Raw genomic sequence first — 56,068 nt, 5'->3', positions numbered from 1 at the left:
GATGACGTGGGGAACGACACCGTAGCCGCCGTTGGAGAAGGGGACGAAGGCCCCCGCGATCTCGAGCGGCGTGACCTCCGAGGTGCCGAGCGCGATCGACAGGTTCGCCTTGATCGGCGAGGAGATGCCGAGCTTGCGGGCGGTGCGGATGATCGACTTCGGCCCGACCTCGTCGGCGAGTTTCGCCGCCACCGTGTTGAGCGACAGCGACAGGGCCTGGGTGAGCGTCACCGCGCCGCGATAGGACTTGGAGTAGTTCTTCGGCGCCCATTTGCCGAAGCGCACCGGCTCGTCGACGCGCACCGTGTCGGGCGTCAGCCCCTGTTCGAGTGCGGCGAGGTAGACGAACGGCTTGAACGCCGAACCGGGCTGGCGGTGGGCATTGACGGCCCGGTTGAACTGGCTGGTGCCGTAGTCGCGCCCGCCCACCAGCGCCTTGACCGCGCCGCCGGCGTCGAGCGTCACGATCGCGCCCTGGCGCACGCCGAGCTTGGCACCTTCCTCTTCAAGGGAGCGGCGCAGCGAATCCTCGGCCACGATCTGCATGCCCAGGTCGATGGTCGTGTCGACGACAATGTCGGAGTCGATGGCGCCCACGTAACTCGGCAGGAGTTCCATCACCCAGTCCGCGACGTAGTTCTCGCTGGCGCTGGTGTGGTGCGAGACGACGTTCATCGGCGCGGCGATGGCATCGCGCGCTTCGGCCTCCGTGATGTAGCCTTCCTCCGCCATGGCGCCCAGGACGAGGGCGGCGCGCTCGGCGGCTAGATTCGGGTTGCGCGTCGGCGCGTAGCGCGACGGTGCCTTCAGGAGGGCGGCGAGGGTCGCCGCCTCGGCGAGCGAGACCATGCGCGCGGACTTGCCGAAATAGCGCCGCGCGGCGGCATCGACGCCATAGGCGCCCGCCCCGAAATAGACCCGGTTGAGGTAGAGCTCGATGATCTCGTTCTTGGAATAGGTGGCCTCGAGCCACAGAGCCAGGACCGCCTCCTGCACCTTGCGCCGCAGCGTGCGTTCGGGTTCCAGGAACAGGTTCTTGGCAAGCTGCTGCGTGAGCGTCGAGCCGCCCTGAACCAGCCGTCCGCTGGTGAGGTTGGTGAGAACGGCGCGTCCCAGGCCGAGCGGGTCGAGCCCGAAGTGGGAGCGGAAGCGCCGGTCCTCGATGGCGATCACCGCCTGCGGCAGATAGGGCGGGAGCTGTTCGAGCCGCACAGCCTCGCCGCCGGTGTCGCCGCGATTGGCCATCAGCGAGCCGTCGGCGGCGACGATGCGCACATTGGGCGGGCGCTGGGGCACCTTCCATTCGGATGTGGGGGGCAGCCAGGCGGCGTAGTAGGCCAGCACGCCCACGAGGCCGATGCCGCCCCAGATGCACAGCACGAAACCCCAGTAGAGCAGCCGGCGCAGACCACCGACGATGCCGCCGCGACGACCGCTTCCCCCGCCGTGCCCGGAGCGTGAACGTCCCTTGCCGCGCCGGGCGGGGCCCGCCTTGCGACGGGTGCCCTTGGTCTTGCGTGGTTGTTTGGGCGTGCCTGTCTCGGCCTCGGACTTGCGGCGAGAAGGCTTGCGCTGCTTCTCGCGCGCCCCGCTGCCCGTCTCCCCGGGACGGTCGGCGCGCGTCAGACGCATGTCCAGCGTCGCGCCGCCCCCGTCGAGGCGCGGCTCCCGCCGTCCGCCGCTGGACGATCCTCTGGCCATCGTTTTCGTGTTTCCGGTATTGGTGCGGGCGCGGCCCGCGTTCCCCTTTCGTATCCCCTCCCTCCAGCCTAAATGCGGCAATTTAAGGGGGGGTTAAGCATGAGCGGGCGGAGCCGATGCCCCCGTCCACCGGCGCGCGCTTTACACCGTGGAGCGTGGCGGATACGCCTGAAGAGGACAAACGCGCCCGTCGGCCGACCGGTGCGGCATCACGAAAAGGGGAGAGGGCATGGCCAAGGGATACTGGATCGGTCGCGTCGACGTGACCGACTTCGAGGGATACAAGGCGTATGTGGCGGCCAATGCGGAACCGTTTCGCGCCTATGGCGCGCGCTTCCTGGTGCGTGGCGGGGACTTCGAGTGCATGGAAGGCGCCGCGCGTGCCCGCAACGTGGTGATCGAGTTCGACAGCTACGAACAGGCCCTCGCCTGCTACAGGTCGGACGGCTACAAGCACGCCAAGTCGCTTCGGGAGCATGCCTCGGTCGCCGACATCATCGTCATCCAGGGCTACGACGGGCCGCAGCCCGGCGACGACTGACCGCCGGCAAGGTCCGCGCGCCGTGCGAACATGAAAACGCCCGGGTCGCGTGAGCGGCCCGGGCGTGTTTCGTTCCGGCGCGGTGGCGCTACTGGTTCGCGTAGCGGCCCGCGTCGGCGCCATAGTGGTTGACGTAACGGCTGTTGAGGGCTTCCACCGGCATCACGATCAGCACGTCCGTGGTGCCGAACTGATGGTCCACCACGGCACCGTCGCCGATATAGGCGCCAAGCCTCAGGTATCCCTTCACGAGCGGCGGCAGCTCGCGCAGGGCCTGGCGCTCGTTCACCTCGCCGCGCGCCATGCGGTTCATCTCCACGTAGCGCTCGGGCAGGGCGCGCACGCGCCAGTCTTCCGGCGCGCGGGCGTTGTGATGCAGGAAGGAAAGCTGCGAGGCCATGCGGTCCGGGTCCGTGCCCTCGATGGACGCGCAGCCGACCATGACGTCGATGCGGTGCATGAGCACATAGGCCCAGATGCCGTGCCACAGCAGTTCCACCGTACGCTTGGTGCGGTAGGGCTTGAGGACGCAGGAGCGTCCAAGCTCGAGGAACTGAAGGCGGGGATGGGCGTCGACCAGCGACTGGATCTCGAACTCGCTCGAGGTGTAGAAGCCGCCGTGCCTCTCGGCCACGTCCTGGCGCAACAGGCGGTAGGTTCCGACGATGCGCGGCTTGCGGCGGCCGAGCGCGTTGCGCTGCGGCGTCTCGTGGTCGAGAACCAGGAGATGATCGCAGATCGCGTCATAGGCGTCGATGTCGCGGCGCGTGGCCTGGGTCTCGGCGTCGGCGATCGCGGACATCTCCTCGTAGAAGACGTGGTAACGCAGCTCCTGCGCCTTGCGTACTTCCTTGGGCGTGCGCGCCAGACGCACTTCCAGCGGCCCGATGCGGCCAAGGCTTGGCGTGTTGCGACCGGCCGGCAGGGTGCCGGGAAGCGGCAACCAAGCCGGCTTCAGGCCGGAGGCCGGCACGAACTTGCGGACCAGGTTGCGCGGTGACAGACGGCCTGCCTTTGCGCGATGTTCGTTGCTGTCCAGTCGTTCCATCGTCCCGACGCCCTTTTCTCGTTTCCCCCGCCGGACGTATTCGACGTCCCGCGCGCATTATATAGTGGCTCGTGCGATCGTAACACACCCGTAGAAGTCGCAGCCGCCTCACAACCCGCCTGACGCGAAGGTGAAACAGGCCCGGCAAACGGCCTCGCGGGGCCCTCCGCCCGGATCGTTAGCCGTGACTTGAACCACAAGTCTCCGACACTTCCATGACAAAAGGCTGGCAGGGGCGGATGGACACCAGCACGCAAGCGCTGGCGTATGCCCGGAACGGTGCTGGTGCGGATGGCTAGGGAAACCTTCGGGAGCCCGTGTCCCGGCAGGAGGTCAGGCGACGGCGGCCGACAGCCTCTGGCGCATCAGGTCCGGGTCGATGGGCTTGGTGATGACGCCGTCGGCGCCCGCGGCAAGGGCGGCATCCTCGGCCGCCGCCGTTACGTCGGCGGTCACGGCCAGCACCGGAATCCGGCTCCAGCCCCGGTCTTCCTCGAGCGTGCGGAAGCGGCGGATGGCGGTCACGCCGTCAATGCCGGGCATATGAAGGTCCATCAGGATCAGGTCGAAACTGCCGTCGGCCGCCGCCGCCAGCGCCTCGGATCCGTCCGCCGCGACAACGGCCTCGTGCCCGAGCTTGCGCACCATCGCCTCGCTGAGCAGGCGGTTGATGTCGTTGTCATCGGCGACGAGAACCTTGAGCGGACGCACGGGCGCGGTGCCGCCCGGGCCGTCGAGGGGGCGGGCGCGGCTTTGGCCGGCGACCTCCCAGCCGCGCGGTCCGGAATCCGGGTCCAGCATGACGCGGGTGACCTGCGAAAGGGTCGCCGAACGGATCGGGCGAATGAGATAGGCCCCAAAGCCCGCGGCCTTGAGGCGCGGCAGGCTGGTGCGGTCCGTGGGGGCGATGATCGCGATCGCCGGGGCTTCGACGCCGGCGGCACGCGCCCCCGCGAGCCATGCACCGGCATCGCGCAGCCCGGTGGGGTCGAGCAGGATCAGGTCCGCCTCTCCAAGCGCCTGGTCGCGGTGATCCTCGTCCTGGCCGCCACAGGGGGACATTTCGGTCACCCTTGCGCCATGAGCGGCCAGCCGGCGGGCCACCAGGGGTGCCTCGATGCGGCTTTCGCTCAGGATCACAACGGACTTCCCCGCAAGCCAGGTGTCGGGCGAGGGCGCCGGTTCGTCGGCCTGTCCGTTGGTGGTGGCGGGGCGGAGCGGCAGTTCCACCCGGAAGCACGCACCGCGGCCGGGTGCCGCGCCGGCGGTGATCTCGCCGCCCATGAGCCGGGCGAGACGACGGGAAATCGCAAGGCCGAGCCCGGCCCCGTCGAACCGGCGTGCCGGACCGTGATCGACCTGCTCGAACTCCTCGAACAGGCGTTCGGCGTCCCCGGCTGCAAAGCCGATCCCCGTGTCGCGGACGAAAATCGCGAAACGATCGGCGCTCTCGCGCTCGACCCGTATTTCCACGCCACCCTGCTCGGTGAACTTCAGCCCGTTTCCGGCGAGGTTGTAGAGGATCTGCCGCAGTCGCGTCGCATCGACCTCGATGCGCGCCGGCATAGCCGGATCGACGAGGCAGCCAACCTCCAGTCCCTTGGCGAAGGCGCGCGGGCTCAGCAACTCCGCAACGCCTTCCGCCAGAAGCGCTACGTCGGTCGGGGCGGGCGCAAGCTCGAGCCTGCCTGCCTCGATCCGTGACATGTCGAGAACCTCGCTGATCAGCAGCAGCAGGATCTCGCCCGAGCTTTTCACCGCTTCGATGTAGCTGCGCTGTTCGGCGGTCAGACGGGTGTCGGCGAGCAGATCCGTCATTCCGAGGATGCCGTTGAGCGGCGTGCGGATCTCGTGGCTCACCGTCGCAAGGAAACGGCTTTTCGCGGCGCTCGCGGTTTCGGCCTGGTTGCGCGCGGCCACCAGGGCATCCTCGATGCGGCGACGGTCTGTCACGTCGCGTAGGATGGTCTGGATCAGCGGTTCGCCGGTCTTCACGTCGCGCACCGCAACATCGCGCCGGGCAAACCAGCGCGGTCCGTGGACGGTTTCGACGAGAATGTCCTCACGCGCCTCGCCGGTCGGGTCTTCCCGTTCGCCATGAAGGCCCGCGATCCGCCCGTCCGGAAACAGCGCGCGCGCGGTGTCGTTGGCATAGACGCTCTCGCCACCCTCGCGCCAGCGCGTCACCACGTCGCCAAGCGTGTCGAGCACGTCGCGGTGCCGCTCGTCGCTTTCGCGCAGACGCCAGATGTCGTCCTGCAGCTTCTCGTTTTCGGCCCTGAGAAGCGAGATCTCGGCATCCCGCTCCGCAAGATCGGCGGCCACGGCCGCGCGCGCGGAGGTCTCCGCCCGGGACGCGTTGGACAGTGCCAGCGCCACGCCCGCGATGATGAGCAGAACGCCGGAGGCCGCAAGACGCGAATCGGCGGGCACCAGCACGAGGAACAGGGTCGCGCCGCCGATGAAGGCGAAGAAGGAGAGGAGTGCGATACCGAATGCCCGCAGGCCCGCGACGATGCGCGACAGAAGCGTGGGATGTGTATCGGCCCCTCCGCCGGACTCCACGGACGTCGACGCCTTTGAAAAGGGCGCGCCGGTTGTCGTCCGTGCCACGTCAGGATCGCGCCCTTCCGGTTGCGCAACGGATCGGGCCGGGCTGGTCGTGCGGGTCGTGGCGGGCACCGGAACTCCTTGGCGGCAAATCGTCCGACGGGGCGGCGCGAGCGCCACCCTTCATCGACGAAGTGTCGCAGGGAGACCTTGAAAAAACGTTGCCTTTCCGGCGCGCCGCCAAGCGCGGCACGCCGGTCGCCCGCATCAGCAGGTGGCGGCTTCCGCCTGTCGCGCCGGGGTCACCAGATCCTTCAGGATGTCGGCGGCGAGCTGGAAGGACCGCACACGCGCCGCATGATCGTGAATCATGCCGGTGACGATCAGTTCGTCCGGCTTGTACCGCTCCACGAGGGCCGCAAGCTCGCGGCGAACGGTGCCCGGCGCGCCGGTCGCCGAGACCGAGAGCGCCTCGTTCACCTGGGCAAGCACATGTGGCGGGATCTCATCCTCCAGGTTCTCGACCGGCAGCGGGAGCTTGCCGGGACGTCCGGTCCTGAGCCGCGCGAAGGACAGCATCTGCGAGGAGCGCAGATACCGGGCTTCCTCGTCGGTTTCGGCGACGAAGACACCGGCCGCGACCATGGCGTGGGGCTTGTCGAGATGTTCCGACGGCCGGAACGTGCGTCGGTAGACATCCAGCGCCTCGTCCAGCATCGCCGGCGCGAAATGCGAGGCAAAGGCATAGGGCAGGCCGAAGGCTGCCGCGAGCTGGGCGCCGTAGAGGCTGGAGCCGAGGATCCACACCGGCACATGCGTGCCTTCGCCGGGAATGGCGCGCACGCGCCCGGCCTCGGACGGATCGTCCAGAAGCGCCATCAGGTCCGCCACGTCCTGGGGAAAATTGTCCTCGCCCCCGAAGTGACGGCGCAGAGCGCGCGCCGTCGCCATGTCCGTGCCGGGGGCCCGCCCGAGACCGAGGTCGATGCGTCCGGGAAAGAAGGTCGCCAGCGTGCCGAACTGCTCGGCGATGACGAGCGGCGAGTGATTCGGAAGCATGATGCCGCCCGCCCCGACGCGCATCGTGCTGGTGGCGGCGGCCACCTGGCCGATCACCAGGGACGTCGCGGCACTGGCGATGCCGGGCATGTTGTGGTGCTCGGCGAGCCAGTAGCGATGGTACCCGGCGGCCTCGGCCGCGCGGGCCAGGTCGATGGTGTTGGCGAGCGCGTCGCCGGTGGTACTGCCTTCGGGAACCGGGGACAGGTCGAGAAGGGAATAATGTTGCATGAGGGATCTCCGTTGCTCCCTCATTTAGGAGACCCGCGCAGGGGCGCCAAGGGCGGGGGCCGGAATCGCGTTCAGGCGGGACTGCGCTCCAGGGCCGCGCCGCGATAGGACAGGGCCTCTGCGAGATGCACCCGCGAGACGTTTTCCGTAGCGTCCAGGTCGGCGAGCGTGCGGGCGACCTTGAGGACCCGATGATAGCCGCGCGCCGACAGGTGCAGCCGCTCCGCAGCCCCCTGCAGCAGGTCGAGGCCGGCCGCATCCGGCCGGGCCACCTCCTCGATGAGGCGGCTGTCGGCCTGCGCATTGGTGCGTGCCGCCGCCCCGAGCGCGGCATAGCGGCTTGCCTGGAGCCGGCGGGCGGCGGACACGCGGGCGGCGACCGTCGCCGAGCTTTCTCCCGTGCCGCTACCGCCCATGAGATCGGCCGCCGAGACCGCCGGCACCTCGATGCGCAGGTCGATGCGATCGAGCAGCGGGCCGGAGAGGCGTGCCTGATACTCGCTGGCGCAGCGTTCGCCCCGCCGGCACACGTGGCCGGGCTCGCCCGCGTGTCCGCAGCGGCACGGGTTCATCGCCGCGATGAGCTGGACCCGCGAGGGATAGCTGGTGCGGTGGTTCGCCCGGACGATCACTGTCTCGCCGCTTTCAAGCGGCTGACGCAACCCGTCGAGCACCTGCGGCTGGAACTCGGGCAGCTCGTCGAGAAAGAGAATGCCGTTGTGGGCGAGCGACACCTCGCCGGGCCGGGCCTTGATGCCACCGCCCACCAGTGCTGCCATGGAGGCCGAATGATGCGGCGCGCGGAACGGTCGGCGGTCCGACAGCCTGCCGTCGGCCAGTTCCCCTGCGATCGAGGCGACCATCGACACCTCGAGAAGCTCCTTTGGCGACAGCGGCGGCAGGATGGAGGGAAGCCGGCTTGCAAGCATCGACTTGCCGGCTCCCGGAGGGCCGATCATGAGCAGGTTGTGCCCGCCGGCCGCCGCGATCTCCAGCGCCCGCTTGGCGGTTTCCTGGCCGCGCACCTCGGCGAGATCGGGAAGGGCTCCCGGAGCGCCGCCAAGCCTTGGTGCGGGCCGCGACAGCATCTGCGTTCCCTTGAAGTGATTCGCGAGCTGGATCAGGGAGCCGGGGGCGATGAGCGCCATGTCCGGATCGGCCCATGCGGCTTCCGCGCCGCAGGCGGCCGGACAGATCAGACCCTTGCCGAGAGCGTTGGCGCCGATGGCCGCCGGCAGCACGCCCGCGACCGGCGATACCGTGCCGTCGAGCGCGAGTTCGCCGAGCACCACGTAGCCTTCGAGATCGGCGGAGGGAAGCGCGCCCATCGCGGCCATGAGCGCCAGCGCGATGGGCAGGTCGAAGTGGGAGCCTTCCTTGGGAAGGTCCGCGGGCGCGAGATTGACGGTGACGCGTTTCGCGGGAAGCGCCAAGCCCGAGGCGAGAAGGGCGGCGCGCACGCGCTCGCGGCTCTCGCCCACCGCCTTGTCCGGCAGGCCGACGATGGTGAAGGCGACCTGTCCCGGACCGATCTGTACCTGGACGTCGACGGGCTTGGCCTCGATCCCCTGGAAGGCGACCGTCGTCACCCGTGACACCATCCCCCGCCCTCCGGATCCGCCAGGCCCCGAGGGGCGGCACGCGCAATGACTGCACTGTCAATGCCTGCAACCTAGCGCAAGCATGGCGTGCAGGCAACCGGAGGGAGGGGGTCCGGTTGCGTCTCGCGGTGTGCGTGCTGCCTCGCTGTGCGGCGACAGGCGTCAGGCGGAGGCGCGCTTCGCCTCGACCGTGTCCCAAAGCCTTGCCGCGATGTCCGGTCCGCCGAGCCTTGCGACGGCGCGGATGCCCGTCGGTGCGGTGACGTTGATCTCGGTGAGGAAGCCGTCGATCACGTCGATGCCGACCAGGATCAGGCCCTTCTCGCGGAGCGAGGGGCCGAGGCGGGCACAGATCTCGCGCTCGCGCTCGCTCAGGTCCGCCTCTCGGGCGGCGCCGCCGCGCACCATGTTGGAGCGCAGGTCTCCTTCCTGAGGCACCCGGTTCACGGCTCCGGCGAACTCGCCGTCGACGAGCAGGATGCGCTTGTCGCCCTTGGAGACATTCGGCAGGAAGCGCTGGATAACCCAGGGCTCGCGGAACGTGGCGGCGAAGAAGTCGTAGAGCGAGCCGTAGTTGAGATCGTCCGCCGTGATACGGAAGACGGCCGCGCCGCCATGTCCGAAGAGCGGCTTCATGACGATGTCGCCATGCCTTGCGCGGAAGGCGTCGATCGCGTCCCGGTCGCGGGTGATGAGCGTCTCCGGCATCAGGTCGGGGAACTCGGTGACGAACAGCTTTTCCGGCGCGTTTCGCACGGAAGCCGGATCGTTCACCACCAGCGTCTTGGGGTGGATCTTCTCCAGCATGTGGGTGGCCGCGACATAGGCCATGTCGAAGGGCGGGTCCTGGCGCATGAGCACCACGTCCACTTCGGAAAGATCGGTGACGACGCTCTCGCCCAGGCTGAAGTGATTGCCCGGTTCGTCACGAACCTCCACCGGCTCCAGGCCGGCCGTGACTGTGTTGCCGATCATGGCGAGCCGGTCGGGCGTGTAGTGGAAGAGTTCGTGCCCGCGCGCCTGCGCCTCGAGCATCAGCGCGAAGGCGCTGTCGCCGGCAATGTTGATGCTGCGGATATGATCCATCTGCACGGCGACCTTGAGAGGACGGCCCGTGCGATGGGTACCTGACCCGGCAGGGCCGGGTTGTGCGGAAGACGTGGTGCTGGACATGGCGTTCTCCGGGAGCGGAGGCGATAGGGAAGGCGGTCCGGAGAGGGGACACCCGGAGCGCGGCGTTGTCGAAGCATATGCGGGCGCGGACGCCTCTTGTCCAGATGTCACGATGTTTCACCCGGCTAACGGCCGGTGCTACTGCCCCTCGAAGATGTTGGAGACATGTTCGGGAAGGCGCAGGGGCACGACCAGAACCGCGTCGAAGCGCAGCGTGGCGTCTTGAAGGTCCCCGCGTCCGGACTGCCACTGGCGGGCGGCGGCCGAGATGCGCCGTGCGGCGTGGGGCGTGATGGCGGCAAGGGCGGCGTCCCGGGTCGCGCGCGCCTTCACCTCCACGAAGATCACGGTCTTCGCCCGTCGGGCGATGATGTCGATCTCGCCGGTGCCGGCCTTGTAGCGCCGCGCCAGGATGCGCCAGCCTTTCAGCCGCAGGAAAAGCGCGGCGAGCGCTTCCGCGCGCAGGCCTAGGCGATAGGCTGCGGGCCTCGGCCTGCGACGCGCCGGTCCCTTTTCCCCGTCGCCGCCTGTCGTCCGCCCCACCACTGCCGCGCCCTCAGCCGACGGGCTGGAACATCGCGGTAAAGACGATCGCCGCCACCGCGACGACGAATCCGCCGAGCGCCAGCTTCCACGCGTCCCGGCGATGCCTGAGGCCCGGCCAGCCCAGCGGCTTGATGACCTGGATCGCCGCGACGAGCGCGAAGAAGACCATGATGATCTTTGTCATGGCGTTTCGTCCTTCCGGTCCGCGGATTTCAGCTCCATGGCACGGGCATAGAGCACCTTGCGGTCGATGCCGGTTGCCCGCGCCACCTCCTTGGCCGCGCCCGCCGGTTTCATGGTCGCGAGAGCGGCGGCAAGCAGCGCGTCCGCGTCTTCCGGATCGGCATCGTGCCCGGCCTCGGGCGGCGCGACGACAATGACGATCTCGCCGCGCACGTTCTCGTCCGCGAAACGGTCGTGAAGCTCGGCGAGTGTTCCGCGCTCGAAGGTCTCGAACGCCTTTGTGAGCTCGCGCGCCACGACCGCCTCGCGCTCCGCACCAAGTGTCGTGGCCATGTCGGCGAGGGTCGCGGCGACCCGTCGCGGACTTTCGAAGAAGACCAGCGTCGCGGGAATGCCGCCGAGTTCGGCAAGCCGGCTGCGTCGCTGTCCCTGCTTTACCGGAAGGAAGCCGGCAAAACAGAACGTGTCCGTTGCCAGGCCCGCGCCGACGAGCGCGGCGAGCGGGGCGCTTGCCCCCGGCAGCGGGATGACCTGGTGCCCCTCGGCCAGAACGTCGCGCACCAAGCGGTAACCGGGGTCGGAAACGAGAGGGGTGCCCGCGTCCGACACGAGGGCGACCACGCCGCCTTCGCCAAGGGCTGAAAGCAGCCGGGGCCGGGCGCGCTCCGCGTTGTGCTCGTGATAGGCGGTCAGCGGGGTCTTCAGGCCGTAGCGGTGCATCAGCTTGGACGTCACGCGCGTGTCCTCGCAGGCGACGAGGTCAGCCGTCGCCAGCGTTTCGAGCGCGCGCAGTGTGATGTCGCCGAGGTTGCCGATCGGGGTCGCGACGATGTAGAGCCCTGGCGCCGGCCTGCGGGCGGGGATGCGCTGGCCGGCGAGAAAGAAGTCGCGCGAGGCGGTTCCGGTCGCTTCCGCGAACGCGTCGGCCTCCGTTTCCTCGTCGGGTTCGCTCGGCTCTGGCGGACGGGCGCTCATCTCGCGGAAGGTCCTTGCGGCTGGCCCGGTGGCCGGCTGGCGCGGGCGTCTTGACGGGGCGCCGGCCGAACGGATGCGGCGGGCGGTCGGCCCGTTGTGACAGGAAACGCGGGGCAGGCCAAGGCCGGGCGCGCCGCTTGGCATTTGCAGCCTGCGAAAGGGGCTGGTAATCATCGCGTTGAACGGGACAATCAGGCCCGGGCAGGGATTTCGACACACGCCTTTCGGCGACGGGAGAGCGGACGAGGTGCAAGGTTTCATGGGCAAGAGCCTTTCGGGCCGGGGCTGGGCCCCTTCACGGCGTACCGGGCTGCGTGCGGGGTTCGCCGTCGCGGCGGGCCTGCTTCTCGCCGCCTGTACCGGATCGACATTGGGTGAATACCCGGGATATCCGTCCACGCCGACGCAGCCCGCGGCGCGCGGCGAGACCGTCGGCACGGGCTCCGTGCGCGTCGCCATGTTGCTTCCGATGACCGGCGGCGGCAGCGCCACCTCCATCGCCAGCGTGTTCCGCAACACGGCCGAACTGGCGTTGTCCGACTTCCAGGGCGCCGACATTCAGATCCTGGTGAAGGATACCGGCGGTACGGCCGAAGGCGCGCGCGTCGCCGCCCAGGCGGCCATCACGGAAGGCGCCGAGCTGATCCTCGGCCCGGTCTTCGCGCCGGCGGTCGGCGGGGCGGCCAGCGTGGCCCGCTCGTCGGGCGTGCCGGTCGTTGCCTTTTCCAGCGACGAATCCGTTGCCTCGCGTGGCGTCTACCTGCTGAGCTTCCTGCCTCGCAGCGACGTGAGCCGCGTCGTTTCCTATGCCGCCCGCGAAGGCAAGCGTTCCTTTGCCGCGATCCTGCCCGACGACACCTATGGTGCGGTCGCCGAGGCGGCGTTCCGGCAGGAGGTCGGCCGCGCGGGCGGGCGCATCGTCGCCATCGAGCGCTACAAGCTTGCGGGCAACGATACGACGGACCTGACCGCGCGCCTCGCCAAGATCGCGCAGATCGGGTCCCAGGTGGATGCGATCTTCGTGCCCGCCGGCAACGTGGCTCCCTTCGTGGCCCAGACGCTGTCCTCCAGCGGCGTGAACCTTGGCAACGTGAAGCTGCTTGGTTCGGGACAGTGGGAAAACCAGCAGGTGCTCAACGCCGCGCCGCTGACGGGCGCCTGGTACCCGGGTCCGGACGCCTCCGGCTTCAACGCCTTCGCCGAGCGCTATCAGGCGAAGTTCGGCAGCCGTCCTCCGCGCAACGCGACACTTGCCTATGACGGGACGATCCTTGCGGCGGGGCTCGTGCGGTCCGCCGGTCAGGCGCGGTTCTCGGAGCAGGTACTGACCAACCGGGACGGCTTCCTCGGCATCGATGGCGTGTTCCGTTTCGAGCGTGACGGCACGAACCAGCGTGGTCTCGCGATCTACGAGGTCACGGGGCAGGGATCGCGTGTCATTTCGCCGGCACCGAGGTCCTTCGGCGGCTGAGGCCGGCGGGAGGCGTCGGGCCGGAAAGAGGGGCGCCGCGACGGGCGCCGGATGCTGACATGACCGCCCACGCCGCGCGCCGGGCGGTTTCCTTGCGGAGATTCCGGCCGTGAGCCTGACCGACACCCGTATCCTGCTCGTCATCGGCGGCGGTATCGCCGCCTACAAGAGCCTCGATCTCATTCGCCGGCTGCGCGAGCGCGGGACGCGCGTGCGCTGCGTGATGACCGAGGGGGCGACGCGCTTCGTCACACCGCTAACGGTCGGCGCGCTGACCGGCGACAAGGTGTTCACCGAGCTGTTCGACCGCGACGACGAGCATGATGTCGGTCACATTCGCCTGGCCCGCGAGGCGGATGCGATCGTGGTCGCTCCGGCGACTGCCAACCTGATGGCCAGGATGGCGAACGGTCTCGCCGACGATCTCGCGACGGCGGTTCTTCTTGCCTCCGACCGGCCGCTGCTCGTCGCACCGGCGATGAACCCGGCCATGTGGTCGCATCCGGCCACCCGGCGCAATGTTGCGACGCTGTGCGGCGACGGGGCGCATGTCGTTGGACCGAACGCCGGTGAGATGGCAGAGCAGGGCGAGGCGGGCGTGGGCCGCATGGCGGAGCCGCTCGAGATCGTCGAGGCGCTTCGTTCGATGCTTGCCGCGCGCGACGACGATGACGGGATACGCGGAATCCTGGCGGGGCGGCATGTTCTGATCACCGCCGGCCCCACGCATGAGCCCATCGACCCGGTCCGCTACATCGCCAACCGCTCGTCGGGAAAACAGGGATTTGCCATCGCCGGCTGGCTCGCAAGAGCCGGTGCGCGGGTCACCCTCGTGTCCGGCCCCGTCGGACTTGCGGATCCGGAAGGCGTCGACGTGGTGCGCGTCGAGACCGCCCGCCAGATGCTTTCCGCGGTCGAGGAGGCGCTTCCCGCCGACGTGGCGGTGATGGCGGCGGCTGTCGCCGACTGGCGCGCCGTGTCGGAAAGCGGCAGCAAGATCAAGAAGGACGGCAGCGGCAGCATTCCGGCGCTGGAACTTGCCGAGAACCCGGACATCCTTGCCACCGTCGGACGCCATTCGACCCTGCGTCCGCGCCTCGTGGTCGGCTTCGCCGCCGAGACCGATGCGCTTCTGGACAATGCGACCGCCAAGCTCCGGCGCAAGGGCGCGGACATGATCGTCGCAAATGACGTCTCTCCGGAGCATGGCGTCATGGGCGGAGACGCCAACACGGTTCGTCTGGTCGAGGAGGCCGGCGTCTCAACGTGGCCGACCCTTGCCAAGGACGAGGTGGCTCGCCGGCTGGTCCGGGAAATCGCCCGTCGTCTCGCCGCCTCCTGAGGAGGAGCGCGGCTTTCCTTCCGCTTCGCAGATCCCCCTGGCCGGCACCCGAGCCGGTCTACAGACGAGGAAACCCTTCATGACCGTTCCCGTTCGCGTGCGCCGCCTGCCGCATGGCGCCGACCTGCCGCTGCCCTCCTACCAGAGCGACGAGGCCGCCGGCCTCGACCTGCTGGCGGCCGTTGAGGCACCGGTCAAGATCATTGCCGGAGCACGTGCGCTTGTTCCGACCGGCATCGCCATTGCCCTGCCGCCGCACACGGAAGCGCAGGTGCGCCCCCGCTCGGGACTGGCCGCCCGCTTCGGCGTGACGGTGCTCAACACGCCCGGCACGATCGACGCCGATTATCGCGGTGAGATCAAGGTCATCCTGGTCAACCTCGGCCACGAGACCTTCGTCGTCGAGCGTGGCGACCGCATCGCCCAGATGGTGGTGGCGCCGGTCTCGCGCGCCGAACTGCTCGAGGTTGGCGACCTGGACGACACCGGACGGGGAGAGGGCGGCTTCGGCTCGACCGGTCGGCACTGACGGGTAAACTGCCGATCCCGGAACGAAATTCCACGAAACGGCGTTTCAGTGGAACCGGTTTGCGTGAAGCGATCCGGCCGGCCTGACGGCGCCCCTCGTCACGGGCGGTTCTGCCTCCTACATTGCCCTACACGACGCGCGGGCGAACGAGGGTGTCCGCGCCAGACAGGGAGACCGACATGAGCGACAAGACGCCCGGCCGCGGCCGGATCTATGCCTCCATCACCGAAACCATCGGCGACACGCCGATCGTGCGGCTCGACCGCCTGGCGAAGGATGCTGGCGTCGAGGCCGAGATCCTGGCGAAGCTCGAGTTCTTCAACCCGATTTCAAGCGTCAAGGACCGCATCGGCGTGTCGATGATCGAGGCGCTCGAGGCCGAGGGCAAGATCACCCCGGGAAAGACCGCGCTGGTCGAGCCGACCTCCGGCAACACCGGCATCGCGCTGGCTTTCGTGGCCGCGGCCAAGGGATACCGTCTCATCCTGGTGATGCCCGAGACGATGTCCATCGAGCGCCGCAAGATGCTCAAGCTGCTCGGTGCCGAACTGGTGCTCACCGAGGGGCCGAAGGGCATGAAGGGCGCGGTGGCGCGCGCCGAGGAGCTCGTCGGCGAGATCGACGACGCGGTCATGCCGCAGCAGTTCGAAAACCCGGCCAATCCGGCGATCCACCGCGCCACGACGGCGCAGGAAATCTGGAACGATACCGGCGGCAATGTGGATGTCTTCGTTTCCGGCATCGGCACGGGTGGCACGATCACCGGTGTCAGCCAGGTGCTGAAGGAAAAGAAGCCGGACCTGCATGTGGTCGCGGTGGAGCCCGAGGACAGCCCGATCCTGTCCGGCGGCAATCCGGGGCCGCACAAGATCCAGGGCATTGGTGCGGGCTTCGTGCCCGGCGTGCTCGACACGAAGATCTATGACGAGGTCGTCACGGTCGGCAATGACGCCGCGTTCGAGATGGCGCGCAAGGTCGCCCGCCTCGAGGGGCTTCCGGTCGGCATTTCCTCGGGTGCGGCTCTCGTGGCGGCGCTGAAGGTCGGCGCGCGCGGCGAGATGGCCGGCAAGCGCATCGTCGTCATCATCCCCTCCTTTGCCGAGCGCTACCTTTCCACGGCCCTCTTCGAGGGTCTCGAGTAAGCCGGCGTCCGTGATGCAGGGAAACAGGAAACGGCGGGGCCCCGGGCTCCGCCGTTTTCATATCCGGAAGGTCGGCTCTCAGCGCACGCTGACGGCGGTTCCGGTCGCGCTCACCATCAGCATGGAGCCGTTCTGGCCAACGGTTTCATAGTCGATGTCGACACCGATCACTGCATTCGCGCCAAGCCGTTCGGCGCGGGCCTGCATCTCTTCCATGGCGATCTCGCGGGCGCGCATCAGCTCTTCCTCGTAGGCGGCCGAGCGGCCGCCGACGATGTCGCGAATGCCGGCGAAGAGATCCTTGAAGATGTTGGCGCCCAGGATGGCTTCGCCGGTGACGACGCCGTGGTAGTCGGCGATCTCGCGGTTCTGGAGCGTGCTGGTGGTGGTGACGAGCATCCGGTGTCTCCTGATCGGTGTCGCGCAGGCGGCCGCTTGCGCCGGTTGTCAGGTGGTTGCCCCGGGGCGCCGTATCAAGCCCGGCGCGCGTGGTGTCAGCTTTCCGGTCCCATGAGCCGGTCGATGGGCACATAGTCGTCGGTGAGAAGTGGCGGATCGAGTCGCTCGACCAGCCCGGCAACCCGCTTTTCCGGCATCCTTGCGATGATGCGCGAGGCGCTGCCGGCCGCCGTGGGGGCAAGCACCATCCGTCCGCGTGCCGTCGGCGTATCGCCCGCCACGAGCACGAAGGTCGTGCGGCCCCCGGCAGTGAAATCGTCCGCTTCCACCCAGACCTCCACCACGGGAAACACGCTCCCGAGCGTCTTCACGGTGGCGGCCAGGGCCTGCAACCGGGTCATGTGGTCGATCAGGTTCATGGCATAGAAACCGCCGGGCGCGAGACGGGCGCGGATCTCGCCGTAGAATTCCCGCGTGACGAGATGGGCGGGTACGGCAATGTCCGTGAACGCGTCGCCGACAACGACCTGGAACGCGCCCTCCTCGCGCAGCAGGCGGCGGGCGTCGCCGTGGCGCACCGTGAAGCGCGCCGGATCGACGTCGAAGTCACGCGCCGCGATGCGTGTCACCTGCGGATCGACCTCGGCGACAACGAGACCGGGGGCGGGGGCGTCCACGCTCCAGGCGCGCGGCAGGGTGAGCGCGCCGCCGCCGACGAAGAAGGCGGAAGACGGCACGCCTGCAAGCCGTTCGCGCGCCACCGCGTCGATGATCGCAGCATAGGGCATTTCCAGGCGCAGCGGCGCGCCGATCACGTTGATGCCGTGGCCGAGGTGGTCGATGACCATCACGCGGGCGTTAGCGCCGATCTCGTCGGAGATGTCCAGCGAGCGAATGCAGTAATAACGGCTTTCCGTGTCGCAGGCGCCTGTCACCGTGGCGGGCGCGGCAAGAAGCGCGCCGCCGGCCAGAACGGTGAGGATGGCGACCGGGAGGACCGTGCCGTGTCCGCTTCCCGTGCCGCGCGTTGCCCGCCGAACCATCCAGAGGCAGGCAAGCGCGAAAGCCACGTAGCAGCCGGCAACGGCGATGAGCGTGCGGGCCGTGCCGAGCCAGGAAATGAAGACATATCCCGCGGCCAGTGTCCCGGCGATGGCGCCGATCGCGGAGACGGCGTGGAGCGCGCCGAGCGCTCGCCCGCTGCGGTCGCGGTTCTGGATGGCGATGCGTGCCAGGATCGGCGAGGGAATGCCGGCGGCGAAGGAGGGCAGAAAGAAGAGCGCCGTGGCGAGCGCGACGATCCCCGAGACAGGGTCGGAAAGGGCCGAAAGCAACGGGCCGGACAGTACGGCGATGAGCGGCAGCGCCGCGAGCGTGGTCAGGGCTCCAAGGACACCGGATGCGGCGAGCGCCAGCAACCCGGTGCGAAGCGGCCGGTCGGCCAGCAGCCCGCCGGCCCAGTGACCGGCGGAAAAGCCGGCGAGAACCACCGCGATCACCGCTGTCCAGGTGTAGAGCGACATGCCGACATAGGGGGCGAGCATCCGCCCGGCCACGATCTCCACCACGAGGCCGGCGGCGGCGATCACGAATTGCGCCGCCAGAAGAAAGGCAAAGGGCACCGCCGGTTGTCCGGCGGCGCGCGCGCTTCGTGAGGTGCTGTCGGCGGGTTCCGGCAGTGCCGGACCGGGAGCGTCGCTCGTCGTCATGATGCGAGCCTATCCCGGTCCGTGCGGGCCGGGAAGCCGGATCACGCGGTCGGTGCGCCCACCTTGTCGGGATGGGCGAGGGCGAACGCGTCCAGCGCGTTGCACGCCGCGTCGATCTCGACGATCCGGGGCACGGCATCCAGGTCGACGCCCCAGCGCCGGGCGTTGTAGATCTGCGGCACGAGGCAGATGTCGGCCATCGTCGGCGTGTCGCCATGACAGAAGGTGCCGGTACGGCTGTCGCCGAGCATCGTCTCCAGGGCGGCGAGGCCGCGACCGATATTCTCCTTCATCCATGCGACACGCAGTTCGTCCCCGCCCCCGGCGAGTTCGACCACCCGCGCGGTGATGGACAGGTTGCAGATCGGATGGATCTCCATGGCGATCAGGTGCGAGAGCGCGCGCACCCGGTGACGGCCGAGCGCGTCCGCGGGGAGCAGCGTGCTGTTTTCTCTCGTGTCATGAAGATACTCGAGGATCGCGACCGACTGGGTGAGCATGGCGCCGTCGATCTCGAGCGCGGGAACGAGCCCTTGCGGATTGCGCGCCAGATGGGCTTGCGCACGGTGCTCGCCCTTGAGCAGGTTCACCGAAACGCTTTCGTGCTCGATGCCGAGGAGTCCGAGCGCGATGCGCAGCCGGTAGGCCGCCGAGGAGCGCCAGTAGTCGTAAAGCACGGGTGTCGTCATCAGGTCCTCCCGGTCACGGGCAGACGAAGCGGCCGGTCCGCTCATCGGAGCCCGCAGGATTGCGGTCCGTCCGGCTCTACACGGCTGCGGGCCACTGGCCAAGTCCGCGCGGGACCTCACGCAGCGGCGGGCGGGCGTCGCGGCGCACAAAAAATTTGACTAATTGGTCAAAATTCGGCCCAATGACCTCTGCGGAAGATCTCCCGGCAAGAGAGGAGGCGCCGCACCGATCGCCAGAGCCAGAACCGGCGCCGGGCCTTTTTCGTGTTGCGCAGGGCCCGCGCTCCAGAGGGAAACACGGGCCGGCCGCTTTCCGTGAGGACGCGCCGCCGGCCGTTGCGGAGGTGCAGCCATGGCTGACGTACTCGCAGGCGCCGACATTCGCGGTGCCCGCCTGACCGCTGACGACTATCTCGAGAATTTCGACGATCTTCATCCGCCGCTCGGCGCCCGCGAGGCGCGTGTGGAAGCAGACCGCTGTTATTACTGCTATGATGCGCCCTGCACGATCGCCTGTCCGACCTCGATCGACATTCCGGGCTTCATCCGCCAGATCTCGACGGGCAACGAGATCGGTGCCGCGAAGACGATCTTCGCGGAGAACATCCTGGGCGGAATGTGCGCAAGGGTCTGCCCGACCGAGACGCTGTGCGAGGAGGCCTGTGTCAGGAACCTCTCCGAGGACAGACCGGTGCAGATCGGGCTGCTCCAGAGGCATGCCACCGACACCTATCTGGATGATCCGCAGCGCCATCCCTTCACGCGCGGGGCTTCGACCGGGCGGCGGGTTGCCGTCGTCGGCGCCGGACCGGCCGGACTGTCGTGTGCGCACGCGCTTGCGCGCCTCGGTCACGAGGTGACGATCTTCGAGGCCCGCGAGAAGCCGGGCGGGTTGAGCGAATACGGAATTGCCGCCTACAAGACGACCAACGACTTCGCCCAGCGGGAAGTGTCCTTCGTCACCTCCATCGGCGGCATCGAAATCCGCTGTGACAAGGCGCTGGGCCGCGACATGACGCTTGCGGGCCTGCGCGCCGACTTCGACGCGGTCTTCCTCGGCATGGGCCTTGCCGGTGTCAATGCGCTGAAGGCGGAGGGCGAGGAGCTTTCCGGGGTGCTCGACGCGGTCGACTACATCGCCGGGCTGCGCCAGGCGGAGGATCTCGCCAGCCTTCCCATAGGCCGGCGGGTGGTCGTCATCGGTGGCGGCATGACCGCGATCGACATCGCCGTCCAGGCCCGCAGGCTCGGCGCGGAGGAGGTGACGATCGCCTACCGCCGCGACCGCGACGCCATGAAGGCGAGCCCCTATGAGCAGGAAGTGGCGCTGACCAATGGCGTCGTGATCCGCGAATGGCTGCAGCCGGTCCGGCTCCTGGGAGCGGACGGCCAGGTCCAGGCAATCGAACTCGCCCGCACCTGTGCCGGCGCGGACGGCGGGCTTGTCGCAACGGACGAGATCTTGCGTCTTCCCGCCGACCAGGTGTTCAAGGCCATCGGCCAGAGCTTCGTTGCCGATCCGCTCGAGGGCACGGTTCCCGAACTCGAGGGCGGACGCATCCGGGTCGACGAGACCCGGCGCACGTCTCTCGACGATGTGTGGGCGGGCGGTGACTGTATCGCCGGGGGCGACGACCTGACGGTGGCCGCCGTCGAGGACGGCAAGCTTGCCGCGCGCAGCATCCACGAGCGCCTTTCCGCCGTTTCCGCAGCCGCCTGAGCGGCCCGCCACCGACACCGTGCGGCGGGCCAGCCGGCAGTATCATTGGAGACTGCCGCGCCTGCCGCCATCCCGTGTCCCCGAACGCAACAGGGGGAAAACGCAATGGCAGACCTTCGCAGCGACTTTCTCGGCATCAAGTCGCCAAACCCGTTCTGGCTGGCCTCCGCGCCGCCGACCGACAAGGAATACAACGTCGTGCGCGCCTTCAAGGCGGGCTGGGGCGGCGTCGTGTGGAAGACGCTCGGTGAGGACCCGCCGGTCGTCAACGTCAACGGTCCGCGCTACGGCGCGACCCACGGCCACGATCGCACGCTGACGGGATTCAACAACATCGAGCTCATCACCGACCGGCCACTCGAGACGAACCTGCGTGAGATCAAGCAGGTGAAGCGCGACTGGAAGGACCGCGCCCTCGTCGTGTCGCTCATGGTGCCCTGCGAAGAGCAGAACTGGATCGACATCCTGAAACGCGTGGAGGAGACCGAGGCCGACGGAATCGAACTCAACTTCGGCTGTCCGCACGGCATGTCGGAGCGCGGCATGGGCTCGGCCGTCGGTCAGGTGCCCGAATACATCGAGATGGTCACGCGCTGGTGCAAGCAGCACACGCGGATGCCCGTGATCGTCAAGCTTACGCCCAACATCACCGACATTCGCCAGCCCGCGCGGGCCGCCCATGCGGGCGGTGCCGACGCGGTGTCGCTGATCAACACCATCAACTCCATCGTGTCGGTCGATCTCGACCAGATGTCGCCGGCGCCGGTGATTGACGGGCGCGGCGCTCACGGCGGCTATTGCGGGCCGGCGGTCAAGCCCATCGCGCTCAACATGGTGGCGGAGATCGCCCGCGACGCCCAGACGCGCGGCCTGCCGATTTCCGGCATCGGCGGCGTGACCACCTGGCGCGACGCGGCGGAGTTCATGGCGCTCGGTGCGGGCACGGTGCAGGTCTGCACGGCCGCGATGACCTACGGCTTCCGTGTGGTCGAGGAGATGATCTCCGGCCTCTCGGACTGGATGGACGAGAAGGGCTACACCAGCGTCGACCAGTTCGTCGGCAAGGCCGTGCCGGCCGTTTCCGACTGGCAGCAACTCAACCTGAATTACATCGTCAAGGCGAAGATCGACCAGGATGCCTGCATCAAGTGCGGCCGCTGCCACATCGCCTGCGAGGACACGTCGCATCAGGCGATCACGGCCATGAAGGACGGGCTGCGCCATTTCGAGGTGATTGACGAGGAGTGCGTGGGCTGCAATCTCTGCGTCTCCGTGTGCCCGGTCGAGAATTGCATCTCCATGGTCGAGATGACGGAAGGCACCGACCCGCGTACGGGCAAGCCGATCGACCGGACCTACGCGAACTGGACGACCCATCCCAACAATCCCAACCGAGTGATGGAAGCCGCCGAATGAGGCATGTGATGACAGGCGGGACGCGGTGAGCGATACCGCGACCGCCGCTTCAGGCGAGACCGGGCGCGCCCATCTGGCGATGCTCGGTTTCGCGTTTCTCGTCTCGACCTCCTTTCCGGTCGGCCACGCGATCACCCATGCACTCGACCCGGCGTTGCTGACCGCCTTGCGCTTCCTGCTCGCGGCGGCGATCTTTGCGGCGATCGCCGTATGGCGTGGTCGCTGGCACTGGCCGCCGCTGGCGCGTCTGCCGGTCTATTTCGTGATCGCGGTTTTTCTGGACGTCTTCTTCGTCACGATGTTCGAGGCGTTGCGTCTCACCAGTGCGCTCAACGCGGGGGCCGTGTTCACCCTGCTTCCCGCCTTCACCGCCCTTGCGGGGCTCGCGATCCTGGGGCAGCGCATTTCGCGTCTTCAGGTCGTGTGCCTCGGCGTGGGAGCCGCGGGCGCGCTGCTCGTGTTGTTCGGCGACGACCTCTCCCGTCTCCTGCGGCTGGAGTTCGGGCCCGGTGAGCGGATCTATCTGGTGGGCGTGGCCGCCTATGCCTTCTATGCGCCGCTGATGCGGCTGCTCAATCGCGGGGAGGCGCTGGAGACCTTCAACTTCTGGATCCTCGTCACGGGCGCGGCATTGCTTCTGGTCCATGCGCGCGGCCCGCTGGTCGAAACCGACTGGTCGGATCTGTCTCCGGGCGTGTTCGCGGGCATCGTCTATCTGGCGGTGTTTCCGACTGCCACGAGCTTCTTCTGCGCCACCTATGCGAGCCTGCGACTGCCGGCCGGGCCCGTCATGGCCTACACCTACCTGCTGCCGTCCTTCGTCCTCGTCGAAACGCTTCTTCTGGGGGCGCCGGCGCCCGGCATCTGGAGCCTTGCCGGCGTCGGCGTGACGACCGTCGCGACCGTGCTCCTCCAGATGCGTGGGTCGCGCGCGCGGGCCTGATGTTTCGGCCTACTGGCGGAGCTGGCTTGCGAAATAGGCGATCGTCTTGCGGTAGACCTCGGCCCGGTTCCAGTCGCGCAGCACCGCGTAGTTGCGCGAGCCGGGCGACCAGTCGCCACCCTTCTGCCAGCCATGCTGACGCAGGAAGTTGGCCGTGGAGGCGAAGACGTCGGCCGGACTGCGAATGAGGTTCGGACGCCCGTCACCGTCATAGTCGACCGCGAAGCGCAGATAGCTTGACGCCAGGAACTGGGTCTGGCCGATCTCGCCGGCCCAGGCGCCCTTCATGTCCCGGACACGCATGTAGCCCTTGTCGGCGATCTTCAGGGCGCTCATCAGCTCGTTGGTGAAGAACGCCGAGCGCCGGCAGTCGTAGGCAAGCGCGGAGAGTGAGGAAAAGATCGGGATGTTTCCCGTGAAGGATCCGAAGCCCGATTCCAGCCCCCAGATCGAGACGATCACCTCCTTCTGCACGCCGAACTTGCGCTCGACCCGATCGAGGATCACCCAGTGCTGCTTCAGCCTGCGCTTGCCGATCGCGATCGTCGAGGGCGGTGCGCGCCGGGCGAGAAACTTCTCGAAGGAGAGCTTGAAGGACTTCTGGTTCCGGTCGAGGCGGATCACCTTCCTGTTGTAGGTCATCCCGCCAAGCGCGCTCTCCACGGTCGCGCGCGAGATGCCGGCGGCCACCGCTTCACGCTTGAAGCTTTCCAGCCACGCGGGAAAGCCGGCGGCGTTGTTGCCGCATCTTGCGGCCTGTGCCGGCCCGCTCGGGGCCAGGGCGAGAAAGAGGACGGAGGCAGCGACGACGACGGACTTGCGCATGGGATCTCCCCGATCCGGCCATGGCGCACCCGCGCGCCTGCGGCATCGCCTCCAGAATACGGGCGACGGGAGCTGGATCAAGCAGGTGTTGGGGCGCGCGCCGGCGTCACCGGCGGGGCATCAGCCCCTCGAAGACCAGCCCGGTCAGCGTGTCGAGAGCCGCCTTGCGGAAGTTCTCGTCCCCGATGCCCGTCCCGGTGATCGCCGCGATCTGCGTGGCGAAGTCGGAATAGTGCTGTGTCGTCGCCCATATCAGGAAGATGAGATGCGGCGGGTCGATGTCGCGGATCAGTCCGCGCGCGGCCCAGTGGCGAAGGACGTCCGACTTCTCAGCGACAAGGCTTTTGAGCGGCCCCTCCAGAACGTCCCGGATCATCGGCGCGCCCTGCATCACCTCGTTTGCGAACAGACGGGAGGCTTCGGGACACTCGGCCGAGAAGCGGAGTTTCGCCTCGATATAGGCGGTCAGTTCCTGGCGCGGGTCGCCGTCGGGGTCGAGCGTGCGCAGCGGCGCCAGCCACCGGTCCAGGAGGTCGGCCAGCACGGCCTTGTAGATCGCCGACTTGGAGCCGAAGTAGTAGAGCAGGTTGGACTTCGACATGCCCGCGTCCTCGGCGATCTGCTCCACGCGCGCGCCGCGATAGCCGTAGCGGGAGAACGTCGCCAGCGCCGCGTCGAGAATGCGGGCGCGGTTCTTCTCCTGAATGCGCGTACGTGGGGCCGCCGCCGTCTTCGGCGGGGTCTTGCCGTCACGCTCCGGGCTCGCGTCCATGTTCATGTGTCCGTTTTGTCGGCGGACCGGTTCGCGCGCGCGCCGATGCCCGTCAGGATGATCTCCGTCACGGTCCGCTTTGCGCTGGCGAACTGCTCCTCGTCAAGGGGATGCCCACCGTTGAGCGTCGCGATCTGGTGATTGAAGTCCGCATAATGCTGGGTCGTCGCCCAGATCATGTAGAGAAGGTGATGCGGATCCACGGGCGCGATCCGTCCGTCCGCGATCCAACGCCGGATGACTGCAACGCGCGATGCCGTCCAGTCGCGCAGCGTGGTTTCCAGATAGTCCTGGATCACCGGCGCGCGATGAAGGATCTCGTTGGCCCAGACCTTGGAGCCGGTGGGATGCTCGCGCGAAATGTCCATCTTCTTGGAGATGTAAGAGGTCAGTGCGTCAACCGGATCGTCGTTCTCGTCGAAGGAGTTGGCCGCGTCGAGCCAGATGTTGAAGATGTGCTCGACCACGCGCCGGTAGAGGGCTTCCTTGGTCGGGAAATAATAGTGAAGGTTGGCCTTCGGGATGCCGGCACGCTCGGCGATCATGCCCGTCGTCGCGCCGCGAAAACCGCTCTCCGCGAAGACTTCCTCGGCCGCCTTCAGGATCAGCCGTTCGTTCTCAGCACGGATGGCGCCCCTGTTGCCGGGGCGTTCGGCTCCCTGCCCCCGCGCCGGTTCGCCTGTTTCATCCGTGCCCCGCGCCTCGCTCATGCCCGGCAGCCACCCTTCGTTTCGCCCGCTTTCCCTCCGCCGCCCGATGAAGCGGCAGGCACGCCGCAAAATTGGTCTTGACCGGTTGTGCGGGGCTTCCTACGCTCGCCTTGACCATTTGGTCAGGTTTTGCGACCTGACGCAACGCTCAAGACGATGCGGACCACCGGCACACGGGTCCGGCGGCGACAGGCCGCCGCCCGGAAAAACGATCGGGGCCGCGACTTCCAGACTGAGGTCGCCGCGTGAAAGCGGCGGCTGGCCGGATACGGGACAAGGTCCCGAACACCGGCAAAGGGGAACATCGGGCCGGCCCCGCCGGACAGGAACCGCGTGCTTGTGGCACCAGCGGACATGCCTCCCGACAGGGGAAGCGTGATCCCTGACGTGCGCGGATCCCGTTCTCGTGGCGGGGTATCGACGCGTGTACGCGCCGGCCCGGAACTGTCAGGCAGAACGGCCGTCCGTCACCTCCGGTGCGGCCGCAGGGAGGTTCCATGTCGCAGCCGGCTCTCACCAACAATCTCGAAGCGTTCTGGATGCCGTTCACCGCGAACCGGCAGTTCAAGAAGACCCCGCGCATGTTCGTCGGTGCGGAAGGCATGTACTACAAGACCGCCGAGGGCCGGGATGTGCTCGACGGCACCGCCGGCCTGTGGTGCTGCAATGCCGGTCACGCGAGGCCGCGCATCACCGAGGCGGTGCAGCGTCAGATCGCCGAACTCGACTATGCGCCGGCCTTCCAGATGGGGCATCCGGCGGCCTTCGAGCTTGCCGCCCGCCTGGTGGCGATGATGCCGAAGCCCCTCGACCATGTCTTCTTCACCAACTCCGGCTCGGAGTCCGTCGAAACGGCTCTGAAGATGGCGCTTGCCTACCACAGGGCGCGCGGAGAGGGCGCCCGCACGCGGTTGATCGGGCGCGAGCGCGGCTATCATGGCGTCAACTTCGGCGGTATTTCGGTGGGTGGCATCGTCGCCAACCGGAAGATGTTCGGCACGCTGCTCGGCGGGGTCGATCACATTCGCCACACCCACGATCTGGAGCGCAACGCCTTCTCGCGCGGCCAGCCCGAGACGGGGGCGGAGTATGCGGAGGAACTGATCCGCCTGGTGCAGTTGCACGACGCGTCGACCATCGCCGCCGTGATCGTGGAGCCGGTGGCCGGTTCGACGGGCGTTCTCATCCCGCCGAAGGGGTATCTGGAACGGCTGCGCCAGATCTGCGACCAGAACGGCATCCTGCTGATCTTCGACGAGGTCATCACCGGTTTCGGGCGGCTGGGCTCGCCCTTTGCGGTCGACCATTTCGGCGTCGTGCCCGATCTCGTGACCACCGCCAAGGGCATCACCAACGGCGTGATCCCGATGGGCGCCGTCTTCGCCGCCTCGCATGTGCACGATGCCTTCATGAACGGGCCGGAGCACCTGATCGAGTTCTTCCACGGCTATACCTATTCCGGTCATCCGGTGGCCTGCGCGGCCGCTCTCGGCACGCTCGACACCTACGAGGAAGAGGGGCTTCTGACCCGCGCGGCGGAACTCGGGCCCTATTGGGAAGACGCGCTTCACTCGCTGAAGGACACCCGCCACGTCATCGACATTCGCAACATCGGCCTGATCGGGGCCATCGAGCTCGAACCGATCGCCGGCGAACCGACGAAACGTGCCTTCTCCGCCTTCCTCGCCGCCTACGAGGCCGGCTGTCTCATCCGCACCACGGGCGACATCATCGCGCTGTCGCCGCCTCTCATCATCGAGAAGAGCGAGATCGACCGCCTGGTCGGAACGATCCGCGACGTGCTGACCAATCTGGACTGAGGGTCATGACCACCATCGAGAATGCCATCGGCGGAAGCCGCAAGACCTCCCGCTCGTCCCGCACCCAGGGCGTGTTCAACCCGGCCACAGGGGAGCAGACGGCGACCCTGCCGCTCTCGACCGCCGAGGAGGTCGGCGAGGCGATCGCCGTCGCGAAGGCGGCCTTCCCGGCCTGGCGCGACACGCCGCCGCTGAAGCGCGCGCGCATGATGTTCCGCTTCAAGGAGCTTCTGTCCGCCCATGCCGACGACATCGCCCGCGCGATCTCGGTCGAGCACGGCAAGACCCATGACGATGCGCTGGGCGAGGTCGCACGCGGCATCGAGGTGGTGGAGTTCGCCTGCGGCATTCCGCACCTGCTGAAGGGCGAGTTCGCCCGCAATGTGGGCCCGGCCATCGACAGCCACTCCGACCGCCAGCCGCTCGGCGTCGTCGCCGGCATCACGCCGTTCAACTTCCCGGCCATGGTGCCGCTGTGGATGTATCCGATCTCTGTCGCCTGCGGGAACACCTTCGTTCTCAAGCCTTCGGAGCGCGACCCATCCGCGGTGATGGTCGTCTACGACCTGTTCCAGCAGGCGGGTTTTCCCGATGGCGTGCTGAACGTGGTGCATGGCGACAAGGAGGCGGTCGACGTTCTCCTGACTCACCCGGACGTGAAGGCGGTGTCCTTCGTCGGATCGACGCCGATCGCCGAATACGTCTATTCGACCGGCACGGCCAACGGGAAACGCGTGCAGGCGCTGGGCGGCGCCAAGAACCACATGATCGTCATGCCGGATGCGGACATGGACCAGGCGGCGGATGCCCTGATGGGAGCCGGCTACGGATCCGCCGGCGAACGCTGCATGGCTGTCTCCGTGGCGGTTCCCATCGGCGAGAAGACCGCCGATGCGCTGGTCGAGAAGCTGGTGCCCCGCGTGCAGGCGCTGAAGATCGGCCCTGCCACCGACAAGGACGCCGAAATGGGGCCGGTCGTCACCGAACAGCACATGCGCAAGGTCTTGTCCTACATCGACCAGGGCGAGAAGGAAGGCGCGGACCTGCGGGTGGACGGGCGCGGGTTCAGCCTCCAGGGCTACGAGAACGGGTATTTCGTCGGCGGGACGCTGTTCGACCGGGTGACGAAGGACATGACGATCTACCGCGAGGAGATCTTCGGCCCGGTCCTCTCCGTGGTGCGCGCCGGCGACTACGACGAGGCTCTCGACCTCATCAACACCCACGAATACGGCAACGGCACCGCGATCTTCACCCGCGACGGCGATGCGGCCCGGGCCTTCGCCGACCGCATCGAGGTGGGCATGGTCGGCATTAACGTGCCGATCCCGGTGCCGGTCGCCTATTTCTCCTTCGGCGGCTGGAAACGCTCGCTCTTCGGCGATCACTCGATCTACGGAATGGAGGGGGTGCGCTTCAACACGAGGTTGAAGACCATCACCACGCGCTGGCCCGCCGGCATCAAGGACGGGGCCGTCTACACCTTCCCGAACATGGAGTGAGAGCATGAGTGGAGACGGACAGGGTCGCCCGCAGGCGCAGGCCACCACGCTGATCGACGACGAGAAGGTTCGCGTCACCCGCTTCGACTTCGCGCCGGGCGCGGAAACAGGCTGGCATCGTCATGCCATGGACTACGTCATCACGACGCTGAGCGAGTGCAACATGCTGCTCGAGGAGCCCGGTGGGGCGACCCGGTCGGTCACCATGCCCTCCGGTACGGTCTACCGCCGTGACGAGGGCGTCGAGCACAATGTCGTCAACGAGGGCACGGCGACGATGTCCTTCATCGAAACCGAACTGAAATAGGAGCGCGCATCATGGCAGCAGCACCGGGCCAGAACCTCCGCATCGATCCCGAGCGTCTCTGGGATTCCCTGATGGAGATGGCGAAGATCGGTCCCGGCGTCGCCGGCGGAAACAATCGCCAGACGCTGACCGACGCGGATGCGGAGGGGCGAAAGCTGTTTCAGGCGTGGTGCGAGGATGCCGGCCTCACCATGGGCGTGGACAAGCTTGGCAACATGTTCATGACGCGTGCCGGGACCGATCCCGATGCCACGCCCGTCTACATGGGGTCCCACCTCGACACCCAGCCGACGGGCGGCAAGTATGACGGGGTTCTCGGGGTTCTTGGTGGGCTCGAGGTCATGCGCGCGCTCAATGATCTCGACATCAGGACCCGCCGTCCCATCGTGCTGACCAACTGGACCAACGAGGAAGGCACGCGTTTCGCGCCCGCCATGCTCGCTTCGGGCGTCTTCGCCGGCGTGCATGACCTCGACTGGGCCTACGGGCGTACCGACGCGGAGGGAAAGACGGTCGGCGAGGAACTAGAGCGCATCGGCTGGGTCGGCGACGAGGAGGTCGGAGCGCGCAAGGACGCGATCCACGCCATGTTCGAGCTTCATATCGAACAGGGGCCAATCCTTGAGGCCGAGGGCAAGGACATCGGCGTCGTCACCCATGGCCAGGGCCTGTGGTGGCTCGAGGTCACCGTCACCGGCAAGGACAGCCATACCGGATCGACGCCCATGCCCATGCGTCGAAACGCCGGCCTCGGCATGGCGCGCATGACGGAACTGGTGCACGAGATCGCCATGAAGCACCAGCCGCGTGCCGTCGGGGCCATCGGTCATTGCGACGTTCATCCCAATTCGCGCAACGTCATTCCGGGCAAGGTGGTCTTCACCATCGACTTCCGCTCGCCCGACCAGGAGACGCTCGACGCCATGAAGGCGGAGTTCGAGGAGTGTGCGCCGAAGATCGCCGAGGATCTTGGGCTGTCGGTCGCGATCGAGGTGGCCGGTCATTTTGACCCGGTGACGTTCGACGAGACCTGCGTCAAGGCGGTGCGAAACGCAGCCGAAAAGCTCGGCTACAGCCATACCGACATCATCTCCGGCGCCGGCCATGATGCCTGCTGGGTCAACAAGGTGGCGCCGACGGCAATGATCATGTGCCCCTGCGTCGACGGCCTGTCGCACAACGAGGCGGAGGAGATCACGAAGGACTGGGCCAAGGCCGGTGCGGATGTGCTCCTTCACGCGGTGCTTGAGGCGGCCGAAGTCGCGGAATAAGTCGCGGCGCCCGGGGGGGCGGGAACGTCCGGGCACGATGACGTGCCGCTGGAGACCGGGACGCAGGGACGAGATCACGATGGCCTGACGGCCTGAAAGCAAAACGAGAGAGGGGAACGGCAATGGCAACGAAGGTGATCAAGGGCGGAACGGTCGTCACGGCCGATCTCACCTACAGGGCCGACGTGAAGATCGACGGTGGCATCATCGTCGAGATCGGCCCCGATCTCTCGGGAGACGAGGTGCTGGACGCGAGCGGCTGCTACGTCATGCCCGGAGGCATCGACCCGCATGTGCATCTCGAGATGCCTTTCATGGGCACTTATTCCTCCGATGATTTCGAGAGCGGCACTCGCGCCGCCCTTGCCGGCGGCACGACGATGGTGGTCGATTTCTGTCTCCCCTCGCCGGGGCAGTCGCTGCTCGAGGCCCTGACGCGCTGGGACAACAAGTCCACCCGTGCCCATTGCGACTATTCCTTCCACATGGCGGTCACCTGGTGGGACGAGCAGGTCTTCAACGAGATGGAGACCGTCGTGCGTGAGAAGGGCATCAACACCTTCAAGCATTTCATGGCCTACAAGGGCGCGCTGATGGTGGAGGACGACGAGATGTTCGCCTCTTTCCAGCGCTGCGCGGAACTTGGCGCGATGCCTCTCGTCCACGCCGAGAACGGCGATGTGGTCGCCGACCTCTCCGCCCGCCTGCTCGCGGAAGGGAACAATGGCCCCGAGGCCCATGCCTATTCCCGTCCACCGCAGGTGGAGGGCGAGGCCACAAACCGCGCCATCATGATCGCGGACATGGCCGGCGTGCCGCTCTATGTGGTGCACACATCGTGCGAGGAGAGCCACGAGGCGATCCGCCGGGCACGACAGCAGGGCAAGCGCGTCTACGGCGAGCCGCTGATCCAGCATCTGACGCTGGATGACAGCGAGTACCGTCATCCGGACTGGGATCACGCCGCGCGGCGGGTCATGTCGCCTCCGTTCCGCGACAAGAAGCATCAGGACAGCCTCTGGGCTGGGCTCCAGTCGGGATCGCTGCAGGTGGTCGCGACCGACCATTGCGCCTTCTCCACCGAGCAGAAGCGCACGGGTATCGGTGATTTCACCAAGATTCCCAATGGCACCGGCGGGCTTGAGGACCGAATGCCGATGCTCTGGACACACGGGGTCGCGACCGGCCGGCTCACCATGAATGAATTCGTGGCCGTCACCTCGACCAACATCGCCAAGATCCTGAACGTCTACCCGAGAAAGGGCGCGGTTCTGGTCGGCGCGGACGCGGACCTCGTCGTCTGGGATCCGAACAGGCGGAAGACCATTTCGGCGGCGACCCAGCAGTCGTCCATCGACTACAATGTGTTCGAAGGCAAGGAGGTGACCGGCCTGCCGCGTTTCACCCTGACGCGCGGGCGTGTCGCCGTCGATGACGGCACCCTCAAGCCCGAGGAAGGTCATGGCCGCTTTGTCGCCCGTGAGCCGTTCCAGGCGGTCAACAAGGCGCTGTCGACCTGGAAGGAACTGACCGCGCCACGCAAGGTGGAGCGCAAGGGTATTCCGCAAAGCGGCGTGTGAAGAGACGAGGCGGGCTCATTTGGCCCGCCTCTTGCTTTGTCGAGAGGGCGTCATGTGCGCGGCATGAGCCGCCTTGACCGGGACGCGAGAGGGAGGCGGGGTAAGGATGCAAGCACGGCCAGCGGAAGAGGCGATCGCGCCCGTCATCGACATCGACAACCTGTCGCTGACCTTCGAGACCAATGACGGTCCGGTCCATGCCCTTTCCGACATCGACCTGGAGATCGCGCCGGGCGATTTCGTCTCCTTCATCGGGCCGTCGGGTTGCGGCAAGACCACGCTCCTGCGGGTGATCGCCGACCTTGAGGCCCCGACCGGTGGATCAATCACGGTCAATGGCATGAGCCCGCAAGAGGCGCGCCTTGCCCGCGCCTATGGCTACGTCTTCCAGGCGGCGGCACTCTACCCCTGGCGCACGATCGCCGACAACATCGCCCTGCCGCTGGAGATCATGGGTTTTTCCAGGGTCGAGCGGGAGGAGCGCACCCGTCGCAACATGGAGTTGGTCAATCTCGCCGGCTTCGAGAAGAAATACCCGTGGCAGCTCTCGGGCGGCATGCAACAGCGCGCCTCCATCGCGCGCGCGCTATCCTTCGATCCCGACCTTCTGCTGATGGACGAGCCTTTCGGCGCGCTTGACGAGATCGTGCGCGATCACCTCAACGAGCAGCTGCTGAAACTCTGGGCAAAGACGAACAAGACCGTGGTCTTCGTCACCCATTCGATCCCGGAGGCGGTGTTCCTGTCCACCAAGATCGTCGTGCTCTGCCCGCGCCCGGGCCGTGTCCATGACGTGATCCAATCGACCCTGCCGCGCGAGCGGACCCTCGACATCCGCGAGACGCCGGAATTCCTCGAGATCGCCCATCGCGTTCGCGAGGGCCTGCGCGCGGGGCACAGCTATGACGATTGATCCGAACATTTTCCCAGGGGCTCGACAGCTGGAAAAACGTGATGCAGTTTGAGGTCCCGACGTCGTCCAGAGTGAGCGTTGACCGGGTTCCCGAGGGGACGAGCATCACTGTTCGGGCCAAACGGCGCACTTTCCTCATGGCCTTTCTTCTGTTCTGGCTTTGCGGCTGGACCATGGGCGGTTTTGCCGCCGCAGGAGCGCTTGTCTCCGGAGGAGCGGATGGTAAGGCCTCTCTATTTCTCCTTGTCTGGCTGGGAGCCTGGGCGCTTGGCTGGCTCTATGCCGCTGCGACCTTGTTTTGGATGTTTGCCGGTCGGGAAATGCTTGTCGTCAGCCGCGCAGGCATAACCAAGACCGTTTCCATTCCGATCCTGTCACGATCATGGCACTACAATCCCGCGCATGTAGCCCGTGTGCGCAGGCATCAGACTGAGCAGCAGGTATTCAGCCCAAGGGCCTTCGAAAACCCCCTTGGCGCGAATGGAGGCGTCGCATTCGACTACGGCCACAAGACCGTGACCTTCGGCACGTCGATTGACGATGCAGAGGCAAGACTGATCATCGAGGCGCTCAACAGTGGCCTCGGGCGCAGGGAGGAGGCGGCATGAGCGATACAGCCCTCACGGCGCCGGTTCGTTCGCCCTTTGCCGGCCTCATGCGCGGCACGACCGGTCCGGTGATCGTTGTCGTCGCGACGATCATTGCGGTCTGGTATCTCGCGGCGGTGCTGCTCAACACGCCGTTCCAGCGTGACATGTACAAGCGCGGCGGCCAGGAGAACGTCTCCGTGGCGCAACTCGTTGCCGACACGCTGGCGCAGGAGCGGCCCGTGATGCCGGCGCCGCATCAGGTGGCCGTGGAGATCTGGAACACCACGGTCGAAAAGAAGATCACGTCCAAGCGCAGCCTCGTCTATCACGCGCAGGTGACGCTCTCCTCGACCCTGCTCGGCTTCGTTTTCGGTACACTGCTCGGCATTCTCCTTGCTGTCGGCGTGATCCACAGCCGGGTGCTCGACAAGTCGCTGATGCCCTGGGTGATCGCCTCGCAGACGATCCCCATCCTCGCCATCGCTCCGATGATCATCGTGGTGCTCAACGCGATCGGCATCTCGGGCCTGCTGCCCAAGGCGCTGATCTCCACCTACCTCTCCTTCTTCCCGGTCACTGTCGGCATGGTGAAGGGACTGCGCTCGCCCGAGAGGATCGAGCTGGACCTGATGAAGACCTATTCGGCCTCAGCCGTCGAGACCCTTTGGAAGCTCCGCCTGCCCTCGGCCATGCCCTATCTCTTCGCCTCGATGAAGGTGGGCGTGGCCGCGAGCCTCGTGGGTGCAATCGTCGGCGAACTGCCGACGGGCGCGGTCGAGGGGCTCGGCGCGCGCCTGCTGACAGGCAGCTACTACGGCCAGACCGTGCAGATCTGGTCGGCGCTGATCGTCGCCGCGACACTGGCCGCCCTGCTCGTCGCCGCGATCGGGTGGGCCGAGAAGCTTGTCCTGAAACGCATGGGGATGGCACGATGAGCGCGCGCGTGCAGCTTGGGATGCGGCGGTTTTCGCCCGTGCCCTCCGCCCTTGCCTGGCTCGGACTGCTGTGCGGCCTCGTCGTCTGGCTGCTGCCCCTGCTGTCGGGGGACGCGGGCAGTGCAGGGCTCCTGTCTCAGCCGATGCTGGCCGGTCTTGCGTTTTCCGCTCTGGCGATCCTGGCGCTGCACCGCTTCTCGCGCCAGGGCTTCGGCCAATATGCGGCGCTGGTTCTGGCGGCGGCCTCGCTCGGGCTTGCGCAGATGCTTGTCCGGGTGATTTCGGACCATCCGGGCGACGCGGGTCCGGGGTTCTGGCTTCTTGTCGTCATGGCGTGGGCCATCGCGTGGTTGCAGGTGGAGGAAATGGCGGCCCTGTCGCCGCGCGGCGAGGTGGCGCGGCGCGCGCTCGACCTCGCGGTCCCGCTGGCATTCGGTGTCTGGCTGCTGATCCTGTGGCAGCTTCTCGTGACAGGCTTCGCCGTGCCCAAGGTGCTTCTGCCGCCGCCGTCCGACATCTGGGCGAGGGGCATGGCGTCCCTGCCGCAGCTCTGGGCCGATTTCCGCCAGACCTTCCTGAAGGGCGTGCTGATCGGCTATGCCATCGGCTGCGGTTCGGGCTTTCTGGTGGCGCTCCTTGCGGACAGGGTCGACTTCCTGCGCCGTGGCCTTCTTCCGGTCGGCAATCTCGTGTCCGCCCTGCCGATCATCGGCATCGCGCCGATCATGGTCATGTGGTTCGGCTTCGACTGGCCTTCGAAGGCCGCCGTCGTGGTGGTCATGACCTTCTTCCCGATGCTGGTGAATACGGTGGCGGGACTGGCGGCCGCGGGCCGGATCGAGCGCGACCTCATGCACACCTATGCGGCAAGCCATGCCCAGACGCTCGTCAAGATGCGCCTGCCGCTTGCCATGCCCTTCGTTTTCAATGCCTTGAAGATCAACTCGACGCTGGCGCTGATCGGCGCCATCGTTGCGGAATTCTTCGGAACGCCGATCGTCGGCATGGGCTTTCGCATCTCATCGGAGATGGGACGCATGAACGTCGACATGGTCTGGGCGTCGATTGCCGTCGCAGCCCTGGCCGGATCGCTGTTCTATGGATTGGTGGCGCTCGTCGAACGGGCCGTCACGTTCTGGCATCCGTCAGTCCGGGGATAACGGGCGGCGGGGCCGACACCAGAGGGAGCTTGTGATGAGAAAGACAGTGCTTGGCGCCGCTGTGGCGCTCGCGTTCGGCCTTGGCGGAGCACACGCTGCCGACGAGGTGACCCTTCAGCTCAAGTGGGTCACCCAGGGTCAGTTCGCCGGTTACTACGTGGCGAAGGACAAGGGCTTCTACGATGAGGAAGACCTCGACGTCACGATCAAGCCCGGCGGCCCGGACATCGCGCCGCCGCAGGTGATCGCCGGAGGTGGCGCCGATGTCATCGTCGACTGGATGCCCTCCGCGCTCGCCAGCCGCGAGCGTGGCGTGCCGCTTGTCAACATCGCCCAGCCGTTCAAGAAGTCGGGCATGATGCTGACCTGCCTGAAGGAGACGGGCGTGACCTCGCCGGACGATTTTCCCGGTCGCACGCTGGGTGTCTGGTTCTTCGGTAACGAATATCCCTTCCTGGCCTGGATGAGCAAGCTGGAGATCCCGACGGAAGGCGGCGAGAAGGGGGTGACGGTCCTCAAGCAGGGCTTCAACGTCGATCCCCTGCTGCAGAAGCAGGCAGACTGCATCTCCACCATGACCTACAACGAGTACTGGCAGGTGATCGACGCCGGCATTCCGGAAAGCGAACTGATCGTTTTCAAGTATGAGGACCAGGGCGTCGCGACGCTTGAGGACGGCCTTTACGTTCTCGAGGAGAACCTGTCCGATCCCGCGTTCGTCGACAAGATGGCCCGCTTCGTGCGCGCTTCGATGAAGGGGTGGGAATACGCTCGCGAGAATCCGGACGAGGCCGCCGAGATCGTTCTGGAGAACGACGCGACGGGTGCCCAGACCGAAAAGCACCAGAAGCGGATGGTTCGCGAGATCAACAAGCTCACCGAGGGCAGCGACGGGACGCTCGACATGGCCGACTACGAGCGCACGGTCGAGACGCTGCTGAGCGGCGGTTCGGATCCGGTCATCACCCGTCGTCCCGAGGGCGCGACGACGACGGTTGTTACCGACAAGATGTGACGTCGCGAGACGGGACGAGATGCGAAGGCCGGCGGAACATTCGCCGGCCTTCGTGTTTTTGTATTGATAAAATTGGATAATTACATGTCGGGAGGCCGTTCCTGAGTAAAGATTCAGATTCGATTGCTTTGTTTACCTAGCGGTATCAAATTTTGGATTATCACTTTTGACAGGGGCGCGAGCAGTCGGCTGGGCGTCCGTGCAGACTTGGTGGTGCCCATGCTGAAGAACGCAAGTATCACGGCGAAGCTCGTCGTCACGAGCAGCATTGTTCTGGTTGTAACCCTCTTTTGCGGAATCGCCATTATCGCGTGGCAATCATCGCGCGTTGCACGCGATATCGCGGTCGGCGAGGCAAGGGCGGTTGGCGAGCGCGAAGCGCAGTCAATCCGGCGGCAGCTCGAGGCTGGTCTGACGATCACCAAGAGCATGGCTGCGAGCATGACAGCGCTCAAGGCCTCCGGAGACGTCGACAGGAATGCCTGGACCGCCATCATTCGCGAGACGATGAAGGGCGAGAAGAATCTCTCGGGCGCCTGGGGTGTTGTCGTCACGGATGACCTTGACGGGCGCAACGCCGATTTTGCCAATGCAGACAACATGCACGACGCCACCGGCCAGTGGCGCCCCTATGTGTTCCGTAATCCTGACGGCAGTTTCGGCGAACGTCCCACGGGAGAGGTCACCGACGCGTCCGGTAATGTAAGCGATGCCGCCGACAAGGAGTGGTTCTCTCGTACCTACCGATCGGGAAAGATGTTCGCGACGGAGCCCTATACGTGGCCTGTCGGCGACACGACCGCGATCGGCGTCTCCATGTCCGCCCCCATCATGAACGGTGGCAAGATCCTGGGCGTGGCCGGTATCGATGTCTTCGCCACCGGCTTTTCCGAGCAGCTCGCCACCATTCGCCCGCTTGGGACCGGCGAGGTTTCTCTCGTGTCCCAGCAGGGTACATGGGTGGCCCATCCCGATACGGACCTGATCGGCAAACCTTTCGCAGAGGCCTTTGACGCGACGCGCGAAACCGGGCTTGCCTCGGCCATGGAGGCCGTTCGCGAGGGGCGGGAGGTTGACTACACGGGCTGGTCCCCGGCTCTGGAAGAGGACGTGCAGCGGATCATCATTCCGGTCCGGATCGGTGAAACGGGGCAGACCTGGTCCGTGCTCGTCACCGTTCCCATGTCGAGCCTCATGGTTGCCTCGAACACCATCGTGGCCTGGATCGTGGGTGTCGGCCTGGTCCTGCTCGTCATGGTCTCCGCCGCGCTTTACATCGTTGGTCAGCGCGTCATCCGCAGGCCCGTCGAGCACACGCTCGGGCACATCCAGTCGCTCATCGATGGGGACTATTCGGTCGAGATCGATACGGCCCGTCGCGCTGACGAGATCGGGCGCATCGGCAAGGCCCTCGAGGTCTTCCGGGATCAGGCTGCGCGTGCCGAGGAACTGTCGGCGGAACAGGAAAAGGAGCAGCGCCGTCGCCTTGCGCGCGCCGAGGCGGTGGCCAAGCTAACCGCGGACTTCGACGCCTCCGTGGCGCAGCTTCTCCAGTCGGTCTCTCATTCTGTCGTGAACCTCAACACGGCGGCGGGAGAACTGACGGGTGCGGCCGAAGACACCAGCCACCAGAGCACGGCGGTGGCTGCGGCTTCCGAGGAAGCGTCCTCCAATGTCGGGACGGTGGCGGCGGCGGCCGAGGAACTCTCCGCCTCGGTGTCCGAAATCTCGCGCCAGGTGCGCTCTTCGGCCGACATTGCCGAAAGCGCGGTGGCGCAGGCACAGCAGACCAATGCCAGGATCGAGGGCCTGTCGAGCGCGGCCAGCCGGATCGGTCAGGTCGTCAAGCTGATCAACGACATTGCCGAGCAGACCAATCTGCTGGCGCTCAATGCGACCATCGAGGCCGCCCGCGCCGGCGAGGCGGGCAAGGGCTTCGCGGTCGTGGCGGCGGAAGTGAAGGAACTCGCGACACAGACCTCCAGGGCCACCGAGGAGATCGTCGCGCAGATCCAGCAGGTCCAGGGCGAGACCGACGGCGCCGTGGAGGCGATCCGCGAGATCTCGCGGACCATCGAGGAGATCAACAAGATCTCCGGCGATATTGCCGCCAGCGTCGAGCAGCAGGGCGCCGCGACCAACGAGATTGCCATGAACGTGCAGGAGGCGACGAGCGGAACACAGGACGTGTCACGCAACATCGCCGGCGTTTCCAGGGCAGCCCAGCTGACCGGGAACGTCGCGGTGCGCATCCGCTCCGACGCAGAGGTCCTGCAAAACGAGGAAGAGCGGCTGCGCAAGAGCGTGGAAAGCTTCCTGAGCGACATTCGCGAAGCGAGCTGAGCCGCCCGGCCTCGGCATCGCGGTGTTCACATGAACAGAGGGCGCGTTCTCGTGAACGCGCCCTCTGTCGTGTCTTGAATACAAGGCGACGGCCTGTCTCAGGCGACCTTTGCCAGCCGCTCGGTCATGAAATGCACCAGTCGCGCCGCTCCGGCTTCATCGACGGCAAGGCCGAGCTTGGAACGCCGCCACAGCACGTCCTCGGCGGTGCGGGCCCACTCGTTGTCCATCAGATACGCGACTTCGCGTGCGCTCAGTCCGGCGCCGAACGTCTCGCCGAGATCCTCAGGTGCGTTCACGCCGTCGAGAATGGTCCGGGCCCGTGTTCCATAGGCATGAGCCATGCGGGTGATCAGCTTGCGATCGAGCGCCGGATGGGCGCGGGCCAGGTCCTCAACGAGGTCGTCAAATCCGGTTGTCGGGAAATCGCCGCCAGGCAGCGCCGGCTTGCTTGTCCAGGCAGCGCCTTTCGTCCCGATGGCCTTCTCCACGAGCTCCATCACGGAAAGCGCCAGCCGGCGATAGGTGGTGATCTTGCCGCCGAAGATATTGACCAGCGCGGGATCCTCGCCCGTGTCCTGGTCGAGCTTCAGGACGTAATCGCGGGTCGCCTCCTGAGCCTTTGAGGCGCCGTCGTCAAAGAGCGGACGCACGCCGGAGTAGGTCCAGACCACGTCGTCACGGGTGATCGACGCCTTGAAGTACTCGCCAGCGGCGGAGATGAGATAGGCAATCTCGTCCTCGCTGGCCCGAACCTTCGCCGGATCGCCGGTGTAATCCCGGTCGGTGGTGCCGATCAGCGTATGGTCGCCTTCGTAGGGGATGGCGAAGACGATACGCCCGTCGCCGTTCTGGAAGATGTAGGCGCGGTCATGATCGAAGAGCTTGCGCACGACGATGTGGCTGCCCTGAACAAGGCGCACGTTGCGCACGTCGTTGCGCTTCATGGCCGTGTGAAGCACGTTGTCGACCCATGGGCCGGCCGCGTTGACCAGCATTCTTGCGCGGACATGTCGGACCTCGCCGCTTTCGGTATCGGTCAGGCCGACATGCCACAGTCCGTCCTTGCGCTCGGCTGCGGTGACCTGCGTGCGGGTGAGGATCATCGCGCCCCGGTCGGCGGCATCCCGGGCGTTGAGAGCGACGAGACGGGCGTCGTCCACCCAGCAGTCGGAATATTCGAAGGCGGTCGAGAAGCCCTCCTTCAGCGGGGTGCCGGCCGGGTTCTGGCGGAGGTCCAGCGTCTTCGTCGCCGGAAGCAGCTTGCGCCCGCCGAGATGATCGTAGAGGAACAGGCCGAGCCGCAGCATCCAGCGCGGCCGCAGCCCCTTCTGGTGCGGCAACACGAAGCGCAGCGGGCGGATGATGTGCGGAGCGATGGACCACAGGAGCTCGCGCTCGCTCAGTGCTTCGCGCACGAGACGAAACTCGTAGTACTCGAGATAGCGCAATCCGCCATGGATGAGCTTGGTCGACCAGGACGAGGTGCCGCTGGCGAGATCGTTCATTTCCGCAAGGCACACGGAATAACCGCGTCCGGCCGCGTCGCGGGCGATGCCGCAGCCGTTTATGCCGCCGCCGATGATGAGGATGTCGAAGGGGGGGGCTTCGTCTTGCGCCGTCATTGCGCCAGGTCTCCATTCAGGTTCGTTTCGGCCGGGGCGTCCTCCTCGTCCTGGCCGGCGATTTCGATGCGCACGCCGTGCTCGCGGCAGATCTCCACCACGGACGGGGGCGGCGCCTTGTCCGTGACGAAGATGTCGATCTCGGAAATGTGGGCGATGCGCACGGGCGCACTGCGCTGGAACTTCATGGAGTCGGCGACGAGCAGCACCTGCCGGGCATGGGACAGGATCTCGCGGGAGACCCGGACCTCCCGGAAGTCGTAGTCGAAGATCGTGCCGTCCGTGTCGATCGCCGAGGCGCCTATGACCGCATAATCCACCTTGAACTGGCGGATGAAATCGACCGTCGCCTCGCCGACGATGCCGCCGTCGGAGGCGCGCACCTGACCGCCGGCGATGATGACCTCCACCGCCGGCGCGGTGCGCAGGATGTTGGCCACGTTGATGTTGTTGGTGATCGCCATGATGCCGTCATGCTGGCGCAATGCGCGCGCCACCTGCTCGGTGGTGGTGCCGATGTTGAGCATGATCGAGGCGTTGTCCGGAACCAGGGCCGCGGTGCGGTCGCCGATCAGGCGCTTCTCGTCGGAGGCGATCTGGCGTCTCGCGTCATAGGCATAGTTCGCGATGCCCGAGGGCAGGACCGCGCCGCCGTGTACGCGCTGCAGCATGCCGCGCTCGCACAGGTCGTTCAGATCCTTGCGGATTGTCTGCGGGGTGACGCTGAACTCGTCGGCGAGCGAGTCCACGTCCACGCGTCCCGTTCGGCGTGCCCTGTCGAGTATCTCGGCCTGCCTGGGCGAAACCGGATCCATTGCGCGGCCTCTCCTGGAGATATTTCGTTTTCTTTCGTATTTTTGCCAGTTCGCGCGCGTCATCAGCTCGTGAGGTGATGAAGGCGCGAAACTGCTCGGATTTTGCCCATCTTGCGCAAGGAATGGCAAGTTCGTTTTCGAGTTGACGTTCGTTTTTTTTCGTTTGATAGTCAAAGGGCAAGTTTGCTTGGGAGCTTACTTCAGGGAGGAGATATTCATGCGCAAGGATATGCGAGCGGCCGTAGCGGTCGTTGCGCTTCTTGTCACTTCCCCTTCGGCGTTTGCCGGAACGGAAGAGGCGAAGAAGTGGATTGACGAGGAATTCCAGCCGTCTGCCCTTACCAAGGAGGAGCAGCTCGCCGAGATGGAGTGGTTCATCAAGGCGGCGGAGCCCTTCCAGGGCATGGAAATCAACGTGCTGTCGGAGGGCATTCCGACCCACGAGTACGAGTCCCGCACACTCACCAAGGCGTTCGAGGACATCACGGGCATCAAGGTCAACCACCAGATCCTGGGCGAGGGCGAGGTCGTCCAGGCGGTGCAGACGCAGATGCAGACGAACCGCAACCTCTATGACGCCTATGTGAACGATTCCGACCTGATCGGAACGCACTCGCGCCTTCAGCAGGCGGTCAACCTGAGCAAGTGGATGGAGGGCGAGGCGAAGGACGTGACGTCGCCGACGCTGGATCTCGCCGACTTCATGGGCAGTTCCTTCACCACGGGCCCGGACGGAGATCTCTATCAGCTTCCCGACCAGCAGTTCGCGAACCTCTACTGGTTCCGCAAGGACTGGTTCGACCGGGAGGACCTCAAGGCGCAGTTCAAGGAGAAGTACGGCTACGACCTGGGCGTTCCGGTCAACTGGTCGGCCTACGAGGACATCGCTGAGTTCTTCACCGAGGACGTGAAGGAGGTCGACGGCGTGCGCGTCTATGGTCACATGGACTACGGCAAGCGCGCGCCCGATCTTGGCTGGCGCATGACCGATGCGTGGCTGTCCATGGCCGGCGCCGGATCGCCGGGCGAACCGAACGGCCGTCCCATCGACGAATGGGGCATCCGCATGGAAGAGGGGTCGTGCAACCCGTCGGGCGCGTCCGTGTCCCGTGGCGGCGCGACGAACGGCCCGGCCGCCGTCTACGCCATCCGCAAGTGGGATGAGTGGCTGCGCAAGTATGCGCCTCCGGGTGCTGCCGACTACGACTTCTACCAGTCGCTCCCGGCGCTCAGCCAGGGCAATGTCGCCCAGCAGATCTTCTGGTACACCGCGTTCCTGGCCGACATGGTCAAGCCGCGTTCGGAAGGCAACAACACGGTCGACGAGGAAGGGACGCCGCTGTGGCGCGCCGCACCGAGCCCGCATGGCCCCTACTGGGAGGAAGGTCAGAAGGTCGGCTACCAGGACGTGGGATCCTGGACGATCCTCAAGTCCACTCCGACCGACCGGGCCAAGGCCGCATGGCTCTACGCCCAGTTCGTGACCTCCAAGACCGTCGACGTGAAGAAGAGCCATGTCGGCCTCACCTTCATCCGCGACAGTTCCGTGCGTCACGAGAGCTTCACCGAGCGTGCGCCGAAGCTCGGTGGCGTGGTCGAGTTCTACCGCTCGCCCGACCGGGTGCGCTGGTCGCCGACGGGCATCAACGTGCCTGACTACCCCAAGCTGGCGCAGCTCTGGTGGCAGCAGATCGGTGACGTGAACTCCGGCACCTTCACGCCGCAGGAGGCCATGGACCGTCTCGCCAGCGAGATGGACACCATCATGGCCCGCATGCAGCGTGCCGACGAGGCCAACAACACCTACGGCGGGTGCGGCCCGCGCCTGAACGAGCCCAAGGACCCGTCCGAGTGGCTGGGCAAAGGCGGTGCCAAGGCCAAGCTCGACAACGAGAAGCCTCAGGGCGAGACGATCAACTACGACGATCTCGTTCAGCGCTGGGCGGAGAACTGATCCCTCCCGCGTGACAAGGCCGGCCCGGGGCTTCGCGCCCCGGCCGTGCCGTGCGCGGCGGCGCCACCGTAGTCCGGGTATCATGCTCCGGATGAGACGCCGCCTGTGCCACCACGAACCCACGAGACAGGGCAGCGTCACATGTCGCTAGAACTGAGGCAGGTCGCCTTGCGCGTCGGCGCCGAGACCCATATCCACCCGACGGATCTGGTCTGCGAGCCCGGCAGCTTCAACATCCTGCTTGGCACCACGCTTGCCGGAAAGACCACGCTGATGAAGCTGATGGCCGGGCTCGAGCGCCCGACCTCCGGCCGGGTGCATTTCCAGGGACAGGACGTGACCGGCGTCTCGGTGCGCCATCGCAACGTGTCGATGGTCTACCAGCAGTTTATCAACTACCCCAACATGAGCGTCTACGAGAACATTGCCTCGCCGCTGCGGGTGGCGCGGATGGACGAGGCGGAGATCAAGCGCCGGGTCGGAACCATGGCCGAGCTTCTCAAGCTGTCGGCCATGCTCGACCGCAGGCCGGCGGAACTGTCCGGCGGTCAGCAGCAGCGTACCGCGATGGCGCGCGCGCTGGTCAAGGATGCGGACCTCGTGCTCCTCGACGAGCCGCTGGCCAACCTGGACTTCAAGCTGCGCGAGGAGTTGCGGGACGAGCTTCCCCGCCTCTTCGCCGACCGGGACTGCATCGTGGTCTATGCGACGACCGAGCCGGTGGAGGCGCTGCTCTTCGGCGGACACACCGCCTGTCTCTTCGAGGGGCGCGTCACGCAGTTCGGGCCCACGGGCGACACCTACCGCGCGCCCACGGATCTCACCAGCGCGCAGGTTTTCTCCGATCCGCCGATCAACGTTGTTGCCGCCCGCAAGGAGGGCGGACACGTGAGGCTTCCGGGAGGCGAGACCTTCGATGCCTCGGGAGGCTTCGCGGGCCTTGCGGATGGCGACTACGTCCTCGGACTGCGGCCGCACCACGTGTCGCCGGTTCCCGCCGGCACGACGCCGGTCGCGGTGGAGGGGGATGTTCTGGTGACCGAACTGTCGGGCTCCGAAAGCATCATTCATTTCACCCTGCACGGCGAGACCTGGGTCAGCCAGTCGCACGGTATTCACCCCTTCGAGGTCGGCACGCGCCAGCGCCTTTATGCCGACGTGTCCAGGGCGCTTGTCTTCGCTCCCGACGGCACGCGCATCGCGACCTGAGCCGAGGAAACGATCATGGCAAGAATCCTTCTCGAGGGTCTCGGACACGCCTACCGACCCGATCCGCAGACGGACGATGACTGGGCGCTGAAGCGGCTCGACCTGGAATGGGAGGGCGGCGGGGCCTATGCGCTGCTCGGTCCCTCGGGCTGTGGCAAGACCACGCTCCTGTCGATCATCTCGGGTCTTCTGCGCCCGACCGCAGGCCGGGTGCTCTTTGATGGTGAGGATGTCACCGCGCTGCCGCCGGACCGCCGGCACATCGCGCAGGTGTTCCAGTTCCCCGTCGTCTACGACACGATGTCGGTCTACGACAATCTCGCCTTTCCGCTGCGCAATCGCGGTGTTGCCGAACGTGAGGTCGATGCCCGCGTGCGCGAGATCGCCGGCATGATCGATCTCACGCACATGCTCGACCGGCGCGCGTCGGGGCTGACCGCGGACGGCAAGCAGAAGATCTCGCTCGGGCGCGGTCTCGTGCGTTCCGATGTAAACGCGATCATGTTCGACGAACCGCTGACCGTCATCGATCCGCACCTCAAGTGGCAGCTTCGCTCAAAGCTCAAGGAGCTTCACCAGCGGGTGCGCACGACGATGATCTACGTCACCCACGACCAGACGGAGGCCCTCACCTTTGCAGACAAGGTTGTGGTGATGAACCAGGGCCAGGTGGTGCAGATCGGAACGCCGGTGGATCTCTTCGAGCGTCCGAACCACACCTTCGTTGGCCACTTCATCGGTTCTCCGGGCATGAACGTCCTGCCGTGCGAGGTGTCTTCGGGACGGGTGCATGTGGCGGGCAGGGCACTCGATCTGGGCTCCTCCGGAGCCCCGGAGGCGGGAGGACGCCTGGAAGTCGGCGTCCGCCCGGAATTCGTGTCGCTTGCGGACGGGGAAGGCGAGGGGCGCCTGCCGGCCCGCATCGTCAAGGTTTCGGATGCCGGGCGCTACAACGTGGTCGAGGCGGATGTCGAGGGGCTCGGCGTCAAGCTGCTCGTCGCCGAGGGCGTCGAAATCCCGGGCGAAGGAGCCTGGCTGTCCTTCGACCCCGAGCACACGGCCGTCTATCGCGACGGCTGGATCACCGGCTGAGGCGGGGAGAGACCCATGAACAAGACCTTCGACAACCGCGCCTGGCTCTTTGTCCTTCCCGTCGTGGCGCTCGTCGCCTTCAATGCCATCATCCCGCTGATGACGGTGGTCAACTATTCCGTTCAGGAGACATTCGGAGACAACGTCTTCTTCTGGGCCGGCGTGATGTGGTTCGAGCAGGTGCTCACCTCGGAGCGCTTTCATGACGCGCTTTTCCGCCAGCTCGCCTTCACCTTCACGATCCTCCTGATCGAGATTCCGCTGGGCATCGCCATCGCGCTGACCATGCCGCGCAAGGGGCCCTGGGTGCCGGTCTGCCTCGTGTTGATGGCACTGCCGCTGCTCATCCCCTGGAACGTCGTGGGGGCAATGTGGAACATCTTCGCGCTGCCCGACATCGGCCTGCTTGGGCGCACGCTCAATGCCATCGGCATCGACTACAATTTCACCCGCCAGCCGGGAGATGCCTGGTTCACCCTGATCCTGATGGACGTGTGGCACTGGACGTCGCTCGTGGTCCTCCTGTCCTATGCCGGACTGGTGTCGATCCCCGACGCCTACTACCAGGCGGCCAAGATCGATGGTGCGAGCCCGGTCGCCATCTTCCGCTACATCCAGCTTCCGAAGATGAAACGGGTGCTCACCATCGCCGTGTTGCTGCGCTTCATGGACAGCTTCATGATCTACACCGAACTTTCGGTGCTCACCGGCGGCGGTCCCGGCAACTCCACGACGCTTCTGTCCATCGATCTCGTCAAGATCGCGCTGGGCCAGTTCGACCTCGGGCCGGCGGCAGCCATGTCGCTGATCTACTTCCTCATCATCCTTGCGCTGAGCTGGGTGTTCTACACCCTGATGATGCGCAGCGAGCAGCAGTGACGAAAGGTCTTGTCATGACCCGTGCCAGCCGTTTCGTTCCGGCCCTCTACATCCTGTTCCTGCTTCTGCCGATCTACTGGCTCGTGAACATGTCGTTCAAGACGACCAACGAGATCCTGGGCACCTTCACCCTGTTCCCGAACGAGTTCACGGTGGAGAACTACGTCAAGATCTTCACGGATCCGACGTGGTACATGGGCTATGTGAATTCGCTCACCTATGTGGCGATTAACACGGTTATCTCGGTGCTGGTCGCCCTGCCGGCGGCCTATGCCTTCTCGCGCTACCGTTTCCTGGGCGACAAGCACCTGTTCTTCTGGCTGCTGACCAACCGCATGGCGCCGCCCGCGGTCTTCGCTCTGCCCTTCTTCCAGCTCTATTCCGCCGTCGGCCTGTTCGATACGCCGATTGCCGTGGCGCTGGCGCACACGCTGTTCAACATTCCGCTCGCCGTATGGATCCTGGAGGGCTTCATGTCCGGTGTGCCCAAGGAACTGGACGAGACCGCCTATGTGGACGGCCATTCGTTCTGGTCCTTCTTCGTGAAGATCTTCGTGCCGACGATTGCCGCCGGCATCGGCGTTGCCGCCTTTTTCTGCTTCATGTTCTCCTGGGTGGAATTGCTGCTCGCCAAGACGCTGACCTCCGTGGATGCCAAACCCATCGCGGCGGTCATGACGCGAACGGCCAGCACGTCCGGTTACGAACTCGGACTGCTGGCGGCGGCCGGGACGCTGACAATCATTCCCGGCGCCTTCGTCATCTATTTCGTGCGCAACTACATCGCCAAGGGCTTCGCGCTCGGTCGCGTGTGAGCACACAAGACAAGGGAGTTCTGCCATGGGCCTGAGCTGGATGGCGTGGACCGGACCAACAGCCGCCTTCTTTCTCTTCATCGCGGGCTGCTTCGTGGTCATGTCGGTCTGGGAATACAGGCAACCCGGTGGCGGACCCCGCCACGGGGTTCTCGGGCTCGACACGACGCGCGGCGACCGATTGTTCATCTCGCTGCTCGGCAGCGCGTTCATCTTCCTGGCATGGCTCGGGTTTGTCGGTCCGCCGGTGCTTGGCGCGCTGGGGCTTGCCGGCCCCTTCCTGTGGGCGCCGTTGGGTGTCGCGGTTCTTTACGCCTTCGCGGTCTTCCGCTGGGTCTGAGGACCCCGGCGAGCCCGGCCAACGCCTTGTTGAGCCTGCCGACTCGGGCGAAGCTTCGCGCAGCGCCACGACGTGCAAGGCGAGGATGCGGGGATGCGGCAGGCTTGGATACGCGATGGTCTTTCGGGTGGGCGTGCGCGCGCCGTGCGTTCTCTTCTGAACGTTGGTTGCGCGGTTCTGGCCCTGGGGCTTCTTGCAACTGGTCCCGCCTTGTCCGAGGTGGACGGTGAAGTGAGCGGGAAGGGCTGGCAGACCGGCGCGCAAATCGAGGCGGTCTGCAGCGTGGAACCGGAGCGCAATGCTATCGCGCTTACCTTCTGCCTCGGCTACCTGCAGGGCGCGCTCGACGCCTTCCTGCTTGGCCGCGCCAATTGCATTCCGGAGGATATCGATGCCAACGGTCTGCGCGCGGCGGTTCTGGAGCATGTGCGCCGGCATCCCGACCGGGCCGGGAAGATCCGGGGGCCGCTTCTCGTCTATGATGCCTTCCGTGAGACTTGGCCGTCGTGTGCCCACATGCCCGGGATCGGTCGCTGAGGGGAATGCCCCCGACAGCAAAAGGCGCGCCGGACCCAGTCCGGCGCGCCTTTGAGACTGAATCCAGCCCTGGAAAGGGTTCAGGCTACCGCGCGGGCAAGCGCGCACTGGCTCCACAGCGACTCCAGCGACCGCACCAGATGATCGATGTCACCGTCCGTGTGCAGCGGCGAAGGTGTGATGCGCAGGCGTTCCAGGCCCTTGGGCACGGTTGGATAGTTGATCGGCTGAATGTAGATGCCGAAGGTGTCGAGCAGGATGTCCGAGATCATCTTGCACTTAACCGGATCCTTCACCATCACCGGAACGATGTGGCTCGGATTCTCCAGATGCGGGATGCCGACACGGTCGAGGCTGCGCCGCACCTCCTCGACGCGGTCGCGCTGACGCTGGCGCAACTGCTCGCCCCCGTCCGACTTGAGGAAGGCGATGGAGGCCTGTGCGCCGGCGGCGAGAGTGGGCGGCAGCGAGGTCGTGAAGATGAAGCCCGAGGCATAGGAGCGCACGAAGTCGCAAAGCGCCTCGGAGGCGGCGATGTAGCCGCCCATCACACCGAACGCCTTGCCCAGCGTGCCCTCGATCACGGTAAGCCGGTCCATCAGCCCTTCGCGCTCGGCGACACCGCCGCCGCGCGGGCCATAGAGGCCGACCGCATGAACCTCGTCGAGATAGGTCATCGCGCCGTACTTGTCGGCGATATCGCAGATTTCCTTGATCGGAGCGATGTCGCCATCCATCGAATAGACGGATTCGAACGCGATGAGCTTGGGCCGCCCCGGCTCGATTTCGGCGAGTTGGCGTTCCAGATCCTCGATGTCGTTGTGCTTCCAGATGCGCTTCTCGGCACGGGAGTGGCGGATGCCCTCGATCATCGACGCGTGATTCAGCGCGTCGGACAGCACGACGCATCCAGGCAGCATCCCGGCAATGGTACCGAGCGCCGCCCAGTTCGAGACGTAGCCGGACGTAAAGAGAAGGGCGGCTTCCTTGTCGTGCAGGTCCGCAAGCTCGTTCTCAAGCAGAACGTGGTAGTGATTGGTGCCTGAAATGTTGCGTGTTCCGCCCGCGCCGGCGCCGCATCGCTCGATCGCCTCATGCATCGCGCCGGTTACGACCGGATGCTGTCCCATGCCCAGATAATCGTTCGAACACCAGACGGTGACGTCCTGGGTGCCTTCGCTCGTGTGGCGCGTGGCGCGCGGAAACTGTCCCGCCTGACGCTCGAGATCGGCGAAAACCCGGTAGCGGCCTTCCTTGTGCAGTCCATCGATCTTGCTTCGAAAGAAGCTTTCGTAATCCATCGGGGCCTCCGGGACATTGGCCTTCTCACCGGGCCAACCGTCGGCTCCGGGGGAAGTTTCAGTCATCCGCAAATTAGTTTCATTCCAGTTTATAGACCAGGGAGCAAGGGCGAGTGAATTGGGAATATGCCTGAGGGGGCATTTCGACGCACTCGCCCCTTGTTGTTTCAGCCTTCTTCCTTGCGTTGCAGGGGCTGCTTGTCCATAAGTCCGCCACGGGCAGAGTGAACCGCCCGCCATTCATGGTCAAATTCGGGAGATGGAACGTTGAGCCAGTTCCAGCCGCGCGTGTTCTCGGGCGTCCAGCCCACCGGCAACCTGCATCTCGGCAACTATCTCGGGGCTATCTCTCGGTTCGTGCCGCTGCAGGACGAGATGCCGACGATCTACTGCGTCGTCGACCTGCACGCGATTACGGTGAAGCACGACCCCGCCGTCCTGACGGCGAACACACGTGAGGTGACCGCCGCCTATCTCGCGGCGGGTATCGATCCCGGGAAAGCGATCATCTTCAACCAGAGCCAGGTCCGCGAACATGCGGAGCTTGCCTGGATCTTCAACTGCATCGCACGCATGGGCTGGCTCAGCCGCATGACGCAGTTCAAGGAGAAGGCCGGCAAGAACCGCGAGAATGCCTCGGTGGGCCTGTTTGCCTACCCGACGCTGATGGCGGCCGACATCCTGGCCTACCGCGCGACCCATGTGCCGGTTGGCGACGACCAGAAGCAGCATCTGGAGCTCACCCGCGACATCGCGCAGAAGTTCAACAACGACTTCGCCGACCGGATCAAGGAACTCGGACTTGGTGTGCCCAACCCGACGCCGAGCCCGGAACTGCCCGACGAGCTGTTCTTCCCGCTCACCGAGCCCATGATCGCCGGTCCCGCGACCCGCATCATGTCGCTGCGTGACGGCACCAAGAAGATGTCGAAGTCGGATGCCTCGGACCTGTCGCGTATCAACCTGCGGGATTCCGCGGATGAGATCGCCAAGAAGATCCGCAAGGCCAAGACCGACCCCGAGCCGCTTTCGAGTGAGCTGGACGGGCTCTCCGAACGTCCCGAGGCGCTCAACCTGGTGGGCATCTATGCCGCGCTTTCGGGCCGAACGAAGGAAGAGGTGCTTTCGGAATACGGCGGGCAGCCCTTCTCCGTGTTCAAGCCGGCGCTGGCGGATCTCGCGGTCGACAAGCTGGCGCCGATGACGGACGAAATGAACCGGCTTCTCGCCGACGAGACCCATATCGACGGCATTTTGCGCGAGGGTGCGGGGCGGGCCTCGGAAATCGCCGCCCCGGTGCTGCGCGACGTGCGTCGCATCATGGGGTTCCTCGAGGGGCGTTGAGAGCGGGGCCGAGACGCCTCCGTGTCTCTTGAGGAAAACCGCCAGGGGTCGTGCCGTGCAAACGGTGCGGCCCTTTTTTTGCAGGTGGGTTGTTGCGCAGACCGCAAGCGCAGGTTTAGTGTGCTGCCGGAACAAATAACGAACTTGTGGCCTCATGACCGACAACAGGGTGAGACTTGATGATCCGCTGAGTGATGGCCGGCAGTCGGAAACGGCAATGCGGGTGTGGCGCGGGGCGGCACGGATGCTTCGTCAGGCAGGGTTTTCATGTCTTGGGGAGCTGCCCCTGGCGTCCGGGCGCCGGGCGGATCTGGTCGGCATGTCCGCGAAGGGTGAGATCTGGATCGTGGAGGTGAAATCCTCGGTTGCGGACCTGCGTGCCGACGGAAAATGGCCCGATTACAGGGTCCATTGCGACCGGTTGTTTTTCGCAACCCATCCCGATGTTCCGGCCGATATTTTCCCTGTCGAGGCCGGGCTGATCCTTTCGGACGGCTATTTCGCCGAGATTTTGCGCGATGCCCCCGAACACCGGTTGACCGCGGCCACGCGCAAGGCCGTGACCTTGCGCTTCGCGCAGGCTGCGGCCAATCGCTTGCACCTGCTGCATGACCCGGGGCTTGCCGGGATGGAGCAGGGGCGCTAACCGAACCGGAACGGCTTCCGGTCGCGACGGCGAGAGCCATGACGGTGACATGGTCGCAAGGCAGGATTGTGCGGGAGACGCGTCGATGCGGGAAGGCGGGGAAGGGAGGCGATGAGCGCGGACACCCTGGTGACCTCCCCGGAATTGCAGGCATCGGACGGGACGGGTTTGCGTGCGCTCGTCTGTGTCGCGATCTGCACCTGTGATCGGCACGGATCGTTGCGTGACACCCTGACCTCTCTTTTGTGCCAGAGTGCGGGTACCGGCTTTCAGGTCATTGTCGTGGACAATGGCCGCGACCCGGCCGGAGCCGTGGTGGAGGAGTTTCGCGACAGGCTTGACCTCGTCTACGAGCGGGTGGTCGAGCCGGGCCTCACGGCGGTGCGCAATCGCTCCCTGTTCCTCGCGCGCTCCAGCGGCGCACGCTTCGTCGCCTGCATCGATGATGACGAGATCGCTGATCGCGACTGGCTTCGGTGCCATGTCGAGGAGGCGGAGCGCTTTGGCGCGGATATCCAGACGGGGTTTGTCGAACCGCGATATCTGGGCGACCCGCCGGACTGGATCGTGTCCGGCGGGTTCTTTGTCGTGGACATGGATATCGCGACCACCGCCAACCTGCTTCTGCGAGTGGCTGTGCTGCCGGACAACGAAGCGGAGTGGTTTTCGCCGGCCTACGCCGTGACGGGTGGCGAGGATCACGAGTTTCTGAACCGGCTCGCCCGCGGTGGCGCCAGAATGCGGTTTGCCAGGACGGCCCGGGTGATCGACATGCTTCCGGCCGAGCGGTTGACTCTGCGCTTTATTCTACGCAGGGGGTTGCGTGACGGCGTCTATTTCGGGCTATGGGCTCGTCAGGAACATGCATCGCTTGTCCGTAGAACTGGTGTTTGCCTTCGCAAGGCGGGCGCGAAGCTCGGGTATGCGCTCAACCACCTTTTTTGGTCGCCTTGCGCCCCCTGGCGTGCGCGCAAGGCCGGGATGGACCTTGCGACCGCGCTGGGAATCGTGATCGGCCTTGCTGGCGTGAGGGTGCGTTTCTACGGCCACGCCGTTGCCGGCCCCCAGGGAGTGTCCCCCTAAACGAGACGGGTCCGGTTTTTTTAAGACTGGCAACGCTGTTGTGCGGCCCTGGCGGGCAAATCCCGAAGGGACGTGAAAACGGTTTCAATCCGGGGCGTCGAAGCCCCTGGCCGGGCGGACGGTCCGCACGGCGCGCTTTTCCTTGCCGTTTTCACGCCGGACATGCCCCGTTCATGGGACCACACCCTAGCGGGGCGCGCGCTTGGCCAGGATGCGCTGGAGCGTGCGCCGGTGCATGTTGAGCCTGCGGGCTGTCTCGGAAACATTGCGGTCGCAAAGTTCGTAGATCCGCTGGATATGCTCCCAACGCACCCGGTCGGCGGACATCGGGTTTTCCGGCGGGCTTGCTTTCTCCTCGTCCGAACTTGTCAGTGCGGCAAGCACGTCGTCCGCGTCCGCTGGCTTCGCGAGATAATCGACCGCGCCGAGTTTCACCGCTGTCACCGCCGTTGCGATGTTGCCGTATCCCGTGAGCACGACGACACGGGCTTCCGGACGACGGCTGCGGATCGCTTCGACCACGTCGAGGCCGCTGCCGTCCTCCAGGCGCATGTCCACCACCGCGAACTCGGGCGCGACGATGCGCAGCTTGTCGAGGGCTTCACGCACGCTGTCGGCGGTCTCGGTGATGAAACCCCGCTTTTCCATGGCTCGCGCGAGGCGCTGCTGGAACGGCCGGTCGTCATCGACGATCAGCAGGTTGCGCGTGGCGCCCGTCTCACTGTCAACTTCGTCTGTCATTCCTGTCGTCCGCACCTGTCGCTCTGTGTCGCCTTCGTTATATGGGGGATTTTCGTTCAGGCAAATCCGCAGCCGGTCGTTCACTGTTCCCCTGAGCGCTCCGATCAGGAAACACGCCGCCCTCGCCTGGCCATGTCGCGGGTTCGCCGGCCCCGCCCCTGGTCCACGAGACGCTTACCACGGCGCCGTGGGCGGGCGGTGTCCTGTTGCGCAGGCGAAGTGTCGCGCCCGTGCGCTCCAGGAGCGTTTTGGCAATGAAGAAGCCGAGACCGAGCCCGCCGCCTCGCGCGCCCTGGCCCGGGCGCTCGTCCCGTGTCTCGCGACCGTCGCGCGAGGCACGACGCGTCACATAGGGCTCGCCGAGCCTGGTGATGACGTCAGCGGCAAAACCACGGCCATCGTCCGCCACCTCTATGGTGAGATGCGTGCGGGTCCACCGGGCCGTGATGGTGACCCTGGAGCTTGCGAAGTCTATGGCGTTTTCTAGGATGTTGCCGAGGCCGTAGTGGATCGCCGGATTGTGCAGTCCGGTCGGCTCCGCGCCCTCGCCGCGACTGTCGATGACAATGTCCACGCCGAACGCCCGGCAGGGCTCGACCACCTGATCGAGGAGATGGGAGAGCGGCTCTCCCCGGAAATGCCGGTCGCGATCGTCGGAGAGAGAAGACAGTTTCGAGAGGATCTCGCGGCAGCGTTCGGCCTGGGACAGGATCAGCTCGATGTCCTCGCGCAGGGTCTCGGGTTCGGCCGTTGGAACATCGCCGCGTCCGCGCAGGTCGTTGGCGAGCTCCTTGGCCGTCAGATAAACGGTGGCAAGCGGTGTACCGAGTTCGTGGGCGGCTGCCGCCGCCAGTCCGTCGAGCGCGTGAATATGCTGCTCGCGGGCAAGAACCAGCTCGGTCGCGGTAAGGGCGTCTGAAAGCTGGCGTGCTTCTTCCGCCACCCGGAAAGCATAGACGCCCATGAACCCGAGGGAGCAGATCAGCGCGGTCCAGACTCCGAGGGCATAGAGGCGCGGCAGCGCGAACGTCTGCCCCTCCGGCCATGGGAGTGGCAGGTGGACATAGGCCAGAAGCGTGGCGATCGCCCCGGCAAACAGGCCGAGGTAGAGTGTCTTGCGCGCGGAAAGTCCGGTGGCCGACACCATGACGGGGGCCAGAAGCAGGAAGGCGAAGGGATTGCCGAGGCCGCCGGTCAGCAGAAGCAGGCCGCCCATCTGCGCCAGGTCATAGGCAAGCTGTACCGTCGCCATGCGTTCCGAGAGACGCCGTGTCTGGGGCGAGCGGATCTTGAGCAGGATGTTCAGCCAGGCCGAGGCGGCGACAAGGGCGATGCATGCGCCGAAGGCGAACGGGTAGGCGAGGACGAACTGGACGACAAGCAATGCCGCCGTCTGGCCGGCGACCGCCATCCAGCGCAACCGCACGAGCGTGTCGAGCTTGAGGCGCCGGTGCGCGGATCCGCTTTCGGCAATGGTCGTCTCTGACATGAAAGGCGTCTCCGCAAGGGGAAGGAAAGTCGCCGGCCCGCGGCGCTTCGCAACCGGCAGCCCGGTTGTGCCGTTCGTGCGCCCGGACGTCAATCAGACCTTGTCTTGCCAGTCTGGCCCGTGCTAGCCAGCCTCACGAGTTGCCGCAGCGCTCCGCCCGGGCGCGCGGCGGGGAATTTGCAGGACATTGCACCGTCAGGACAGGAAACCAGCATGAGCGATACCAATGACGCGGCCGAAGGCCAGGTGAACCAGGCCGGTGGCGCGCCGGGGATGAGCATCATCGCCCAGTACATCAAGGACCTGTCCTTCGAGAATCCCAACGCGCCGCAGTCGCTGCAGCCCAGCGAGCAGCCCAAGCTCGACATCAACGTCAATGTTGGCGCGCAGCCGATGAGCGACGACCAGTTCGAGGTTGTCCTGACCCTCACGGCGAACGCCAAGACGCCAACCATGACCGTCTTCGCGATCGAGCTGGTCTATGCCGGAGTGTTCCGTGTCGTGGGCGTGCCGCAGGAGCACCTGCATCCCTTCGTGCTCATCGAGTGCCCGCGGATGCTTTTCCCCTTCGCGCGCAACATTCTCGCCGAGGCGTCGCGCAACGGTGGCTTCCCGCCGCTCATGCTCGACCCGATCGACTTCGCGGCTCTCTATCGCCAGAACGCGGAGCAGGCTGCGCAGCAGGACCCTTCGCGTCCGAACTGATATCTCCGGTTCTTGAGAACCGGATACGAAAAAGCCGCGGAGCGATCCGCGGCTTTTTTCGTTTCGCAGGTTGCCTGTGTGTGTCAGGCGTCGGGATAAGGCGGACGTGCGTGTCCGCGTTCGGCCATGAAGCGGTCGAACTCCTCCTGATCCTTCTTGCGGCGCAGCTCCTGAATGAAATCGTCGAAATCGGCGCGCATGGCATCGATCCGGCGGCGTTCCTCCTCCAGGCGGCGCAACTCGCGGTCACGATAGGAGTCGAAGGCGCTGTTTCCGGTTTCGCCCCGTAATCCGCCGGCGAGGCCGCGACCCATGGGCGATGTACGCATCTGTTCGCGCATCTCGCTGAAAGATCCCCGCAGGCGGTCGCCCCAAAGAATGTAGGCCAGCATGGCAAGGCCGAGCGGCCAGGCGAAGATGAAGCCGAGCACCATCAGGCCGATGGTAAGTGGAGACCAGCCCGGGCGCAGGCCGCAGGACCGTTTCCGGCCGGCGTGCTCCGCACCGCTGTCGAAGGTGGTGGTTGTGGTCATGACAATCCTCTCATGTGCCAGGAACACCTAATGAGGTGGTGACGTGCACGGCAGCTTTCAAGCCGAATGCAGCGCGGGGCCACTCCAACGGACGCGATTGCGGTCCGCAGCATAACGCGTCCGTATTGGAGACAAGAGACGAGGGACACGCCGTGCTCTCGCATAGGATGGGGCTCTGCCCGGATGCCGGCTGACGCGGTGCGGGCGGTTTCAAGGGCTCTAGGCTTGGGCATGTGGGGAGAGGGGATG

At 66.2% G+C, this 56,068-nt stretch carries 51 protein-coding genes (1 of these 51 only partly in view); 30 read left to right on the top strand and 21 right to left on the bottom strand.

Features of this window, described 5'->3' with window-relative positions:
• On the bottom strand, window positions 1-1,701 hold the 5' portion of the coding sequence (locus ACYX4S_RS17335; RefSeq protein ID WP_476361104.1) for a transglycosylase domain-containing protein. The gene continues 528 nt to the left of window position 1, outside the view; 1,701 of the gene's 2,229 nt are visible here — the first part of the coding sequence; the start codon lies at window positions 1,699-1,701; the stop codon falls past the left edge of the window.
• Between the two features lie 229 nt (window positions 1,702-1,930).
• Here ACYX4S_RS17335 and ACYX4S_RS17330 point away from each other — a divergent pair, with 229 nt between their 5' ends.
• Window positions 1,931-2,242, top strand: coding sequence for a DUF1330 domain-containing protein (locus ACYX4S_RS17330; protein ID WP_476361103.1), 312 nt, complete (start codon window positions 1,931-1,933; stop codon window positions 2,240-2,242).
• An 88-nt stretch (window positions 2,243-2,330) separates the two neighbouring features.
• Here the strand turns inward: ACYX4S_RS17330 and olsB are convergent, their stop codons facing one another.
• The 8 genes from olsB to rsmI form a co-directional block, all read right to left on the bottom strand.
• On the bottom strand, window positions 2,331-3,290 hold the full coding sequence (olsB, locus tag ACYX4S_RS17325) for a l-ornithine N(alpha)-acyltransferase (RefSeq protein ID WP_476361102.1): 960 nt from the start codon (window positions 3,288-3,290) through the stop codon (window positions 2,331-2,333).
• A 333-nt stretch (window positions 3,291-3,623) separates the two neighbouring features.
• On the bottom strand, window positions 3,624-5,903 hold the full coding sequence (locus tag ACYX4S_RS17320) for an ATP-binding protein (protein ID WP_476361101.1): 2,280 nt from the start codon (window positions 5,901-5,903) through the stop codon (window positions 3,624-3,626).
• Window positions 5,904-6,107: 204 nt separating this feature from the next.
• Complete coding sequence (locus ACYX4S_RS17315; protein ID WP_476361100.1) at window positions 6,108-7,130, bottom strand: LLM class flavin-dependent oxidoreductase; 1,023 nt, start codon at window positions 7,128-7,130, stop codon at window positions 6,108-6,110.
• Window positions 7,131-7,201: 71 nt separating this feature from the next.
• Window positions 7,202-8,731: a YifB family Mg chelatase-like AAA ATPase gene (locus ACYX4S_RS17310; protein WP_476361099.1), complete on the bottom strand. Its 1,530-nt coding sequence runs from the start codon at window positions 8,729-8,731 to the stop codon at window positions 7,202-7,204.
• 162 nt (window positions 8,732-8,893) lie between these two features.
• On the bottom strand, window positions 8,894-9,904 hold the full coding sequence (gene gshB, locus ACYX4S_RS17305) for a glutathione synthase (RefSeq protein WP_476361098.1): 1,011 nt from the start codon (window positions 9,902-9,904) through the stop codon (window positions 8,894-8,896).
• Window positions 9,905-10,042: 138 nt separating this feature from the next.
• Entirely contained in the window at window positions 10,043-10,447 is a 405-nt protein-coding gene (locus ACYX4S_RS17300; RefSeq protein ID WP_476361097.1) for a YraN family protein, read from the bottom strand.
• A 13-nt stretch (window positions 10,448-10,460) separates the two neighbouring features.
• A complete protein-coding gene (locus tag ACYX4S_RS17295) occupies window positions 10,461-10,634 on the bottom strand; it encodes a hypothetical protein (RefSeq protein WP_293717587.1) in 174 nt (57 codons plus the stop codon).
• Window positions 10,631-11,608, bottom strand: a complete 978-nt coding sequence (rsmI, locus tag ACYX4S_RS17290) for a 16S rRNA (cytidine(1402)-2'-O)-methyltransferase (protein WP_476361096.1) — start codon at window positions 11,606-11,608, stop codon at window positions 10,631-10,633. The genes ACYX4S_RS17295 and rsmI overlap by 4 nt, the downstream gene beginning before the upstream one ends.
• Window positions 11,609-11,867: 259 nt before the next feature.
• Here rsmI and ACYX4S_RS17285 point away from each other — a divergent pair, with 259 nt between their 5' ends.
• From ACYX4S_RS17285 to cysK, 4 genes are all read left to right on the top strand, one after another.
• Window positions 11,868-13,079, top strand: a complete 1,212-nt coding sequence (locus ACYX4S_RS17285; RefSeq protein WP_476361095.1) for a penicillin-binding protein activator — start codon at window positions 11,868-11,870, stop codon at window positions 13,077-13,079.
• Between the two features lie 109 nt (window positions 13,080-13,188).
• Window positions 13,189-14,421, top strand: coding sequence for a bifunctional phosphopantothenoylcysteine decarboxylase/phosphopantothenate--cysteine ligase CoaBC (gene coaBC / locus ACYX4S_RS17280; protein ID WP_476361094.1), 1,233 nt, complete (start codon window positions 13,189-13,191; stop codon window positions 14,419-14,421).
• Between the two features lie 79 nt (window positions 14,422-14,500).
• Window positions 14,501-14,950 carry a dUTP diphosphatase gene (dut, locus tag ACYX4S_RS17275; RefSeq protein WP_293717595.1) on the top strand — a complete coding sequence of 150 codons (450 nt, stop codon included), beginning with the start codon at window positions 14,501-14,503 and terminating at the stop codon, window positions 14,948-14,950.
• A gap of 179 nt (window positions 14,951-15,129) precedes the next feature.
• On the top strand, window positions 15,130-16,092 hold the full coding sequence (gene cysK, locus ACYX4S_RS17270; RefSeq protein WP_476361093.1) for a cysteine synthase A: 963 nt from the start codon (window positions 15,130-15,132) through the stop codon (window positions 16,090-16,092).
• Between the two features lie 78 nt (window positions 16,093-16,170).
• Here the strand turns inward: cysK and ACYX4S_RS17265 are convergent, their stop codons facing one another.
• The 3 genes from ACYX4S_RS17265 to maiA all read right to left on the bottom strand — a co-directional run bounded on the left by ACYX4S_RS17265 (window position 16,171) and on the right by maiA (window position 18,889).
• A complete protein-coding gene (locus ACYX4S_RS17265; protein ID WP_293717599.1) occupies window positions 16,171-16,491 on the bottom strand; it encodes a heavy metal-binding domain-containing protein in 321 nt (106 codons plus the stop codon).
• A gap of 95 nt (window positions 16,492-16,586) precedes the next feature.
• The gene (locus ACYX4S_RS17260; RefSeq protein ID WP_476361092.1) at window positions 16,587-18,200 is read right to left on the bottom strand and encodes a fused MFS/spermidine synthase; all 1,614 of its coding nucleotides are present in this window, start codon (window positions 18,198-18,200) and stop codon (window positions 16,587-16,589) included.
• A 41-nt stretch (window positions 18,201-18,241) separates the two neighbouring features.
• Window positions 18,242-18,889 carry a maleylacetoacetate isomerase gene (gene maiA, locus ACYX4S_RS17255; protein ID WP_476361091.1) on the bottom strand — a complete coding sequence of 216 codons (648 nt, stop codon included), beginning with the start codon at window positions 18,887-18,889 and terminating at the stop codon, window positions 18,242-18,244.
• 352 nt (window positions 18,890-19,241) lie between these two features.
• Between maiA and ACYX4S_RS17250 the strand changes: the two genes are divergently transcribed.
• The 3 genes from ACYX4S_RS17250 to ACYX4S_RS17240 all read left to right on the top strand — a co-directional run bounded on the left by ACYX4S_RS17250 (window position 19,242) and on the right by ACYX4S_RS17240 (window position 22,968).
• Entirely contained in the window at window positions 19,242-20,609 is a 1,368-nt protein-coding gene (locus tag ACYX4S_RS17250) for an NAD(P)-dependent oxidoreductase (RefSeq protein WP_476361090.1), read from the top strand.
• Between the two features lie 105 nt (window positions 20,610-20,714).
• Window positions 20,715-22,025 carry an NAD-dependent dihydropyrimidine dehydrogenase subunit PreA gene (gene preA / locus ACYX4S_RS17245; protein WP_476361089.1) on the top strand — a complete coding sequence of 437 codons (1,311 nt, stop codon included), beginning with the start codon at window positions 20,715-20,717 and terminating at the stop codon, window positions 22,023-22,025.
• Between the two features lie 25 nt (window positions 22,026-22,050).
• On the top strand, window positions 22,051-22,968 hold the full coding sequence (locus ACYX4S_RS17240) for a DMT family transporter (RefSeq protein ID WP_476361088.1): 918 nt from the start codon (window positions 22,051-22,053) through the stop codon (window positions 22,966-22,968).
• Between the two features lie 9 nt (window positions 22,969-22,977).
• On the opposite strand, the gene ACYX4S_RS17235 is transcribed toward ACYX4S_RS17240, so the two are convergent.
• The 3 genes from ACYX4S_RS17235 to ACYX4S_RS17225 all read right to left on the bottom strand — a co-directional run bounded on the left by ACYX4S_RS17235 (window position 22,978) and on the right by ACYX4S_RS17225 (window position 25,275).
• On the bottom strand, window positions 22,978-23,793 hold the full coding sequence (locus tag ACYX4S_RS17235; protein ID WP_476361087.1) for a lytic murein transglycosylase: 816 nt from the start codon (window positions 23,791-23,793) through the stop codon (window positions 22,978-22,980).
• Window positions 23,794-23,899: 106 nt separating this feature from the next.
• The gene (locus ACYX4S_RS17230) at window positions 23,900-24,571 is read right to left on the bottom strand and encodes a TetR family transcriptional regulator C-terminal domain-containing protein (RefSeq protein ID WP_476361086.1); all 672 of its coding nucleotides are present in this window, start codon (window positions 24,569-24,571) and stop codon (window positions 23,900-23,902) included.
• A complete protein-coding gene (locus ACYX4S_RS17225) occupies window positions 24,568-25,275 on the bottom strand; it encodes a TetR family transcriptional regulator C-terminal domain-containing protein (protein WP_476361085.1) in 708 nt (235 codons plus the stop codon). Before ACYX4S_RS17225 ends, ACYX4S_RS17230 begins: the two co-directional genes overlap by 4 nt.
• Before the next feature lie 497 nt (window positions 25,276-25,772).
• Here ACYX4S_RS17225 and aptA point away from each other — a divergent pair, with 497 nt between their 5' ends.
• The 11 genes from aptA to ACYX4S_RS17170 all read left to right on the top strand — a co-directional run bounded on the left by aptA (window position 25,773) and on the right by ACYX4S_RS17170 (window position 38,711).
• Entirely contained in the window at window positions 25,773-27,095 is a 1,323-nt protein-coding gene (gene aptA / locus ACYX4S_RS17220; RefSeq protein WP_476361084.1) for an omega-aminotransferase AptA, read from the top strand.
• A gap of 5 nt (window positions 27,096-27,100) precedes the next feature.
• The gene (locus ACYX4S_RS17215; RefSeq protein WP_476361083.1) at window positions 27,101-28,597 is read left to right on the top strand and encodes a CoA-acylating methylmalonate-semialdehyde dehydrogenase; all 1,497 of its coding nucleotides are present in this window, start codon (window positions 27,101-27,103) and stop codon (window positions 28,595-28,597) included.
• A 4-nt stretch (window positions 28,598-28,601) separates the two neighbouring features.
• A complete protein-coding gene (locus ACYX4S_RS17210; RefSeq protein WP_293717621.1) occupies window positions 28,602-28,904 on the top strand; it encodes a cupin domain-containing protein in 303 nt (100 codons plus the stop codon).
• A gap of 11 nt (window positions 28,905-28,915) precedes the next feature.
• On the top strand, window positions 28,916-30,175 hold the full coding sequence (locus tag ACYX4S_RS17205) for a Zn-dependent hydrolase (protein WP_476361082.1): 1,260 nt from the start codon (window positions 28,916-28,918) through the stop codon (window positions 30,173-30,175).
• A gap of 122 nt (window positions 30,176-30,297) precedes the next feature.
• Complete coding sequence (gene hydA / locus ACYX4S_RS17200) at window positions 30,298-31,755, top strand: dihydropyrimidinase (protein WP_293717625.1); 1,458 nt, start codon at window positions 30,298-30,300, stop codon at window positions 31,753-31,755.
• A 106-nt stretch (window positions 31,756-31,861) separates the two neighbouring features.
• Window positions 31,862-32,668, top strand: coding sequence for an ABC transporter ATP-binding protein (locus ACYX4S_RS17195; RefSeq protein ID WP_476361081.1), 807 nt, complete (start codon window positions 31,862-31,864; stop codon window positions 32,666-32,668).
• A gap of 41 nt (window positions 32,669-32,709) precedes the next feature.
• A complete protein-coding gene (locus tag ACYX4S_RS17190; protein ID WP_476361080.1) occupies window positions 32,710-33,276 on the top strand; it encodes a hypothetical protein in 567 nt (188 codons plus the stop codon).
• Entirely contained in the window at window positions 33,273-34,193 is a 921-nt protein-coding gene (locus ACYX4S_RS17185) for an ABC transporter permease (RefSeq protein ID WP_476361079.1), read from the top strand. The genes ACYX4S_RS17190 and ACYX4S_RS17185 overlap by 4 nt, the downstream gene beginning before the upstream one ends.
• Entirely contained in the window at window positions 34,190-35,353 is a 1,164-nt protein-coding gene (locus tag ACYX4S_RS17180) for an ABC transporter permease (RefSeq protein ID WP_476361078.1), read from the top strand. Before ACYX4S_RS17185 ends, ACYX4S_RS17180 begins: the two co-directional genes overlap by 4 nt.
• Window positions 35,354-35,387: 34 nt before the next feature.
• Window positions 35,388-36,368, top strand: coding sequence for an ABC transporter substrate-binding protein (locus ACYX4S_RS17175; protein WP_422070021.1), 981 nt, complete (start codon window positions 35,388-35,390; stop codon window positions 36,366-36,368).
• Window positions 36,369-36,587: 219 nt separating this feature from the next.
• Window positions 36,588-38,711, top strand: coding sequence for a methyl-accepting chemotaxis protein (locus ACYX4S_RS17170; RefSeq protein ID WP_476361077.1), 2,124 nt, complete (start codon window positions 36,588-36,590; stop codon window positions 38,709-38,711).
• 98 nt (window positions 38,712-38,809) lie between these two features.
• Here the strand turns inward: ACYX4S_RS17170 and glpD are convergent, their stop codons facing one another.
• Both glpD and ACYX4S_RS17160 read right to left on the bottom strand, forming a co-directional pair.
• Window positions 38,810-40,336 carry a glycerol-3-phosphate dehydrogenase gene (gene glpD, locus ACYX4S_RS17165; RefSeq protein ID WP_476361076.1) on the bottom strand — a complete coding sequence of 509 codons (1,527 nt, stop codon included), beginning with the start codon at window positions 40,334-40,336 and terminating at the stop codon, window positions 38,810-38,812.
• The gene (locus ACYX4S_RS17160) at window positions 40,333-41,151 is read right to left on the bottom strand and encodes a DeoR/GlpR family DNA-binding transcription regulator (RefSeq protein ID WP_476361075.1); all 819 of its coding nucleotides are present in this window, start codon (window positions 41,149-41,151) and stop codon (window positions 40,333-40,335) included. The genes glpD and ACYX4S_RS17160 overlap by 4 nt, the downstream gene beginning before the upstream one ends.
• A gap of 217 nt (window positions 41,152-41,368) precedes the next feature.
• Between ACYX4S_RS17160 and ACYX4S_RS17155 the strand changes: the two genes are divergently transcribed.
• The 7 genes from ACYX4S_RS17155 (at window position 41,369) to ACYX4S_RS17125 (ending at window position 47,977) form a co-directional block, all read left to right on the top strand.
• Window positions 41,369-43,105 carry an ABC transporter substrate-binding protein gene (locus tag ACYX4S_RS17155; RefSeq protein ID WP_476361074.1) on the top strand — a complete coding sequence of 579 codons (1,737 nt, stop codon included), beginning with the start codon at window positions 41,369-41,371 and terminating at the stop codon, window positions 43,103-43,105.
• Between the two features lie 141 nt (window positions 43,106-43,246).
• Window positions 43,247-44,314, top strand: coding sequence for an ABC transporter ATP-binding protein (locus ACYX4S_RS17150; protein WP_476361073.1), 1,068 nt, complete (start codon window positions 43,247-43,249; stop codon window positions 44,312-44,314).
• A 15-nt stretch (window positions 44,315-44,329) separates the two neighbouring features.
• Complete coding sequence (locus ACYX4S_RS17145) at window positions 44,330-45,406, top strand: ABC transporter ATP-binding protein (RefSeq protein WP_476361072.1); 1,077 nt, start codon at window positions 44,330-44,332, stop codon at window positions 45,404-45,406.
• Window positions 45,407-45,421: 15 nt separating this feature from the next.
• Window positions 45,422-46,285 carry a carbohydrate ABC transporter permease gene (locus ACYX4S_RS17140; RefSeq protein WP_293717647.1) on the top strand — a complete coding sequence of 288 codons (864 nt, stop codon included), beginning with the start codon at window positions 45,422-45,424 and terminating at the stop codon, window positions 46,283-46,285.
• A 14-nt stretch (window positions 46,286-46,299) separates the two neighbouring features.
• On the top strand, window positions 46,300-47,100 hold the full coding sequence (locus ACYX4S_RS17135) for a carbohydrate ABC transporter permease (protein ID WP_293717649.1): 801 nt from the start codon (window positions 46,300-46,302) through the stop codon (window positions 47,098-47,100).
• 25 nt (window positions 47,101-47,125) lie between these two features.
• The gene (locus ACYX4S_RS17130) at window positions 47,126-47,440 is read left to right on the top strand and encodes a DUF2160 domain-containing protein (RefSeq protein ID WP_476361071.1); all 315 of its coding nucleotides are present in this window, start codon (window positions 47,126-47,128) and stop codon (window positions 47,438-47,440) included.
• A 144-nt stretch (window positions 47,441-47,584) separates the two neighbouring features.
• Window positions 47,585-47,977 (top strand): Rap1a/Tai family immunity protein, encoded by a 393-nt coding sequence (locus ACYX4S_RS17125; protein WP_476361070.1) that lies wholly within the window; start codon window positions 47,585-47,587, stop codon window positions 47,975-47,977.
• A gap of 80 nt (window positions 47,978-48,057) precedes the next feature.
• Here ACYX4S_RS17125 and hemA read toward each other — a convergent pair whose 3' ends face one another.
• Entirely contained in the window at window positions 48,058-49,278 is a 1,221-nt protein-coding gene (gene hemA, locus ACYX4S_RS17120) for a 5-aminolevulinate synthase (RefSeq protein ID WP_476361069.1), read from the bottom strand.
• 267 nt (window positions 49,279-49,545) lie between these two features.
• On the opposite strand from hemA, the gene trpS reads away from it, so the two are divergent.
• The 3 genes from trpS (at window position 49,546) to ACYX4S_RS17105 (ending at window position 52,351) form a co-directional block, all read left to right on the top strand.
• The gene (gene trpS, locus ACYX4S_RS17115; RefSeq protein WP_476361068.1) at window positions 49,546-50,622 is read left to right on the top strand and encodes a tryptophan--tRNA ligase; all 1,077 of its coding nucleotides are present in this window, start codon (window positions 49,546-49,548) and stop codon (window positions 50,620-50,622) included.
• A gap of 154 nt (window positions 50,623-50,776) precedes the next feature.
• The gene (locus ACYX4S_RS17110) at window positions 50,777-51,268 is read left to right on the top strand and encodes an MmcB family DNA repair protein (RefSeq protein ID WP_476361067.1); all 492 of its coding nucleotides are present in this window, start codon (window positions 50,777-50,779) and stop codon (window positions 51,266-51,268) included.
• 111 nt (window positions 51,269-51,379) lie between these two features.
• Window positions 51,380-52,351, top strand: coding sequence for a glycosyltransferase family 2 protein (locus tag ACYX4S_RS17105; protein WP_476361066.1), 972 nt, complete (start codon window positions 51,380-51,382; stop codon window positions 52,349-52,351).
• Window positions 52,352-52,537: 186 nt separating this feature from the next.
• On the opposite strand, the gene ACYX4S_RS17100 is transcribed toward ACYX4S_RS17105, so the two are convergent.
• Window positions 52,538-53,092, bottom strand: a complete 555-nt coding sequence (locus ACYX4S_RS17100) for an ActR/PrrA/RegA family redox response regulator transcription factor (RefSeq protein WP_476361065.1) — start codon at window positions 53,090-53,092, stop codon at window positions 52,538-52,540.
• A 37-nt stretch (window positions 53,093-53,129) separates the two neighbouring features.
• Window positions 53,130-54,581: an ActS/PrrB/RegB family redox-sensitive histidine kinase gene (locus tag ACYX4S_RS17095; protein ID WP_293717665.1), complete on the bottom strand. Its 1,452-nt coding sequence runs from the start codon at window positions 54,579-54,581 to the stop codon at window positions 53,130-53,132.
• A 213-nt stretch (window positions 54,582-54,794) separates the two neighbouring features.
• On the opposite strand from ACYX4S_RS17095, the gene secB reads away from it, so the two are divergent.
• On the top strand, window positions 54,795-55,286 hold the full coding sequence (gene secB / locus ACYX4S_RS17090) for a protein-export chaperone SecB (RefSeq protein ID WP_293717667.1): 492 nt from the start codon (window positions 54,795-54,797) through the stop codon (window positions 55,284-55,286).
• Window positions 55,287-55,369: 83 nt separating this feature from the next.
• Here secB and ACYX4S_RS17085 read toward each other — a convergent pair whose 3' ends face one another.
• Complete coding sequence (locus ACYX4S_RS17085) at window positions 55,370-55,720, bottom strand: DUF2852 domain-containing protein (RefSeq protein WP_422070264.1); 351 nt, start codon at window positions 55,718-55,720, stop codon at window positions 55,370-55,372.
• Between the last annotated feature and the right edge of the window lie 348 nt (window positions 55,721-56,068).

Source organism: Stappia sp. ABD4_338 (assembly GCF_056312175.1).
Note: the sequence above shows the minus strand (reverse complement) of the source record. Positions and strands in the feature narration are given on the sequence as shown.

What these genes read in the sequence shown, in the direction of transcription:
- ACYX4S_RS17330 (WP_476361103.1), top strand. Translation starts at nt 1,931, where the DNA reads ATGGCCAAGGGATACTGGATCGGTCGCGTCGACGTGACCGACTTCGAG.
- olsB (WP_476361102.1), bottom strand. Translation starts at nt 3,290, where the DNA reads ATGGAACGACTGGACAGCAACGAACATCGCGCAAAGGCAGGCCGTCTG.
- ACYX4S_RS17315 (WP_476361100.1), bottom strand. Translation starts at nt 7,130, where the DNA reads ATGCAACATTATTCCCTTCTCGACCTGTCCCCGGTTCCCGAAGGCAGT.
- ACYX4S_RS17310 (WP_476361099.1), bottom strand. Translation starts at nt 8,731, where the DNA reads ATGGTGTCACGGGTGACGACGGTCGCCTTCCAGGGGATCGAGGCCAAG.
- gshB (WP_476361098.1), bottom strand. Translation starts at nt 9,904, where the DNA reads ATGTCCAGCACCACGTCTTCCGCACAACCCGGCCCTGCCGGGTCAGGT.
- ACYX4S_RS17295 (WP_293717587.1), bottom strand. Translation starts at nt 10,634, where the DNA reads ATGACAAAGATCATCATGGTCTTCTTCGCGCTCGTCGCGGCGATCCAG.
- rsmI (WP_476361096.1), bottom strand. Translation starts at nt 11,608, where the DNA reads ATGAGCGCCCGTCCGCCAGAGCCGAGCGAACCCGACGAGGAAACGGAG.
- ACYX4S_RS17285 (WP_476361095.1), top strand. Translation starts at nt 11,868, where the DNA reads ATGGGCAAGAGCCTTTCGGGCCGGGGCTGGGCCCCTTCACGGCGTACC.
- dut (WP_293717595.1), top strand. Translation starts at nt 14,501, where the DNA reads ATGACCGTTCCCGTTCGCGTGCGCCGCCTGCCGCATGGCGCCGACCTG.
- cysK (WP_476361093.1), top strand. Translation starts at nt 15,130, where the DNA reads ATGAGCGACAAGACGCCCGGCCGCGGCCGGATCTATGCCTCCATCACC.
- ACYX4S_RS17265 (WP_293717599.1), bottom strand. Translation starts at nt 16,491, where the DNA reads ATGCTCGTCACCACCACCAGCACGCTCCAGAACCGCGAGATCGCCGAC.
- ACYX4S_RS17260 (WP_476361092.1), bottom strand. Translation starts at nt 18,200, where the DNA reads ATGACGACGAGCGACGCTCCCGGTCCGGCACTGCCGGAACCCGCCGAC.
- maiA (WP_476361091.1), bottom strand. Translation starts at nt 18,889, where the DNA reads ATGACGACACCCGTGCTTTACGACTACTGGCGCTCCTCGGCGGCCTAC.
- ACYX4S_RS17250 (WP_476361090.1), top strand. Translation starts at nt 19,242, where the DNA reads ATGGCTGACGTACTCGCAGGCGCCGACATTCGCGGTGCCCGCCTGACC.
- preA (WP_476361089.1), top strand. Translation starts at nt 20,715, where the DNA reads ATGGCAGACCTTCGCAGCGACTTTCTCGGCATCAAGTCGCCAAACCCG.
- ACYX4S_RS17235 (WP_476361087.1), bottom strand. Translation starts at nt 23,793, where the DNA reads ATGCGCAAGTCCGTCGTCGTCGCTGCCTCCGTCCTCTTTCTCGCCCTG.
- ACYX4S_RS17230 (WP_476361086.1), bottom strand. Translation starts at nt 24,571, where the DNA reads ATGAACATGGACGCGAGCCCGGAGCGTGACGGCAAGACCCCGCCGAAG.
- ACYX4S_RS17225 (WP_476361085.1), bottom strand. Translation starts at nt 25,275, where the DNA reads ATGAGCGAGGCGCGGGGCACGGATGAAACAGGCGAACCGGCGCGGGGG.
- aptA (WP_476361084.1), top strand. Translation starts at nt 25,773, where the DNA reads ATGTCGCAGCCGGCTCTCACCAACAATCTCGAAGCGTTCTGGATGCCG.
- ACYX4S_RS17215 (WP_476361083.1), top strand. Translation starts at nt 27,101, where the DNA reads ATGACCACCATCGAGAATGCCATCGGCGGAAGCCGCAAGACCTCCCGC.
- ACYX4S_RS17210 (WP_293717621.1), top strand. Translation starts at nt 28,602, where the DNA reads ATGAGTGGAGACGGACAGGGTCGCCCGCAGGCGCAGGCCACCACGCTG.
- ACYX4S_RS17205 (WP_476361082.1), top strand. Translation starts at nt 28,916, where the DNA reads ATGGCAGCAGCACCGGGCCAGAACCTCCGCATCGATCCCGAGCGTCTC.
- hydA (WP_293717625.1), top strand. Translation starts at nt 30,298, where the DNA reads ATGGCAACGAAGGTGATCAAGGGCGGAACGGTCGTCACGGCCGATCTC.
- ACYX4S_RS17195 (WP_476361081.1), top strand. Translation starts at nt 31,862, where the DNA reads ATGCAAGCACGGCCAGCGGAAGAGGCGATCGCGCCCGTCATCGACATC.
- ACYX4S_RS17190 (WP_476361080.1), top strand. Translation starts at nt 32,710, where the DNA reads ATGCAGTTTGAGGTCCCGACGTCGTCCAGAGTGAGCGTTGACCGGGTT.
- ACYX4S_RS17185 (WP_476361079.1), top strand. Translation starts at nt 33,273, where the DNA reads ATGAGCGATACAGCCCTCACGGCGCCGGTTCGTTCGCCCTTTGCCGGC.
- ACYX4S_RS17180 (WP_476361078.1), top strand. Translation starts at nt 34,190, where the DNA reads ATGAGCGCGCGCGTGCAGCTTGGGATGCGGCGGTTTTCGCCCGTGCCC.
- ACYX4S_RS17175 (WP_422070021.1), top strand. Translation starts at nt 35,388, where the DNA reads ATGAGAAAGACAGTGCTTGGCGCCGCTGTGGCGCTCGCGTTCGGCCTT.
- ACYX4S_RS17170 (WP_476361077.1), top strand. Translation starts at nt 36,588, where the DNA reads ATGCTGAAGAACGCAAGTATCACGGCGAAGCTCGTCGTCACGAGCAGC.
- glpD (WP_476361076.1), bottom strand. Translation starts at nt 40,336, where the DNA reads ATGACGGCGCAAGACGAAGCCCCCCCCTTCGACATCCTCATCATCGGC.
- ACYX4S_RS17160 (WP_476361075.1), bottom strand. Translation starts at nt 41,151, where the DNA reads ATGGATCCGGTTTCGCCCAGGCAGGCCGAGATACTCGACAGGGCACGC.
- ACYX4S_RS17155 (WP_476361074.1), top strand. Translation starts at nt 41,369, where the DNA reads ATGCGCAAGGATATGCGAGCGGCCGTAGCGGTCGTTGCGCTTCTTGTC.
- ACYX4S_RS17150 (WP_476361073.1), top strand. Translation starts at nt 43,247, where the DNA reads ATGTCGCTAGAACTGAGGCAGGTCGCCTTGCGCGTCGGCGCCGAGACC.
- ACYX4S_RS17145 (WP_476361072.1), top strand. Translation starts at nt 44,330, where the DNA reads ATGGCAAGAATCCTTCTCGAGGGTCTCGGACACGCCTACCGACCCGAT.
- ACYX4S_RS17140 (WP_293717647.1), top strand. Translation starts at nt 45,422, where the DNA reads ATGAACAAGACCTTCGACAACCGCGCCTGGCTCTTTGTCCTTCCCGTC.
- ACYX4S_RS17135 (WP_293717649.1), top strand. Translation starts at nt 46,300, where the DNA reads ATGACCCGTGCCAGCCGTTTCGTTCCGGCCCTCTACATCCTGTTCCTG.
- ACYX4S_RS17130 (WP_476361071.1), top strand. Translation starts at nt 47,126, where the DNA reads ATGGGCCTGAGCTGGATGGCGTGGACCGGACCAACAGCCGCCTTCTTT.
- hemA (WP_476361069.1), bottom strand. Translation starts at nt 49,278, where the DNA reads ATGGATTACGAAAGCTTCTTTCGAAGCAAGATCGATGGACTGCACAAG.
- ACYX4S_RS17110 (WP_476361067.1), top strand. Translation starts at nt 50,777, where the DNA reads ATGACCGACAACAGGGTGAGACTTGATGATCCGCTGAGTGATGGCCGG.
- ACYX4S_RS17105 (WP_476361066.1), top strand. Translation starts at nt 51,380, where the DNA reads ATGAGCGCGGACACCCTGGTGACCTCCCCGGAATTGCAGGCATCGGAC.
- ACYX4S_RS17100 (WP_476361065.1), bottom strand. Translation starts at nt 53,092, where the DNA reads ATGACAGACGAAGTTGACAGTGAGACGGGCGCCACGCGCAACCTGCTG.
- ACYX4S_RS17095 (WP_293717665.1), bottom strand. Translation starts at nt 54,581, where the DNA reads ATGTCAGAGACGACCATTGCCGAAAGCGGATCCGCGCACCGGCGCCTC.
- secB (WP_293717667.1), top strand. Translation starts at nt 54,795, where the DNA reads ATGAGCGATACCAATGACGCGGCCGAAGGCCAGGTGAACCAGGCCGGT.
- ACYX4S_RS17085 (WP_422070264.1), bottom strand. Translation starts at nt 55,720, where the DNA reads ATGGTGCTCGGCTTCATCTTCGCCTGGCCGCTCGGCCTTGCCATGCTG.